The organism is Rhodococcus sp. GQ147 (assembly GCF_059759155.1).
The window spans coordinates 1-57671 of the sequence record NZ_JCAXDU010000014.1; the positions used below are offsets into that span (position 1 = coordinate 1).

51 protein-coding genes and 1 pseudogene (1 of these 52 running past the window's edge) are annotated in these 57671 nt (G+C 69.1%); 25 read left to right on the forward strand and 27 right to left on the reverse strand.

The genetic code is table 11. The features are described from left to right. The first annotated feature begins 168 nt into the window (after positions 1–168). Positions 169–363 (forward strand): DUF7455 domain-containing protein, encoded by a 195-nt coding sequence (locus AC6CID_RS16335; protein ID WP_006551338.1) that lies wholly within the window; start codon positions 169–171, stop codon positions 361–363. A 75-nt stretch (positions 364–438) separates the two neighbouring features. Here the strand turns inward: AC6CID_RS16335 and AC6CID_RS16340 are convergent, their stop codons facing one another. Further along, positions 439–2166, reverse strand: a complete 1728-nt coding sequence (locus AC6CID_RS16340; protein ID WP_024100707.1) for a DEAD/DEAH box helicase — start codon at positions 2164–2166, stop codon at positions 439–441. Positions 2167–2377: 211 nt separating this feature from the next. On the opposite strand from AC6CID_RS16340, the gene AC6CID_RS16345 reads away from it, so the two are divergent. After that, the gene (locus tag AC6CID_RS16345) at positions 2378–3733 is read left to right on the forward strand and encodes a YihY/virulence factor BrkB family protein (protein WP_019289204.1); all 1356 of its coding nucleotides are present in this window, start codon (positions 2378–2380) and stop codon (positions 3731–3733) included. On the opposite strand, the gene AC6CID_RS16350 is transcribed toward AC6CID_RS16345, so the two are convergent. Beyond that, positions 3706–3942 (reverse strand): DUF3039 domain-containing protein, encoded by a 237-nt coding sequence (locus tag AC6CID_RS16350; RefSeq protein WP_006551335.1) that lies wholly within the window; start codon positions 3940–3942, stop codon positions 3706–3708. The two genes, AC6CID_RS16345 and AC6CID_RS16350, sit on opposite strands and share 28 nt — an antisense overlap. A 73-nt stretch (positions 3943–4015) precedes the next feature. Here AC6CID_RS16350 and AC6CID_RS16355 point away from each other — a divergent pair, with 73 nt between their 5' ends. From AC6CID_RS16355 to AC6CID_RS16365, 3 genes are all read left to right on the forward strand, one after another. Then, entirely contained in the window at positions 4016–4375 is a 360-nt protein-coding gene (locus tag AC6CID_RS16355; RefSeq protein ID WP_006551334.1) for a DUF3099 domain-containing protein, read from the forward strand. A gap of 37 nt (positions 4376–4412) precedes the next feature. Next, the gene (locus AC6CID_RS16360) at positions 4413–5891 is read left to right on the forward strand and encodes a DUF7782 domain-containing protein (protein WP_064060801.1); all 1479 of its coding nucleotides are present in this window, start codon (positions 4413–4415) and stop codon (positions 5889–5891) included. A 168-nt stretch (positions 5892–6059) separates the two neighbouring features. After that, entirely contained in the window at positions 6060–7022 is a 963-nt protein-coding gene (locus tag AC6CID_RS16365) for a sigma-70 family RNA polymerase sigma factor (RefSeq protein WP_498354201.1), read from the forward strand. A 105-nt stretch (positions 7023–7127) separates the two neighbouring features. On the opposite strand, the gene AC6CID_RS16370 is transcribed toward AC6CID_RS16365, so the two are convergent. Beyond that, complete coding sequence (locus AC6CID_RS16370) at positions 7128–9782, reverse strand: bifunctional acetate--CoA ligase family protein/GNAT family N-acetyltransferase (protein WP_050993479.1); 2655 nt, start codon at positions 9780–9782, stop codon at positions 7128–7130. A 106-nt stretch (positions 9783–9888) separates the two neighbouring features. Continuing rightward, a complete protein-coding gene (locus AC6CID_RS16375; RefSeq protein WP_039587044.1) occupies positions 9889–11160 on the reverse strand; it encodes an acetoin utilization protein AcuC in 1272 nt (423 codons plus the stop codon). Between the two features lie 104 nt (positions 11161–11264). Here AC6CID_RS16375 and AC6CID_RS16380 point away from each other — a divergent pair, with 104 nt between their 5' ends. Both AC6CID_RS16380 and galE read left to right on the forward strand, forming a co-directional pair. Continuing rightward, the gene (locus AC6CID_RS16380; RefSeq protein WP_006551330.1) at positions 11265–11951 is read left to right on the forward strand and encodes an iron-dependent transcriptional repressor DtxR; all 687 of its coding nucleotides are present in this window, start codon (positions 11265–11267) and stop codon (positions 11949–11951) included. 45 nt (positions 11952–11996) lie between these two features. Continuing rightward, entirely contained in the window at positions 11997–12989 is a 993-nt protein-coding gene (gene galE, locus AC6CID_RS16385) for a UDP-glucose 4-epimerase GalE (RefSeq protein WP_498354202.1), read from the forward strand. A gap of 19 nt (positions 12990–13008) precedes the next feature. Here galE and AC6CID_RS16390 read toward each other — a convergent pair whose 3' ends face one another. Further along, positions 13009–14145, reverse strand: a complete 1137-nt coding sequence (locus AC6CID_RS16390) for a DUF4192 domain-containing protein (RefSeq protein ID WP_498354203.1) — start codon at positions 14143–14145, stop codon at positions 13009–13011. Positions 14146–14314: 169 nt separating this feature from the next. Then, on the reverse strand, positions 14315–14983 hold the full coding sequence (locus AC6CID_RS16395; RefSeq protein ID WP_498354204.1) for a DUF5642 family protein: 669 nt from the start codon (positions 14981–14983) through the stop codon (positions 14315–14317). A 219-nt stretch (positions 14984–15202) separates the two neighbouring features. Here AC6CID_RS16395 and AC6CID_RS16400 point away from each other — a divergent pair, with 219 nt between their 5' ends. The 4 genes from AC6CID_RS16400 (at position 15203) to AC6CID_RS16415 (ending at position 20815) form a co-directional block, all read left to right on the forward strand. Continuing rightward, on the forward strand, positions 15203–16225 hold the full coding sequence (locus tag AC6CID_RS16400; RefSeq protein WP_024100699.1) for a proteasome assembly chaperone family protein: 1023 nt from the start codon (positions 15203–15205) through the stop codon (positions 16223–16225). Between the two features lie 174 nt (positions 16226–16399). Next, entirely contained in the window at positions 16400–17437 is a 1038-nt protein-coding gene (locus AC6CID_RS16405; protein WP_006551325.1) for an alpha/beta fold hydrolase, read from the forward strand. A gap of 67 nt (positions 17438–17504) precedes the next feature. Continuing rightward, the gene (locus AC6CID_RS16410) at positions 17505–20009 is read left to right on the forward strand and encodes a DEAD/DEAH box helicase (RefSeq protein WP_006551324.1); all 2505 of its coding nucleotides are present in this window, start codon (positions 17505–17507) and stop codon (positions 20007–20009) included. 41 nt (positions 20010–20050) lie between these two features. Continuing rightward, positions 20051–20815 (forward strand): LysR family substrate-binding domain-containing protein, encoded by a 765-nt coding sequence (locus AC6CID_RS16415; protein ID WP_220665910.1) that lies wholly within the window; start codon positions 20051–20053, stop codon positions 20813–20815. 87 nt (positions 20816–20902) lie between these two features. Here AC6CID_RS16415 and AC6CID_RS16420 read toward each other — a convergent pair whose 3' ends face one another. After that, positions 20903–21832, reverse strand: coding sequence for a hydrogen peroxide-inducible genes activator (locus AC6CID_RS16420; RefSeq protein WP_220665909.1), 930 nt, complete (start codon positions 21830–21832; stop codon positions 20903–20905). A 101-nt stretch (positions 21833–21933) separates the two neighbouring features. Next, positions 21934–22644, reverse strand: a complete 711-nt coding sequence (locus AC6CID_RS16425) for a hypothetical protein (RefSeq protein ID WP_006551321.1) — start codon at positions 22642–22644, stop codon at positions 21934–21936. 72 nt (positions 22645–22716) lie between these two features. On the opposite strand from AC6CID_RS16425, the gene AC6CID_RS16430 reads away from it, so the two are divergent. Beyond that, positions 22717–22983, forward strand: a complete 267-nt coding sequence (locus AC6CID_RS16430) for a hypothetical protein (protein ID WP_006551320.1) — start codon at positions 22717–22719, stop codon at positions 22981–22983. Here AC6CID_RS16430 and AC6CID_RS16435 read toward each other — a convergent pair. Then, complete coding sequence (locus AC6CID_RS16435) at positions 22943–24136, reverse strand: aminotransferase family protein (RefSeq protein WP_064060813.1); 1194 nt, start codon at positions 24134–24136, stop codon at positions 22943–22945. The genes AC6CID_RS16430 and AC6CID_RS16435 overlap by 41 nt on opposite strands. 124 nt (positions 24137–24260) lie before the next feature. Between AC6CID_RS16435 and AC6CID_RS16440 the strand changes: the two are divergent. After that, a pseudogene (locus AC6CID_RS16440) lies at positions 24261–25062 on the forward strand (TIGR03621 family F420-dependent LLM class oxidoreductase). 67 nt (positions 25063–25129) lie between these two features. Next, the gene (gene hrpA, locus AC6CID_RS16445) at positions 25130–29023 is read left to right on the forward strand and encodes an ATP-dependent RNA helicase HrpA (protein WP_498354205.1); all 3894 of its coding nucleotides are present in this window, start codon (positions 25130–25132) and stop codon (positions 29021–29023) included. A 42-nt stretch (positions 29024–29065) separates the two neighbouring features. On the opposite strand, the gene nrdR is transcribed toward hrpA, so the two are convergent. Both nrdR and AC6CID_RS16455 read right to left on the reverse strand, forming a co-directional pair. Then, complete coding sequence (nrdR, locus tag AC6CID_RS16450; protein WP_006551317.1) at positions 29066–29536, reverse strand: transcriptional regulator NrdR; 471 nt, start codon at positions 29534–29536, stop codon at positions 29066–29068. Between the two features lie 193 nt (positions 29537–29729). Further along, the gene (locus AC6CID_RS16455) at positions 29730–30293 is read right to left on the reverse strand and encodes a LysM peptidoglycan-binding domain-containing protein (RefSeq protein ID WP_498354206.1); all 564 of its coding nucleotides are present in this window, start codon (positions 30291–30293) and stop codon (positions 29730–29732) included. A 253-nt stretch (positions 30294–30546) separates the two neighbouring features. Between AC6CID_RS16455 and lexA the strand changes: the two genes are divergently transcribed. After that, complete coding sequence (gene lexA / locus AC6CID_RS16460) at positions 30547–31257, forward strand: transcriptional repressor LexA (protein WP_064060796.1); 711 nt, start codon at positions 30547–30549, stop codon at positions 31255–31257. Between the two features lie 76 nt (positions 31258–31333). Here the strand turns inward: lexA and AC6CID_RS16465 are convergent, their stop codons facing one another. From AC6CID_RS16465 to ptsP, 3 genes are all read right to left on the reverse strand, one after another. After that, on the reverse strand, positions 31334–32476 hold the full coding sequence (locus tag AC6CID_RS16465) for an acyl-CoA dehydrogenase family protein (protein ID WP_006551314.1): 1143 nt from the start codon (positions 32474–32476) through the stop codon (positions 31334–31336). A gap of 171 nt (positions 32477–32647) precedes the next feature. Then, the gene (locus AC6CID_RS16470; protein ID WP_498354207.1) at positions 32648–33940 is read right to left on the reverse strand and encodes a uracil-xanthine permease family protein; all 1293 of its coding nucleotides are present in this window, start codon (positions 33938–33940) and stop codon (positions 32648–32650) included. A 108-nt stretch (positions 33941–34048) separates the two neighbouring features. After that, the gene (gene ptsP, locus AC6CID_RS16475) at positions 34049–35716 is read right to left on the reverse strand and encodes a phosphoenolpyruvate--protein phosphotransferase (RefSeq protein WP_064060793.1); all 1668 of its coding nucleotides are present in this window, start codon (positions 35714–35716) and stop codon (positions 34049–34051) included. A 133-nt stretch (positions 35717–35849) separates the two neighbouring features. Between ptsP and AC6CID_RS16480 the strand changes: the two genes are divergently transcribed. From AC6CID_RS16480 to AC6CID_RS16495, 4 genes are all read left to right on the forward strand, one after another. Further along, complete coding sequence (locus tag AC6CID_RS16480) at positions 35850–36617, forward strand: DeoR/GlpR family DNA-binding transcription regulator (protein ID WP_064060812.1); 768 nt, start codon at positions 35850–35852, stop codon at positions 36615–36617. Further along, entirely contained in the window at positions 36614–37603 is a 990-nt protein-coding gene (pfkB, locus tag AC6CID_RS16485) for a 1-phosphofructokinase (protein WP_064060792.1), read from the forward strand. The genes AC6CID_RS16480 and pfkB overlap by 4 nt, the downstream gene beginning before the upstream one ends. Positions 37604–37611: 8 nt before the next feature. Next, positions 37612–39702, forward strand: a complete 2091-nt coding sequence (locus AC6CID_RS16490) for a PTS fructose transporter subunit IIABC (RefSeq protein ID WP_498354208.1) — start codon at positions 37612–37614, stop codon at positions 39700–39702. 83 nt (positions 39703–39785) lie between these two features. Beyond that, complete coding sequence (locus AC6CID_RS16495) at positions 39786–40043, forward strand: HPr family phosphocarrier protein (protein WP_006551308.1); 258 nt, start codon at positions 39786–39788, stop codon at positions 40041–40043. 52 nt (positions 40044–40095) lie between these two features. Here the strand turns inward: AC6CID_RS16495 and AC6CID_RS16500 are convergent, their stop codons facing one another. From AC6CID_RS16500 to AC6CID_RS16520, 5 genes are all read right to left on the reverse strand, one after another. Beyond that, a complete protein-coding gene (locus tag AC6CID_RS16500; RefSeq protein WP_064060791.1) occupies positions 40096–41136 on the reverse strand; it encodes a hypothetical protein in 1041 nt (346 codons plus the stop codon). Further along, entirely contained in the window at positions 41136–42602 is a 1467-nt protein-coding gene (hflX, locus tag AC6CID_RS16505; RefSeq protein ID WP_006551306.1) for a GTPase HflX, read from the reverse strand. Before hflX ends, AC6CID_RS16500 begins: the two co-directional genes overlap by 1 nt. A gap of 105 nt (positions 42603–42707) precedes the next feature. Continuing rightward, complete coding sequence (dapF, locus tag AC6CID_RS16510; protein ID WP_006551305.1) at positions 42708–43574, reverse strand: diaminopimelate epimerase; 867 nt, start codon at positions 43572–43574, stop codon at positions 42708–42710. A gap of 10 nt (positions 43575–43584) precedes the next feature. Further along, entirely contained in the window at positions 43585–44547 is a 963-nt protein-coding gene (gene miaA, locus AC6CID_RS16515) for a tRNA (adenosine(37)-N6)-dimethylallyltransferase MiaA (RefSeq protein WP_064060790.1), read from the reverse strand. Then, the gene (locus tag AC6CID_RS16520; protein WP_064060789.1) at positions 44544–45257 is read right to left on the reverse strand and encodes a class III extradiol ring-cleavage dioxygenase family protein; all 714 of its coding nucleotides are present in this window, start codon (positions 45255–45257) and stop codon (positions 44544–44546) included. The genes miaA and AC6CID_RS16520 overlap by 4 nt, the downstream gene beginning before the upstream one ends. A 149-nt stretch (positions 45258–45406) precedes the next feature. Here AC6CID_RS16520 and AC6CID_RS16525 point away from each other — a divergent pair, with 149 nt between their 5' ends. Beyond that, positions 45407–46819 (forward strand): DUF349 domain-containing protein, encoded by a 1413-nt coding sequence (locus tag AC6CID_RS16525; RefSeq protein ID WP_019289176.1) that lies wholly within the window; start codon positions 45407–45409, stop codon positions 46817–46819. A gap of 76 nt (positions 46820–46895) precedes the next feature. On the opposite strand, the gene AC6CID_RS16530 is transcribed toward AC6CID_RS16525, so the two are convergent. Together AC6CID_RS16530 and miaB are read right to left on the reverse strand one after the other, a co-directional pair. Beyond that, positions 46896–47489: an Rv2732c family membrane protein gene (locus AC6CID_RS16530; protein WP_064060787.1), complete on the reverse strand. Its 594-nt coding sequence runs from the start codon at positions 47487–47489 to the stop codon at positions 46896–46898. After that, on the reverse strand, positions 47477–49006 hold the full coding sequence (miaB, locus tag AC6CID_RS16535; protein WP_498354209.1) for a tRNA (N6-isopentenyl adenosine(37)-C2)-methylthiotransferase MiaB: 1530 nt from the start codon (positions 49004–49006) through the stop codon (positions 47477–47479). The genes AC6CID_RS16530 and miaB overlap by 13 nt, the downstream gene beginning before the upstream one ends. A gap of 225 nt (positions 49007–49231) precedes the next feature. Here miaB and AC6CID_RS16540 point away from each other — a divergent pair, with 225 nt between their 5' ends. The 4 genes from AC6CID_RS16540 to AC6CID_RS16555 all read left to right on the forward strand — a co-directional run bounded on the left by AC6CID_RS16540 (position 49232) and on the right by AC6CID_RS16555 (position 52571). Further along, a complete protein-coding gene (locus AC6CID_RS16540; protein ID WP_006551298.1) occupies positions 49232–49960 on the forward strand; it encodes an amino acid ABC transporter ATP-binding protein in 729 nt (242 codons plus the stop codon). A 68-nt stretch (positions 49961–50028) separates the two neighbouring features. Further along, complete coding sequence (locus AC6CID_RS16545) at positions 50029–50862, forward strand: glutamate ABC transporter substrate-binding protein (RefSeq protein WP_064060786.1); 834 nt, start codon at positions 50029–50031, stop codon at positions 50860–50862. Positions 50863–50985: 123 nt separating this feature from the next. Continuing rightward, positions 50986–51666, forward strand: a complete 681-nt coding sequence (locus AC6CID_RS16550; protein WP_006551296.1) for an amino acid ABC transporter permease — start codon at positions 50986–50988, stop codon at positions 51664–51666. Continuing rightward, positions 51663–52571: an amino acid ABC transporter permease gene (locus AC6CID_RS16555; RefSeq protein WP_006551295.1), complete on the forward strand. Its 909-nt coding sequence runs from the start codon at positions 51663–51665 to the stop codon at positions 52569–52571. The genes AC6CID_RS16550 and AC6CID_RS16555 overlap by 4 nt, the downstream gene beginning before the upstream one ends. A gap of 56 nt (positions 52572–52627) precedes the next feature. Here AC6CID_RS16555 and recX read toward each other — a convergent pair whose 3' ends face one another. The 6 genes from recX to AC6CID_RS16585 all read right to left on the reverse strand — a co-directional run bounded on the left by recX (position 52628) and on the right by AC6CID_RS16585 (position 57000). Further along, positions 52628–53245: a recombination regulator RecX gene (gene recX, locus AC6CID_RS16560; RefSeq protein ID WP_033096537.1), complete on the reverse strand. Its 618-nt coding sequence runs from the start codon at positions 53243–53245 to the stop codon at positions 52628–52630. Positions 53246–53349: 104 nt separating this feature from the next. Beyond that, on the reverse strand, positions 53350–54393 hold the full coding sequence (gene recA, locus AC6CID_RS16565) for a recombinase RecA (protein WP_006551292.1): 1044 nt from the start codon (positions 54391–54393) through the stop codon (positions 53350–53352). Positions 54394–54670: 277 nt separating this feature from the next. Continuing rightward, positions 54671–54865 (reverse strand): DUF3046 domain-containing protein, encoded by a 195-nt coding sequence (locus AC6CID_RS16570; protein WP_006551291.1) that lies wholly within the window; start codon positions 54863–54865, stop codon positions 54671–54673. Positions 54866–54902: 37 nt separating this feature from the next. Continuing rightward, a complete protein-coding gene (locus tag AC6CID_RS16575) occupies positions 54903–56048 on the reverse strand; it encodes a glycosyltransferase (RefSeq protein ID WP_211269808.1) in 1146 nt (381 codons plus the stop codon). A 40-nt stretch (positions 56049–56088) separates the two neighbouring features. Further along, entirely contained in the window at positions 56089–56811 is a 723-nt protein-coding gene (locus AC6CID_RS16580) for a PIG-L deacetylase family protein (protein WP_033096535.1), read from the reverse strand. A gap of 15 nt (positions 56812–56826) precedes the next feature. Beyond that, positions 56827–57000, reverse strand: a complete 174-nt coding sequence (locus AC6CID_RS16585; RefSeq protein ID WP_006551287.1) for a hypothetical protein — start codon at positions 56998–57000, stop codon at positions 56827–56829. A gap of 248 nt (positions 57001–57248) precedes the next feature. On the opposite strand from AC6CID_RS16585, the gene AC6CID_RS16590 reads away from it, so the two are divergent. Continuing rightward, positions 57249–57671, forward strand: the 5' portion of a protein-coding gene (locus tag AC6CID_RS16590; protein ID WP_006551286.1) for a biotin transporter BioY. 174 nt of this gene lie beyond the right edge of the window; the window shows 423 of its 597 coding nt (coding positions 1–423); its start codon is at positions 57249–57251; its stop codon lies beyond the right edge, outside the window.

The following is a 57671-nucleotide window of genomic DNA, read 5'->3' on the forward strand; positions in this document are numbered from 1 at the left end:
CATGTCGAAGCATTTTCGCTGTTCGATGCGTGAAACACGCCACCATTGGGCATCCAGGGGAACAACACGTGAATACGAATCGTCTGTCAGAGTAGATCCACCGCGCCGGCCGGTGCGGCGGACCAGACCCCGGCACCCGATATGAGCGGTGGCCAGTTTGGAGGAGTCATGCCCGGTACGTTGACCAGCCCGAAATTGACCGCTGCAGATCGCTGCGATCGGTGCAATGCCGCCGCTCGTGTCCGCGCCGTCCTTCCGACCGGCGGAGAACTGTTGTTCTGCGGGCACCACGCGAACGAGCACACCGACCGCCTCCGTGAACTCGGAGCGACGATCGTGAGCGAGTCCGACGCCACCGTGTGATCCGCCGTCCGGAACCACGGTTCCGAGACCCGACCGAACGGGCGACCACCTCGAGGTGGTCGCCCGTTCTCGTCGTCACCAACTGCGCAGGATCGCGATCCGGTCGCGCAGTTGCTCGGCGGTCGCCATCGCCGTCGGCGGACCACCGCACTGGCGACGCAGTTCGCCGTGGATCACCCCGTGCGGCTTCCTGGTCCGGTGGTGCACGACCGCGACGAGCGAGTTGAGTTCGCGACGGAGCTGGGCGAGGGTGTCGGCGGTCTCGACACGCTCGGTCACCTGGGGCGGCGGCGTGGGTGCCGGTTCGGCCTTCGGCTTGTTCAGCTGCTGTTCCTGACGCTGACGCAGCAGCGCCCGCATCTGTTCCGCGTCGAGCAGACCCGGGAGCCCCAGATAATCGGCCTCCTCGTCGGAACCCGCGAATGTCGCGGTGCCGAACGAGGATCCGTCGTAGATGACCTGATCGAGCTCGGCGTCCGCCCCGAGCGAGTGGTAGGCCTTCTCGTCCTCGCCGGGCTCGTCCTTGCGCCGGTTCGCGTCGGCGAGCAGCTCGTCGTCGAAGCCCTCCTTGACCCGGTGCGGCTTGCCGAGGACGTGGTCGCGCTGGGCCTCGAGCTGGCTGGCGAGCTCGAGCAGCACCGGCACGGACGGCAGGAAGACACTGGCCGTCTCCCCCTTGCGGCGCGACCGCACGAAGCGGCCGATGGCCTGCGCGAAGAACAACGGGGTCGAGGCGCTGGTCGCGTACACACCCACCGCCAGTCGCGGGACGTCGACGCCCTCGGACACCATGCGCACGGCGACCATCCACCTCTGGTTGCCCTCGCTGAACTGCGAGATGCGGTCGGAGGCGGTGGGATCGTCCGAGAGCACGACGGTCGGCATCTCGCCGGTGATCGACTCGAGGATCTTCGCGTACGCACGCGCGGTGGTCTGGTCGGTGGCGATGACGAGCCCACCGGCGTCCGGCATGCCGCCGGCACGCAGCTGCTGCAGACGGGTGTTCGCCGCCCCCAGCACCGCAGGAATCCAGTCGCCTTGGGGGTCGAGGGCCGTCCGCCACGCCCGGGCCGTCTGCTCGGCGCTGAGAGGCTCTCCCAGTCGCGCGGTGAACTCCTCCCCCGCACTCGTGCGCCAGCGCGCCTCGCCCGAGTACGCGAGGAATACGACGGGGCGCACGACGCCGTCGGCGAGTGCGTCGGCGTAGCCGTAGGCGTGGTCGGCCTTGGACTGCAGCAGACCGTCCTCGTTCGGTTCGTAGCTCACGAACGGGATCGCACTGTCGTCGCTGCGGAAGGGCGTACCGGTCAGTGCCAGACGGCGGGTCGCGTCCCCGAACGCCTCGAGAATGCCCTCACCCCAGCTCTTCGCGTCGCCACCGTGGTGGATCTCGTCGAGGATCACCAGGGTGCGACGCGCCTCCGTGCGCACACGGTGCTTGAACGGGTGCGAGGCGATCTGCGCGTAGGTGACCACGACGCCCTGGTAGTCGCTCGATGTCTGCCCGGTGGAATTCGTGAAGTTCGAGTCGAGCGCGATGCCGATGCGGGCCGCGGCACCCGCCCACTGGTGCTTGAGGTGCTCCGTGGGGGCGACCACCGTGATCTGGTCGACCGTCCGGTCGCGCAGCAGCTCCGACGCCACCCGGAGGGCGAAGGTCGTCTTACCGGCGCCCGGGGTCGCGACGGCGAGGAAGTCGCGCGGCTTCGTCGCGAGGTACTTGGTGAGGGCGCGGCGCTGCCAGGCACGTAGCTGGGCCACAGGGGCGGAGGTCGTAGCTTGTCCGACGGTTTCGGTGCTCACCGGTTTCTCGTGCTCCTTGTCCGCTTCGCTCGGGTCGGTGCCACCGCACTCGTCCGGGCGCCGACCGTCATGCAGCCTATCGTCTCGGAGCCCGTGAACCCGCCGAAGCCGCGGCGTCGGCGGGTTCTCCGAGGACTGCGTGGCAGAATTCGAGAGGCCCTCACCTGCCTGTGCGCGCACGCGAGCGTGTCTTCAGGAATTCTGGAAGTAGATGAACGACACACCACGATCCCCCGCACAGGCACCCTCCGGCCGCGTTCGCCGCGCGGTCGGAAAGGGCTGGAAGGTCGTGACGCACACCCTGTCGTCGGCCTGGGACCACTCGATCTTCAGCAAGGCGGCGACCGCGGCCTTCTGGCAGACCCTCTCACTGCCGCCCCTGTTGCTCGGTCTGCTCGGCAGTCTCGGTTACGTCGGTGGCTGGTTCGGTCCCGACACGGTGGAGATCATCACGTCGAAGACCGTCACCTTCCTCCGCTCGGTCTTCAGCGACAGCGTGGTCGACCAGATCATCGAACCCACGGTCGAGGACGTCCTCCGTCGGGGTCGCGCCGACGTGATGTCGTTGGGCTTCGTGTTGTCGCTGTGGGCAGGATCGTCGGCGATCTCGACGTTCGTGGATTCGATCGTCGAAGCGCACCACCAGCAGGACCATCGCCACCCGGTGTGGCAGCGGATCTTCGGGCTGCTCCTCTACGTGATCTTCCTGATCCTGGCGGTGTTCACGATGCCGCTCGTCGCGCTCGGACCCACTCTGATCGGCCGGTTGCTGCCCGACGCCTGGTTCGATGTCGGCTCACGGATCATCGACACCTTCTACTTCCCCGCGGTGGGTCTGCTCCTACTGATCGGTCTGACGACCCTGTACAAGGTGGCGCTGCCGAAGTCACTGCCGTGGCACCGACTGCTCGGTGGCGCGGTGCTGGCCGGGGTGTTCTTCCTCGCGTCGAGCGTGATCCTGCGGTGGTACCTGACGTGGGTCGCGGCCACGGGTTACACCTACGGTGCGCTCGCCGCCCCGATCGCGTTCCTGTTGTTCACGTTCTTCCTGGGGTTCGCCGTGGTCCTCGGAGCGGAGTTCAACGCCACGGTGCAACAGTTCTGGCCGGCGCGCGCCACGCGTCTGGAGCAGTGGCGGATCTGGCTCGCGGAGCAGTCGGCCCGTGATCCGTCGCCCGACAGCGGACCGGTGACGAACCTCACCCGCCGGTTGACGAGCTCCACGACCATCCGGCTGTCGGACCTGATCCGGCCCGGGGATCGCCAACCCGAGTCGTGGCCGATCGACGGGAAACCCGTCGAGTCGGATGCGGCGCCGGACGATCGGCCTGCCCCCCACGACGACACTGCTCCCCACGACGACACTGCCTCGCACGACGACACTGCCTCGCACGACGACAAGGCCGGGGGATCCGAAGTTCCCCCGGCCCAGACCGAACTGTTGACGGTGGAGGCAGTATCACCGTCTTCGCCGGCAGCAAGACCGTCGCCAGAATCACCCGACGCCGCGGCGGACGACGAGGTATTCCACCAGGTGTCTCAGTCGCCCTTGCGCAAACCGTCGTAGACTTTCTTGCATTCGGGGCACACCGGCGAGCCGGGCTTCGGCGACCGGGTCACCGGAAAGACCTCACCGCACAGCGCGACCACATGGGTACCCATGACCGCACTCTCGGCGATCTTGTTCTTCTTCACGTAGTGGAAGAACTTCGGGGTGTCGTCGTCGGTCGTTTCGTCGGTGGTGGTATCCGGCCGTTCCTTGATATCCGTGCTCACGTGTCCATGATGCCGCACGGAAGGGCCGGATGTGTATGTGCGTGCGACGGCCCGGCGTGGGAAGGTGGAAGACATGGCGAGAACTCACGGTTTCGGCGGATCCCCCGAGAACGGATCGCCCGACAACCCGGTTCTGATCACCGCGGCGGAGGCGTCGCTCGAGGATCAGCACCGAGCACGGGTTCGCAAGTACCTCACCATCATGTCGGTCCGCATCCCCGCCCTGCTGCTGGCGGCGATCGCGTACGGCGTATGGGCCAATCCCTGGATCTCGATGGCGATCATCGGGGTGTCGATCCCGCTGCCGTGGATCGCCGTCCTCATCGCCAACGACCGGCCGCCGCGCCGCAAGGACGAACCGAGCCGCTGGGACGGCCGCTTCGACGATGCCCCGGCGATCGAGTCGTCCCGCCACCATGTGATCGACGGCTGACAGGGACCCCGGACGGGACGCTTGCGAGAATGTCGTGGTGGACCGCGACCTTCTCCTGTCTCTCTGCCCGGCTCTGCGCACCGCACTGATCCGGTGCCGCTACGACCTCGACACCGTCCGGGAACTGCTCGGCCCCGAGGCGCACGCCGCCCTCGGGCGTAGCGAACCCGTCCCTGCCCGGCGCATCGCGCGCGGTGCGGGCGATCTCGGCGTGCTCGTGCGGCTGTTCCTCCTCCAGGACACCTGCCCCGAGGACGAGGTCGCGCAGGCTCTCGCCCCGGTGACGACGGAGCAGGCCGTGCAGGCGGGACTCGTCGAACGCGACGGCGACGGCGTGCGGGCCGCTCTCGACCTGCGGCCCCTCGACGCCGGGACCGGCAGCCGCTGGGTGCTGTCCGATCTCGACGGCTCGATCCGGCCCGTCTCGACCCGCCCCGATCACGTCCTCGGCGTCGGTCAGGCCTCCCTGTCGCTGCTGCAGGCCACCCCGACCGATCGGGTCGGTTCGGTGCTCGATCTCGGCACCGGTTGCGGGGTGCAGGCGATCCGCGCCGCGGACCACGCGGACGAGGTCACCGCGACCGACATCAACCCCCGCTGCCTGACCCTGGCCGCCGCGAGCGCCGCGTTGAACGAGATCGACATCGATCTTCTCGAGGGGTCGTGGTTCGAGCCGGTCGCCGGCCGGACCTTCGACCGCATCGTCGCGAATCCACCGTTCGTGGTGAGCGCCGGACGTGTCGAGCACAGCTACCGCGATTCCGGTCTCGACCTCGACGGCGCCAGCCGGCTCATGATCTCGCAGGCCGCCGAACACCTGAATCCCGGCGGCACCGCCGCGATGCTCGCGTCCTGGGTGCACGTCGAGGGCGAGGACTGGCGGACCCGCGTCGCATCGTGGCTGCCGTCACACGGCGTCGACGCCTGGATCGTGCAGCGCGATATCGCCGATCCGGCCCTCTACGTCGGGACGTGGCTGCGAGACGGTGACGCCGATCAACGCGAGCCGGAGGTCGCGGTGCGCGCCGAGCAGTGGCTCGACCACTTCGAGGAGCAGGGCGTCGAGGGCGTCGGGTTCGGGTTCGTCTACCTGCGCCGCACCGACCTGCCGTCCGATGTGATGGCCGAGGACCTGCGGCACGCGTTCACCGACGCGCTGGGTGACGAGGCGGTCGACTACTTCCGGCGCCTCGACTGGCTGCGTACGCACGAGGTGCTCGACGCCCGTTTCGCGGTGCGGCCCGACACGGCCCTCGAGCGGGTGCACCTGCCCGGCGAGGACGGGTGGGACCAGGTGGTCGTGCGGGTGCACCGCAGTGGCGGTCCGGCCTGGCAGCACGAGGTGGACGACCTCGCGGCCGCCCTGCTCGGCGGCATGCGCGCCGACGGTCTTCCGCTCGGGGATCTCGTGTCGCTGCTCGCGGCCGCGCACGGCGAGGACGAGGACGACCTCCTCACGCAATCGGTGGGCCTCGTGCACGGCTTGGTGCGGCACGGGTTGATCGAGCCCGTCTGACCCCCTCCGGCGCGTTCCTGAGGTTCCACGATTCGGTTCTCTCAGCAACTTCTCAGGAGCTCATCGGGTTAGTGCAGGTCAGCGCGGTGGTACTCCGAGACCGACGGGAACTCCACCGCTTCGCCGGTCGTTGAACCCTGTGAGACACCACCGATGAGGAGGCACGTCATGGCACGCCCCGAAACCACCGCTCGCTTCGATTCCGACCTGGACGGTCAGAGCCCCGCAGCCGATCTCGTTCGCGTCTACCTGAACGGCATCGGACGGACCGCTCTGCTCACCGCAGCCGACGAGGTGGAATTGGCCAAGCGGATCGAGGCCGGCCTGTATGCCAAGCACCTGCTCGAGACGAAGAAGCGTCTGTCGGCGACGAAGAAGCGCGACCTCGCGATCATCGTCCGCGAAGGACAGGCCGCTCGTAGCCACCTGCTCGAGGCGAACCTGCGCCTCGTCGTCTCGCTGGCGAAGCGTTACACCGGACGCGGTATGCCCCTGCTGGACCTCATCCAGGAGGGCAACCTCGGCCTGATCCGCGCGATGGAGAAGTTCGACTACGCGAAGGGCTTCAAGTTCTCGACCTACGCGACGTGGTGGATCCGTCAGGCCATCACCCGCGGAATGGCCGACCAGAGCCGCACGATCCGGCTCCCCGTCCACCTCGTCGAACAGGTCAACAAGCTCGCCCGCATCAAGCGTGAGCTGCACCAGCAGCTCGGCCGCGAGGCGACCGACGAGGAACTCGCCAACGAGTCGGGTATCCCCGTCGAGAAGATCGCCGACCTGCTCGACCACAGCCGCGACCCGGTGAGCCTCGACATGCCCGTCGGCAACGACGAGGAGGCCCCGCTGGGCGACTTCATCGAGGACGCCGAGGCGACGTCCGCCGAGACCGCCGTCATCGCCGGACTCCTGCACAGCGACGTCCGCAGCGTCCTCGCGACGCTCGACGAGCGCGAACAGCAGGTCATCCGCCTGCGCTACGGCCTCGACGACGGCCAGCCCCGCACCCTCGATCAGATCGGCAAGCTCTTCGGGCTGTCCCGTGAGCGTGTCCGGCAGATCGAACGCGAAGTGATGGTCAAGCTCCGCGAAGGAGACCGCGCCGAGCGCCTTCGCGCCTACGCCAGCTGACCGGGCGCGTCAGCGGTATCCGATCCCCGAGAACCGGGCTGGGTTCTCGGGGATCGTTGCCGTTCGGGTGCCTTCTCCGGCAGGTGTCCGGCCGCCGGACTGCCGTCAGCGCAGACGGCGCGGTCCGAGGTCGAGCGGGTGCGGTTCGGGCCCGATCCGCACGTGCGCGTCGGTGAGTTCGGCTCCCACCACCGAGGCCAGGACCGGTTCGCACACCAGTTCGCGCACCTCGGGCAGGTCGTCGGCGAGCGCCGAGATCCTCTGGACGAAGTCGACGAGTGCCGGCTTGTTCACCGGTGCGGCATTGCGATAGCCCGAGAGCAACGGCGCCGCCTTCGGCGCGTCGATCAACTCGACCGCCTCGTCCTCCGTGAGCGGAAGAACCCGGTAGGCGCGGTCGCCGAGCAGGTCGGAGATCACACCGGCGAGACCGAACGAGATGAGCGAACCGAACGACGGGTCGTCCTGCACACGGATCGCGCAACCGATGCCCTTGTGGGCCATCCGCTGCACGTGCATCAACGGCTCCCCCGACACCGCGGCCAGGTCGCAATAGGCGATCCGTACCGAATCGGCGTCGACGAGATCGAGCCGGACCCCGGTCAGATCGGGCCGGTGCCGCCACTGCGCACCGGTGGCCTTGACCGCCACGGGGAAGCCGATCTCGTCCGCCGCCGCGACCGCCTCCTCCTCGGTGGTGACGGCGCGGAAGTCCGCGACCTCGACTCCGTAGCAGGACAGCAGCAGGGCCGCCTCGGTATCCGACAGGTAGCGACCCTCGGGAGTCGTCTCGAGCCAGCCGTCCACGAGCGCACGGGCGCGCTCGGGATCGATGCCCGCCGGTCGCACGACCTGCGAGGGCGGACGACTGCGCCATTTCGCGTACCGCCACGCCCGCCCCAGGGCGAGCGCTGCTCGTTCCGGACCGGGATAGGACGGCACGGATCCGCGGGTCGGGTTGCCGTCCGGTCCGCGCACGGCCAGGACGTCGGGGATACCCTCGGTCGCCAGGAAGGTCGTGACCACCGGCTTCTCCGACCCGGCGACGGCGTCGCGCAGGGCCTGCGCGTAGGGCTGGACGTCGACGGCGACCGGCGGGACGAAGACCGCGATCACCGAGTCGACATCGGGTGAGTCGAGCGCCCGGGCGACGGCTTCGGCGAATTCCTCGGGCGACGCCTGCGCGCCGAGATCTACCGCGTCCGGTGCCTGCAGACCCTGGCCGCGGGCGGCGTCGACGGCGAGCAGACCCAGGGCGGTGGAGTTGCCGACCACGGCGACGCGGGGACCCGCGGGCAGCGGCTGGTAACCGAACAGCAGGGCCGAGTCGAAGAGCTGGCCGATGGACTCGACCTGGACGACACCGGCCTGCTCGAACAGGTATCGCACGATGGTGTCGTCCATCTCCCCCGTCCGGGCGGCGAGCGCCGGCGGCACCGCGTGGCGGCCGCTCTTGACGGCGACGATCGGTTTGCTGCGCGCCACCCGCCGCGCGATGCGCGAGAACTTACGCGGGTTGCCGAAACTCTCCAGATACAGCAGCACCACTTCGGTGGCAGGATCGGTGTCCCAGTACTGCAGCAGGTCGTTGCCGGACAGGTCGGCGCGGTTGCCGGCCGAGACGAAAGACGACAGTCCGACACCCGTCTTGGCGGCCTCGTCGAGGATCGCGATGCCGAGGGCGCCGGACTGGCAGAAGAAACCGACGTTGCCGGACGCCGGGAGCACGGGCGCGAGGGTCGCGTTGAGTCGGATGGCGGGATCGTTGTTGGCGACACCGAGAGCATTCGGCCCGATGAGTCGCATACCGTGCGACCGCGCGGCCAGCGCGAGCCGCCGCTCGGCGTCGCGACCCTCCGGTCCGGTCTCGCCGAAACCGGACGAGACGACGAGCAGGGCCTTGACACCCTTCGCGAGACAGTCGTCGAGCACCGAGTCGATCGATTCTGCGGGGACGGCGGCGACCGCGAGATCGATCTCATCGGGGATGTCGCGGACGGTCGGGTAGGCGCGGACACCTCGGACGGACCGGTGTTCGGCGTTGACCGGGTAGACCGGCCCGGTGAACCCGCTGCGCAGCATGTTCACCAGCACGGCGTTGCCCACCTTGCGGCTGTCGGTGGAGGCACCGATGACGGCGACACTGCCGGGACCGAGGATGTTGCGCACGCTGCGCGCCTCGGCGGCGCGTTCGCGGGCGTTGCGGACCGAGACGAGGGCTTCGGTGGGGTCGATCGCGAACTCGAGCCGGACGACTCCCCCTTCGAAGCTGCGGCTGACCTGGTAGCCGGCTTCCCGGAAGACCGTGATCATGTGCCGGTTCTCGGCGAGGACCTCGGCGACGAAGGTGTGCAGTCCGTTCTCGGCGGCCGCGCCGGCGAGATGTTCGAGCAGGATCGGACCGAGACCGCGTCCCTGGTGAGCGTCGGCGACGGTGAAGGCCACCTCGGCGGAGAGACCGTCGCCCTCGTGCGAGAGTCCCTCGTACCGCCCGACGGCGATGATCTCGTCGCCGAGCACCGCGACGAACGCCACCCGGGACTTGTGGTCGACGACCGTGAAGTTGAACAGGTCCTTCTTCGAGATCGTCGGGTACGGACCGAAGTACCGCAGATAGCGGGTGCGTTCGGACAGTTTGCTGTGAAAGGCGACGATCGCGTCAGCGTCCTCGGGGACGATCGGCCGCAGGTGTACGACGCCGCCGTCCGAGGCCAGCACGTCGGCGACCCAGTGCCGCGGATAGTCGCGGGCGCGCGCCAGCGCCGCCTCGCGCGCGGGGTCGGTCTCCCCTGTCGTCCCGGCACCCTGCGCGGGGGCCGCGCCCGTCGCAGACGCGGAGTCCGGTGCCGCCGAGGGATTCTGCCGGTCAGTCACGGGGGTCCTCCGGGTCCAGGCCGAGCAGCGGGAAGGCCGCCCGCCTCGTGGCGATGATCGCCGAATCGATGCGGGTCAGTGCGCGGTCCAGGGACGCGATCCCCGTTTCCGGTGTGCCACCGGGACCGTCCCACGGCAGGTACGAGACGTCGGAGCCCTCCCCCATGACCGTGGGCAGTTCGACGCTCGGGGCGAGAGCGCCGACGCGCTCGCTCCAGTCCGCCGGAACCGGGGTGCTCAGGTCGATCTCGCGGTCCAGCGCCGCGGCGATCAGGTGGGTCCACGCGCGCGGCACCACCCGCACGAGGCCGTAACCGCCGCCGCCCACGGCGAGCCAGCGACCCTCGCAGTAGCGGTCGGCGAGATCGCGCATCGCGAGATACGACGCGCGCTGGCCGTCGACGGTCAGGGAGAGATCGGCCAGAGGGTCCTCGCGGTGGCTGTCGGCACCGCACTGACTGATGAGTATCTGGGGGCGGAACGCCGCGACCGCGCCCGGCACGACGGCATGGAAGGCGCGCAACCACAACGCGTCCACGGTGCCCGGCAGTACCGGCAGATTGATCGCGGTGCCCTCGGCCGGACCCGAACCGACCTCGCTGGACCACCCGGTGTTGGGCCACAGCGTCGCGGGATGCTGGTGCAGGGAGATGGTCAGGACGCGGGGATCGCCGAGGAATGCGTGCTGCACACCGTCGCCGTGGTGGGCGTCGACGTCGATGTAGGCGATGCGGTCGTAGCCGTGGTCGAGCAGCCACGAGATCGCGATGGCGGCGTCGTTGTAGACGCAGAACCCGGCGGCCCAGTCGGCCATCGCGTGGTGCATGCCGCCCCCGATGCTCACCGCACGGCGGGCCCGGCCGCTCGCGATCTCGCGTGCGGCCGCGAGGGTTCCCCCGGCGAGCGTCGCGCTGGCCTCGTGCATACGGGGGAAGATCGGGTTGTCCTCGGTGCCGAGACCGTGGGGTGCGTCGGCCGGGGGTGCCGCTCCCCCCGGAGCGGAGCCCGCACGCTTGACCGCGTCGACGTAGGACGAGGTGTGGATGCGCAGCAGATCGGTGTCGTCCGCAGGGGACGGGCGGACCGTCTCGACGCCTTCGAGGAGACCGAGACTGCGGGACAGCGCCATCGTGAGATCGAGACGCGTGGGGTTCATCGGATGTGTCGGACCCCACCGGTAGTCGAGGTAGTCGGGGCTCCACACCACTATCCGATCGCCGCTCAGCTGTGTCGTACCGCCCGCCGCGGTGGAGCTCGTGGTCATGGACACAGACGCTACTGGTCCACCCACGGACATGCGAGCCTCGGAGGGCGCCCCCACCGTCCTGTTCGCACGGTTAGAATCGGCCCAGACGAAGGGGTGTGAGAGTGAAGGACCTGGTCGATACAACGGAGATGTATCTCCGGACCATCTACGACTTGGAAGAGGAAGGTGTGGTGCCGCTGCGCGCGCGTATCGCCGAGCGCCTCGAACAGAGCGGACCGACGGTCAGCCAGACCGTGGCCCGCATGGAACGCGACGGCCTGCTCCGGGTCGCCGGCGACCGCCACCTGCAGCTCACCGAGAAGGGCCGCGATCTCGCGGTCTCGGTCATGCGCAAGCACCGGCTCGCGGAACGGCTTCTCGTGGACGTGATCGGTCTCGACTGGGAGAACGTGCACGCCGAGGCCTGCCGCTGGGAACACGTGATGAGCGAGGAGGTCGAGCGCCGTCTCGTGGAGGTGCTCAACAACCCGACCACCTCCCCCTACGGCAACCCCATTCCAGGACTGGCCCAGCTCGGCCTCGACCGCACGGCGGTCCTCGACGAGAAGCTGGTGCGGTTGACGGACATCCCGCACGGCAAGCCGACCGCGGTCGTGGTACGCCGGCTCGCGGAGTACGTCCAGTCCGACCCCGAGGTCATCGCGCGACTGCGTGAGGCCGGTGTGGTCCCGGACGCGCGGGTTACAGTCGAGACGCGACCGGGCTCGGTGTCCATCACCGTGGCCGGTCACGACAGCTTCGAGCTTTCCGACGAGATGGCCCACGCCGTGCAGGTGAAGCAGGTCTGACCCAGGCCCCTTTTCGCATGTCCGGTACGGGCGTGCGAAAAGGGGATGTCCAGCGTGAGACTTCTGGTGACCGGCGGCGCCGGCTATGTGGGCAGCGTGTGCACGACCGTGTTGCTCGAGCAGGGCCACGACGTCGTGGTCGTCGACGACCTTTCCACCGGGAACGCCGAAGCGGTGCCCACCGGTGCCGAGTTCGTCGAGGGCGACATCGCGGCCGTCGCCGACGAACTGCTCTCCGGATCCCGTTTCGACGGCGTCCTCCACTTCGGTGCACAGTCCCTCGTCGGCGAGTCGGTGGAGTTCCCCGAGAAGTACTGGCAAGGCAACGTGGTGACCACCCTGGCCCTGCTCGAGGCCGTCCGCCGCTCGGGTACCCCACGGTTGGTGTTCTCCTCCACCGCCGCGACCTACGGCGAACCCGACAGCGTGCCGATCACCGAGGACGCGCCCACCCGGCCAACCAACCCGTACGGTGCGTCGAAGCTCGCCATCGATCATGCGATCTCCTCGTACGCGCACGCTCACGGTCTCGCGGCGACGAGTCTGCGGTACTTCAACGTCGCCGGCGCCTACGGCGGTGCCGGGGAGAACCGGGTCGCCGAGACGCATCTGATCCCACTCGTGCTGCAGGTCGCTCTCGGTGTGCGCGATCACATCTCGGTCTTCGGCACCGACTGGCCGACCAAGGACGGCACCGCGGTGCGCGACTACATCCACGTCAAGGATCTCGCCGACGCCCACGTACTGGCACTGACGAAGTCCGAACCCGGCCGCCACGGCATCTACAACCTCGGCAGCGGAGAGGGCTTCACCGTCCGCGAGGTCATCTCGGCGTGCGAGCGAGTCACGGGCCTGCCGATCGCAGCGGTCGACGCGCCGCGCCGTGCCGGTGATCCGGCCGTGCTCATCGCCTCGAGCAGCCGCGCGATCTCCGAGCTCGGGTGGAACCCCCAGCACACCGATCTCGACGAGATCGTCTCCGATGCGTGGGAGTTCACCCGGTCTCTCGGCGACCGGCTGCACGCTGCTCGACGCTGATCGAGGACACGGCTCCGGTTCAGGACGGTTCGTCGCCGCGCGGCAGTTCGAGTCCCAGCCGCGCCGCGATCTCGTGTCCGGTCTCCGCGAGGCCACGGATCGACTCGGGACGCAGTCCCGCCTGCAGGGCCTGGTCGAGCAGATCCGAAAGCCGGTGGCGGGGATCGGATTCGAGGGCCGCTGCGAGCGCGACCCCGGCGAGCGGACCGTCGCCGCGCACGTAAGCGCCGAAGCCGACAAGCGCGGCGGCATCGGCCCGCTCGGGATCGGGCAGGGCCCGGGCGAGCTCGGTCCACAGACGCTCCGCCGGCCGTGCGAGCGGTCCGGTCGCAAGTCCCATGGCGGCGTCGCGCACCGTGCGGTTGGCGAGCAGGACGGCCAGCTCGGCGATGTCGGACGCGCTGGGATCCGTTCCGCCGGCGTACGTCTCGATGTGTGCGAGCACGGTTTCGAGTTCGAGACGGTCGGCGCGTTCGCCGCCGCCCTCGCGGGCACAGCGTTCGTACTCGCGGTCGCGGGTCTCGACGACCTCGTCGATACACCGCGCGACTTCCTGCCTCACCGCCGGCGGATACGGCGCGAGCAGTGCGGCGAGCTCGGTGCGGGAGCCGCGGATCGGGCTGCCCTCGAACACCCGGGCCACCGCGACCACCGAGGACCCGGGATCGGCCATGCTGCCGGTGATGTTCTGGCCGGGCACGAACCAGGTCGCTCCACCGGTGATCTCCGGTAGCGCGTACACCCCCGCCAGGTCGATGCCGACGGCGTCGAGATGGTCGGCGAAGTCGTCGACGAGCCTGCACACGTCGGCGATCACCGGATCGTGCCGGTCGATGAGGTCGTCGTCCACGAGAACGGCCACCACAGATTCCGCGCCCTCGCGGGCACAGACGGCGCAGAAGCGCCGGAACGCCGCGCGCATGGGTTCCGGGACCGACTCTCCGGGCCGGGGCAGGACGAGGTCGTGTCGCATCACGGCGCCGATACTCGCCACCTTCCCGTTCGGGCGGGTCGGAGCGTCATCCGTCGGGGTCAGGCACATCACGACGATCGAACGCATCGGCGGGAAGCCCATGAGGGCGGGCAGGGCGGCGATCACGTCACCGACATCGGTGAGACGGAGGGGATGCGACGACGAAGGCGTGGAAGTTGTCATGCTCGAACCGTGGCCCATCGGCCCGAGCGGAAAGCGACTCCCGGGGTCGTTCCGCGGCCTTCTGGGGATGAACCGGCCGGCTGTGGACAACTCCGCGACCGGCATCGTCGACCCGTGCCGAACGGACGATCCCGTCGGTGAACGCTGTTAGGGTGCGCGCCCGGCCCCGTCAGGGGCGGGCGGCGAAGTCGACGGCCTCCCGGAACACGAGGTCGAGATTGTCGGCGTCGGGCGGCGCCGCGTCGAAGGACAGGTACGTGACCGTCACACGCACGTCCCCGATCTGCGCGATCCGCGCGGCCATCGACTGCGTCATGCCACCCGATCCACTGCCGGAGTCGACCGTGCGGGTCAGGGCCAGCGTCTCGGCCCCGTCGACGGCTATGGCGGGATCGTCGCCGAGGACGGTCGAGACGGTCGAGGTGATCCCCCGCACGGTGGCGTCCACCTGCGAGCACTCGGTGAGATAGGTGCGGTACTCGCCGACGTCCGGAGCGGAACGGGTGACCTCGACACTGATCGTCGCGCGACTGGCGTTGTCGGTACCGACCACCATGGCGGTGCTCTCGGGGCCGTAATTCTGCGCGGGCGGCAGACATCCGCCCGGATCGACCTTCGAGCCGGGCTGGATCCCGGTCAGGTCGGGCGCTGCCTGCGCCACGGCCTCCGGTGGGAGGACCACCGCGACGTACGGTTCGGGAAAACGTTCGAGAGGAAGCACCAGCTCGCCGGGTGCCCGGACAATCGCGGGTGCAGGTGCAGGCGCGGTTCCCGTCAGGGCTGCCGGTTCGGGCCGGGGGTCGCCGGAGACGGTCTGGGAGCAGGCGGATGCGAGCATCAGGCACGCTGTCGCCACCGCACTTCGGGCGGCCGATGCGCGGCGCCTCGGACGAGTGTCGCGTCGGGTCACCCGAACCTCCCTCGGTCGTCGACGTCGGGCAGGATGTGCGCCCCGGAATCGGTCGTCGTAGCGTCGATTAGACTCGAACACCACCATGCCACGTCGGGTGACCCCGGCGGAGATGCCGAGACGAAGTGTGATCGGAGTGGTTCGCAGATGGACGAACAGTCCCGCATGTACGAGCTGGAATTCCCGGCTCCGCAGCTCACCTCCCCGGAAGGTGAGGGGCCGGTCCTCGTGCACGGTCTCGAAGGTTTCGCCGACGCGGGACACGCGGTGCGCCTGGCGACCACGCACCTGCGCGAGAGTCTGGAGACCGAGCTCGTCGCGTCGTTCGCCGTCGACGAACTGATCGACTACCGGTCGCGTCGGCCGCTCATGACGTTCAAGGCCGACCACTTCTCGGACTACGCCGAGCCCGAACTGAACCTGTACGCGCTCATCGATGAGGCCGGCACCCCGTTCCTGCTGCTCGCGGGTGCCGAGCCGGATCTGAAGTGGGAGCGTTTCATCACCGCGGTGCGGTTGCTCGCCGAGCAGTTCGGGGTGCGGCGGACCATCGGACTCAACGCGATCCCCATGGCGATCCCGCACACCCGGCCGTTGGCGGTCACCGCGCACTCGACGAACAAGGACCTCATCGCGGGGCACCACCGTTGGTCGGGCGAGCTCCAGGTGCCCGCGGGAGTGTCGTCGCTGCTCGAATACCGCATGGGCCAGCACGGGCACGAGTCCGTAGGCTTCTCCGTGCACGTGCCGCACTATCTCGCCCAGACCGACTATCCGGCGGCCGCCGAGACGCTGCTGACGAACGTCGCAGAGGTCGGCGGCCTCGAGCTGTCTCTGCAGGCGCTCGGTGAGGCCGCGGCGCGGGTGCGGGAGCAGATCGACGAGCACATCGAGGACAATGCCGAGGTCCTCGGCGTGGTGCACGCGCTCGAGCGGCAATACGACAGCTACGTCGCCGCCCAGGAACAGCAGACCTCTCCCCTGCCGACCGACGAGAGTCTGCCGACGGGTGAGGAGATCGGGGCGGAGTTCGAGCGGTTCCTCGCCGAATACGACCGGCGCGGCGCCGGTCCCGGCGGCGATCTCCCCGGTCCGGACGACGGAAGAACCGGCGACGGCGGATTCGGCGAGTTCGACCCGGACGACGGGGACGATTCCGCTCCGCGTTGACACCACGGCGGGTTCGCCGGATGTTTCATGATCATCACAATCGTCGTTGTCGACGTCACATACAGACATGTACGCTTCGGCGACATGCCACAGTGGTAGTTGTGTCCGGTTCTCGGCCACGGGTCGGGCAGCCTGACTACCACCACGCGATCACCGACGTCGCAGGAGACGCTCATGGTTCCACCGCGCGCCCGGACGCTCCGCCCGGTTCCGGACAACGAACCCCGCATCGTGTTCCGCACGATCCACGGTTACCGACGCGCGTTCCGCCTGGCCGGAAGCGGTCCCGCACTGCTGCTCGTACACGGAATCGGTGACGACTCGTCGACCTGGCAGGACGTGATCCCGCACCTGGCGGAGAAGTACACCGTGATCGCCCCCGACCTGCTCGGGCACGGTCGATCCGACAAGCCGCGGGCCGACTACTCGGTGGCCGCCTACGCGAACGGTATGCGCGACCTGCTGTCGGTCCTCGGGATCGAATCGGTCACGGTGATCGGCCATTCGCTCGGCGGCGGGGTGGCGATGCAGTTCGCCTACCAGTTCCCGCACATGGTCGAGCGTCTGGTGCTCGTCGCGTCCGGCGGGGTCACCAAGGACGTCCATCTTGCCCTGCGGCTGATCTCGGTGCCGATCGTCAGCGAAGCGCTGCGGGTCCTGCGACTGCCCGGGGCGATGCCCGTCCTGCGCGCTGCCGGCGCGATGCTGAACCGGGTCAACGGATCGCCACTGAGGCCCGGTGCCCTGCTGCACGACACCTCGGATCTGGTGCGCGTACTGGGGAACCTCCCCGACCCCACGGCCTACGAAGCGTATTTGCGCACGCTGCGCGCGGTGGTCGACTGGCGCGGTCAGGTGGTGACCATGCTCGACCGCTGTTATCTGACGGAGAACCTTCCCGTCCAGCTCATCTGGGGCGATCACGACAGCGTCATCCCCATCGCCCACGCCTATCTCGCGCATTCGGCCATGCCCGGTTCACGTCTCGAGATCTTCCGGGGCTCCGGCCACTTCCCGTTCCGCGACGACCCGCTGCGCTTCCTGCGGGTGGTCGAGAACTTCCTGGAGACCACCGCTCCCCTGGAGTTCGACCTCGACCGCTGGCGCCGGCTCCTCGTGTCGGGTGTGAGCGAGTCGCAGATCAGCGGTGGCCCGGAGACCCGCATGGCGGTGCTCGGCGCGATGGGTTCGGACGAGCGCAGCGCCACCTGACCTGCACTACACGCAGGGCCACGCGACCCGCAGCGGTGGGTCGGGTCCTTCCGACTAGCCTGGAGAAGTGCTGCTCCCCGATCTGATACCCGACCCCGTCGACGACGACGCGCTGTTCGACGCGTTCACCACCTGGACGACGGATCGTGGCATCTCGCTGTATCCGGCGCAGGAGGAAGCGCTCATGGAGCTCGTCGCCGGCTCCAACGTCATCCTCGCCACGCCCACCGGCTCGGGAAAGTCGATGGTAGCGCTCGGCGCGCACTTCTTCGCGCTCGCTGCCGGGAAGCGAACCTTCTACACCGCCCCGATCAAGGCGCTCGTGAGCGAGAAGTTCTTCGCCCTGTGTGACGTCTTCGGTGCCGACAAGGTCGGCATGATGACCGGCGACGCATCGGTCAACGCCGGAGCGCCGATCATCTGCGCGACCGCCGAGATCGTCGCGAATCTCGCGTTGCGCGAGGGACCGGACTCCGACATCGGCCAGGTCGTGATGGACGAGTTCCACTTCTACTCCGAACCCGACCGCGGGTGGGCGTGGCAGGTTCCGCTCATCGAGTTGCCGCACGCGCAGTTCCTGCTCATGTCCGCGACGCTCGGCGACGTGACCTTCCTACAGAAGGATCTGACCCGCCGCACCGGACGGCCGACGGTGGAGGTCTCGGGCTCCGAACGACCCGTCCCGTTGACCTTCTCGTACTCGCAGGCACCCATCGGTGAAGCGATCGAAGAACTCGTCACCACCCATCAGGCACCCGTCTACGTCGTGCACTTCACCCAGGCCGCGGCTCTCGAGCGCGCCCAGGCCCTGACCAGCGTGAACATGTGCACGAAGGCCGAGAAGGAGGCGATCGCCACCGCGCTGGGCGACTTCCGGTTCTCCACCGGCTTCGGCAAGACCCTCTCGCGTCTCGTCCGGCACGGTATCGGTGTGCACCATGCGGGCATGCTGCCGAAGTACCGGCGCCTGATCGAGAAGCTCGCGCAGGACGGGCTCCTGAAGGTCATCTGCGGAACCGACACGCTCGGCGTCGGCATCAACGTGCCGATCCGCACCGTGTTGCTCACGGGCCTGACGAAGTTCGACGGCACCCGCACCCGGCAGCTCAAGGCGCGCGAGTTCCACCAGATCGCCGGTCGCGCAGGCCGCGCGGGATACGACACGATGGGCACCGTCGTCGTACAGGCCCCCGAGCACGAGATCGAGAACGTCCGGGCCCTCGCCAAGGCCGGGGACGACCCGAAGAAGCGCCGGAAGGTGCAGCGCAAGAAGGCACCCGAAGGGTTCGTCTCGTGGGGCGAGGGCACCTTCGACAAGCTGATCGCGGCGTCGCCCGAACCGCTGCAGTCACGGTTCTCGGTGAGCAACTCGATGCTGCTCAACGTCATTGCGCGACCGGGCAACTGCTTCGACGCGATGCGGCATCTGCTCGAGGACAACCACGAACCCCGTCCGGCGCAGCGCAAGCACATCCTCAAGGCGATCTCGCTGTACCGGGGCCTGCTCCAAGCGGGTGTGGTGCAGCAACTCGACGAGCCCGACGAGTTCGGGCGCCGGGCCCGCCTCACCGTCGACCTGCAACGCGACTTCGCGCTCAACCAGCCGCTGTCGCCGTTCGCCCTCGCAGCGATCGAACTGCTCGACGTCGACTCCCCCACCTACGCGCTCGATGTGGTGTCGGTCATCGAATCGACCCTCGACGATCCCCGTCAGGTGCTCATGGCGCAGCAGCATGCCGCACGCGGTGAGGCCGTCGCACAGATGAAGGCCGACGGCATCGAGTACGACGAGCGGATGGAACTGCTCGAGGAGATCACCTGGCCCAAGCCGCTCGTGGAGCTACTCGAGCCGGCCTTCGAGACGTACCGGGGTGGGCATCCCTGGGTGTCGGAGTTCCCCCTCTCCCCGAAGTCGGTGGTGCGCGACATGATCGAGCGCAGCATGACCTTCTCCGAGATGGTCTCGCACTACGGCCTGGCCCGCTCCGAGGGGCTGGTCCTGCGCTATCTCGCCGACGCCTACCGCGCGCTGCGGCAGACGGTGCCGGACGCCGCGCGCACGGAGGAACTCGAGGACATCATCGAGTGGCTCGGCGAGCTGATCCGGCAGGTCGACTCATCGTTGCTCGACGAGTGGGAGTCCCTCACCCATCCCGGGGTGGAATCCGACGACCAGCAGATCGCGTTCGGCGTCGACTCCCCTCGCCCGTTGTCCGCGAACGTCCGCGCGTTCAAGGTCATGGTCCGCAACGCGATGTTCAAGCGGGTCGAACTGGCCTCGCGTCGACGCTGGGACGAACTCGCGGCCCTCGGCGACGGTCTCGACGCCGAGGACTGGGAAGACCTGCTCGAGCTGTACTTCGACGAGTACGACGAGATCGGTACCGGCCCCGACGCGCGTGGACCGCTGCTGTTCACCGTCGAGATGGGTCCCGAGTTGTGGCGGGTGCGTCAGACCCTGCACGATCCGCAGGGCGATCACGGCTGGGCGTTGATCGGCGAGGTGAACCTCCGCGAGTCCGATGCGGCCGGTGAAGTGGTGTTCGACGAGTTCGAGATCGTCGAGGGCTGATCGTCGCAGGCGGCGGACCTCGGGAGCGGTAGCCTGACTCGGTGAGCGAACCGACCGTGCAACCCTTCCGCTTGGCCTACGTCCCGGGTGTCACCCCCGCGAAGTGGGTGCGGGTGTGGAACGAGCGGATGCCGGACGTCCCGATCGAACTGGTCCCCGTCGAACCCACGGCCGGTGCGGATCCGCTACGCGAGGACGTCGCCGACATCGCGCTGCTGCGCCTGCCGCTGCAGCGGGACGGCCTGTCGGTCATCCCGCTCTACACCGAGGTCTCCGTCGTAGTGGTGCCCAAGGAGCACGTGTTCGCGGCGGTCGACGAGGTGTCGGTGTCCGACCTCGCCGACGAGACGGTGCTGCATCCGCTCGACGACGTGCTCGACTGGGTCGCCCTACCCGGTGAGGAGGCGTTCGAGCGGCCCGCGACCACCGAGGACGCGATCTCGCACGTCGCCTCGGAGGTGGGTGTGCTCGTCACGCCGCAGTCGCTCGCCCGCCTGTACCACCGCCGCGACCTGACCTACCGTCCCGTCGTCGACGCGCCCGCGTCCCAGGTGGGTCTCGTGTGGGTCACCGACCGGACGACCGATCACGTCGACGAGTTCGTGGGCATCGTCCGGGGACGGACGGCCAACAGTTCCCGTGGCCGCAGCGATTCCGAGCCGGACGCCGAGTCGGGCGGCACCTCGCGTCGTGGCGAACGCAAGGGCTCGACCCCGAAGCGCCGCGCGCCCGAGCCCAAGACGTCCCGCCGGGCGGGGACGTCCGCGCGGAAGCGCCCCGGGAAGCCTCGGCGCGGTAAGCGCTGATCGATACCGCCGCGGTAAGCATTGATCGACACTGCCGCGGTCGGTGCTGATCGACACTGCCGCGGTCGGCGCTGATCGGGGTCTTCGTCAGGAAACGGGGCGGCAGGTCGGCGGGACGCAGCCACGGATGGTGTCGGCGAGGATGCGGTAGTCGACTCCGCGTGGGGACGACGAGCGGAACACCAGCCCGATCCGGCGGCCGGGTGCCGGGTCCGCGAAGTGCGCGACCTCGAGGTCTCCCCGGGCAGTTTCGACGGCGACCGCGGAGGCCGGGACGAGGGTGACGCCCAATCGTCCTGCGACGCAGCGCACCACGGTGGACAGGGAGGTCGCGCGGGTGTCGCCGAGTGCCGGTCGCGCGTCGATGGACCGGCACAGGTCGAGTGTCTGGTCGCGCAGGCAGTGGCCTTCGTCGAGCAGCAGCAGTTGTGCGTCGTCGAGCGCGGAGACCGAGAGGTCGGTGCGCCCGGCGAGTTCGTGTCCGGTCGGCAGGACGAGGACGAAATCCTCGTCGTACAGCGGCACTTCGATGACACCCGAGACGTCTGCGGGCAGGGCGAGGACGGCGACGTCGAGGGTTCCGGCGCGCAGGGCGTCGAGGAGACGCGCGGTCTGGTCCTCGACGACCTGCAGCGACAGCGCCGGCATCGCCCGGTCGAGTGCGGGCAGGATCTCGGGCAGGACGTAGGGCGCGACGGTGGGGATCAGGCCCACCCGCAGCGGGCCCGAGAGTCCGTCGGACACTCCTGCAGCCGCGTCGACGAAGCCGTCGGCGGCGTCGAGTACCACCTCCGCGTAGGGAAGCAGGCGCGCTCCCACCGGTGTCACGAGCACGCGGCGGGTGCTCCGCTCGATGAGCTGGACGCCGAGGCCGTTCTCGAGAGCCGCCAGCCCCTGGGACAGGGTGGGCTGGCTGACCTCGAGTCGCGCTGCTGCCGTGCCGAAGTGGCGGTAGGTGGCCACCGCGACGAAGGCACGCAGCTGCGAGAGGGTGGGCTGGTAGCTCTGATCGGTCACGCCTATCAGTGTAGTGCGACCTATCGTCTCTACCTTTCGCAGCTATCGGACGGTCGTGCGTCGACCACGAGACGGGCGCTCGCTGCGCCGACTGCCAGGTCCTACGACGCCGAGCCCGCCGCTCTTCCGGCAGCGAGGTCGTCCTCGTCCAGCACGACCTCGATCTCGCCACCGAACTCCACACCGGGAGCGAGCGGCAGCCGATCGCCGCTCCAGAACCGGCCGGGGTCGTACCAGTTGCTCCCCCGGTGCCGTTGCCGCAGCAGCCCCATCTCCTCCAGCGTCAGCCCCACCACTTCGGCGCAGTACGCGCTCTCGAGCCCACCGGACGGTACGGCCGCCCGGCGACGGCGCGGGAGCCGGCCCGCGAACCATCGCCCCGTGAGTTTCGTCGTCGACGGGAACGGTGTGCCGTCGAGCCGCGCGATCGTGCGCAGCAGCTGGTCCTCCTGGTCCGGGGTGACCGCCACCGAGACCTGCCGCAGCCAGCCGCGCTGGCCGTAACGCGCGGCCCACACCTGCACCGCACTGCGCAGGTCGTGCAACTGCACGCCGCGCTGGTGCCGCCCGGTCCACATGTCCGGGAGACTGCGTCCGAGCTCGGCGTGCCACATCAGCGGCGGCAGGTCCTCGAGCGCGACCGTCATCCCCACGTGGTTCACCGGTGCGTTGGTCAGCGTCTGGATTGCTCGGTCGGCCGGGGTGGCGCCGCGGAAGATCCACAGGTCCCCCGTGCGGGTCGTCGCCACGGCCTCGTCGAGGGTGAGACGCGAACGCGCACCGGCGGACCGATCTGCCGACGAAGTGTCCATGCCGTCAGCCTGCCATGCCCGACGGCCGCTGGGGTCGTCCCCATGACCCCGACGGACCGCTAGGGTCGCCCCATGGCACTGCGCGGTGGCAAGTGGTGGAAGCTCGTCGGACTCGCTGGGATCGTGGGAGTCGCGGCGACCGGTGCTGTCGCCGCCCGCAACGAGCGACAGCGACGGAACTACAGCCCCGACGAGGTGCGTTCGGTGTTGCACGAGCGCTATGCCCGTTCACTCGCCGCACGCGACGGCAGCGCCGAACTCCCCCTCGCCGAGGTACCGATCGGGCCGAAGGAACGGATCAGCCGAGTGCTGCGGCGATTCCGTCGGCGAGATCGGTGATCTGCTCGTCGGTCATCACGAACGACGGGGAGATCTGCATCGCGCCCTGACCGGCCGCGCGTCCCGAGATCCCATGCTGCCGCAGGGTTTTGACGAAACCGAGAGCTTCGGACGGATCGGCGAGCTGCACGGCCGCCACCGCACCGAGGCCGCTGCGCACCTCGGCCACCCGCGGGTGGTCCGCCAGCGGAGCGAGCTTCTCGTGCAGAGTCCGCTCGATCCGCGCCGCCTCGGCGAGCAGATTCTCACGCTCGATGATGTCGAGGTTGGCGAGCGCGGCCGCCGCAGCAGCGGCGTGCCCACCGTAGGTGTAGCCGTGGCGCCACCACACGTCTCCGGCGAAGAACGGTTCGGCGACGCGCGGAGCGACGAACAGGGCGCCCATCGGCAGGTAACCGGAGGTGAGTCCCTTGGCGGTGGTGACCATGTCGGGCTCCAGGTCGAATCGCGACGACGCGAACCACGAACCACCGATACGACCGAAGCCGGTGACCACCTCGTCGACGACGAACAGGATGTCGTGGTCGCGGCAGATGTCGCGGATCTCGGCGAGATAGCCGTCCGGCGGCAGGTACACCCCGCCCGCACCGATGACGGGTTCGCAGAAGAAGGCCGCGATGGAGTCGGCACCGACCGAATCGATGAGTTCGAGCAGCGCCTTGGCGTCGTCCCACGCAACCCGCGCGGTGTCCTCCCACAGGCGGCCGTAGCCCTCACCGTTGACGGGGATACCGGCGAGCGAGGTGCCGCCGACGTGCATGCCGTGGTACGCCTTCTCGCGCGAGACCAGCAGCCGCTTGCCGGGCTTCCCGACCTCCTGCCAGTACCGCCGCGCGAGCTTGGCCGCCGAGTCGACGGAGTCGGATCCACCGGAGGTGAAGAAGATCTTGCTGCCCGGAACCGGGGCGATCCCCGCGAGACGCTCGGCGAGTTCGACGGCGGGTTCGGAGGTCAGATCGCCGAAGTTCGAGTAGTGGGCGAGCTTGGCGACCTGCGCTGCGATCGCGTCGCCGATCTCGGTGCGGCCGTGACCGACATTGGTGAACCACAGTCCGGCGGTGGCATCGAGGTAACGGTTGCCGGCGTCGTCCCAGATGTACGCGCCTTCCCCGCGCGACACGACGAATGCGCCGTCCCGTTCGATCGCGCCCATATCGGCGAATCCGTGCCACAACGCACCCACGACCAACTCCCGTCCACGACGATCACGACACCCGCCATCGTATGCGGAGGAAACGACTCTGGCGCCGGAGGCCCGTACCCGCCACCCTGGTGCCATGACCGAGTTCCGCTTCTCCGTCAACATCTTCGAGGTCGGGTCTCCCGATGTGTTCGTTCGCTGGTGCCGCGCCGTCGAGGACGCGGGTTTCGACGCGGTGTACGCGGCCGACCATCTCGGTGTCCCCGCGCCGTTCCCCGTCCTGGTCGCCGCCGCCGGTGCCACCGAGCGTCTGCGGGTCGGCACGATGGTGCTCAATGCCGGTTTCTGGAATCCGGCACTGCTCGCCCGCGAGATCGCGACCACCGATGTGCTCACCGGCGGCCGGCTCGAGATCGGCCTCGGAGCAGGGGCCACATGAGATGGGAGTTCGAGGCGGCCGGGATCGAGTGGGAACGCTTCGACGAGCGCGCCGAGCGTCTCGAATCCACCGTGCAGGAACTGCAGCGATCGTTCACCGCGCCCGGTTTCGACGAGCAGGCGGCGTTGCGCGAAGCATTAGACCTGCCCGTGCTCCGTCCGGTGCAGCGGCGCGGATTCGGCGGCTACGGCCCGCCCCTGATCGTCGGAGGCACCGCGACCGGATCTTTTCCGTCGTCGCCGCCCACGCCGACATCGTGAGTGTCGCGGGTGCCGTCCTGCTGCCCGGGAGGCCACCGGGGACGTTCCGCATCGCCACCCCGGCCGAGGCCGACGACCTGCTCGACTCGCCGTTCGTGCTGATCGGCACGGTCGACGAGATGGCCGGGCAGATCCTGCACAGCCGGGAGCGCTACGGGTTCACCCACTTCACGGTCCACGCCCCGTACCGGGAGACCTTCGGTGAAGTGATCGGCCGGGTGCGTGCTCTGGCGGGCTGACCACCTGGCCTGCCTGCCCTCCCCGACCGGCCCCGACCGGGTCGTTTCGCTAGGCTGTGTGATCAGCATGTCCATCTCCCCCGCCCCGAATCGTCGCGAACTGCGCGCTGCCCTGTCCGAGGTCTCCCTCCGCGACGAGAACCGCCTCCGTCGCAGGCTCGACCGGGCGCGGGGCGGCGAGGCGCTGACCGAGGTCGCCGCCGAGATCGAGACCGCCCGCGCCCGGCTCACGTCCCGTGCGTCGTCGGTCCCGGAGATCCGTTATCCCGAGGACCTACCGGTCTCGCAGCGCAAGGACGACATCGCCGCCGCGATCCGCGACCACCAGGTCGTAGTGGTCGCCGGTGAGACCGGTTCGGGCAAGACGACGCAGATCCCGAAGATCTGCCTCGAACTCGGGCGCGGGGTTCGCGGCCTGATCGGCCACACCCAGCCGCGCCGTATCGCCGCGCGCGCCGTCGCCGAGCGACTCGCGGAGGAACTGGACACCGAGCTCGGCGACGCCGTCGGATACACGGTGCGCTTCAACGATCAGGTCACCGAGTCGACACTCGTCAAGCTGATGACCGACGGCATCCTCCTCGCCGAGATCCAGCGCGACCGCCTGCTGCGCCAGTACGACACGCTCATCATCGACGAGGCGCACGAGCGCAGCCTCAACATCGACTTCCTGCTCGGCTACCTCGCGCAGCTGCTTCCGCGTCGCCCCGACCTGAAGGTGATCATCACCTCGGCGACGATCGACCCCGAACGTTTCGCGCGCCACTTCGCCGACGCGAACGGCACGCCTGCCCCCATCGTGGAGGTCTCCGGCCGCACCTATCCCGTCGAGGTGCGTTACCGGCCGCTGACCGTCGAGGTGGGCGACACGCTGGTCGACCGCGACCCCGTCGACGCGGTGTGCGAGGCCGTCGAGGAACTCCAGCGTGAGGGCGACGGCGACATCCTGGTCTTCCTCTCCGGCGAGCGCGAGATCCGCGACACCGCCGACGCACTGCGCGACCGCAAGCTCCGCAACACCGAGATCCTCCCGCTCTACGGACGCCTGTCGGCGGCCGAACAGCACCGGGTCTTCGCACCGCACACGGGCCGGCGGGTCGTGTTGTCCACCAACGTCGCCGAGACGTCCCTGACGGTTCCCGGCATCCGCTACGTCGTCGACCCCGGCACCGCACGTATCTCGCGGTACTCGGTGCGGACGAAGGTGCAGCGACTGCCGATCGAGCCGATCTCGCAGGCCTCGGCGCGGCAGCGCGCCGGACGGTGCGGTCGTGTCGCCGACGGCATCTGCATCCGTCTGTACTCGGAGGACGACTTCGACGGCCGGCCGGAGTTCACCGAGCCCGAGATCCTGCGCACCAACCTCGCGTCGGTAGTGTTGCAGATGACGGCGCTCGGTCTCGGCGACATCGAGGCGTTCCCGTTCGTGGAGGCCCCGGATCCCCGCGCGATCCGCGACGGCATCGCTCTGCTCGAGGAGCTCGGCGCGCTCGAACCCGCCAAGAAGGGCGAGACGCCGCGCCTGACCGCGACGGGCCGCGAGATCGCCCGCCTGCCCGTCGATCCGCGCATGGCCCGCATGATCGTCGAGGGCCACCGGAACGGATGTCTGCGCGAGGTGCTCATCATCGTCGCGGCCCTGTCGATCCAGGACGTGCGCGAACGCCCGACCGAGTTCCAGCAGGCCGCCGACGAGAAGCACGCCCGGTTCGCGGTCGAGGGCTCGGACTTCCTGGCCTTCCTGCGATTGTGGGACTACCTGAAGGAGCAACGGCGGGAACTGTCGTCGAGCAGGTTCCGCAGGTTGTGCCGCGACGAGTTCCTGCACTGGTTGCGGATCCGTGAGTGGCAGGACCTGCAGGGGCAGCTCCGTCAGATCACTGTCGACATGGGCTGGCAGACGCACCACCGCGACGTGAATCCCGACGACGTCCACAAGTCCCTGCTTGCAGGTCTGCTGTCGCACATCGGTCTTCGCGAGGGCGACAAGCGCGACTTCCTCGGTGCCCGCGGCGCACGGTTCGCCGTCTTCCCGGGATCGTCGTTGTTCAAGAAGCCTCCGCGCTGGGTCATGGCCGCCGAACTCGTGGAGACCTCACGGCTGTGGGCGCGGACGGCCGCGCGCATCGAACCCGAATGGGTCGAGAAGCTCGCTCCGCACCTGGTCAAGCGCACCTACTCGGAGCCGCACTGGTCGACGCGCCGCGAGTCGGCGATGGCCTACGAACGCGTCACGCTCTACGGCATCCCCCTGGTCGCCCAGCGTCCCGTGCCGTACGGACGGATCGATCCGGAGGTCTCGCGCGAACTGTTCATCCGCCACGCCCTCGTGCAAGGCGAATGGCGCACGCAGCACAAGTTCTTCCACGACAACCGGGCGCTGCTCGAGGACGTCGAGGAACTCGAACACCGTGCGCGCCGGCGCGACATCGTCGTCGACGACGAGACCCTGTTCGACTTCTACGACCAGCGGGTAGGCCCGGAGGCGATCTCGGCCCGGCACTTCGACACGTGGTGGAAGAAGACCCGCAGGCAGCAACCCGACCTGCTGACGTTCACGCCGGACACCGTGGTGAACCAGGACGCCGCCTCGGTGCTCGAGGGCGACTATCCGGACGCGTGGCGCCAGGGCGAGATCCAGTTCCCCCTCACCTACCAGTTCGAGCCGGGCACGGAGGAGGACGGTGTCACCGCCCGCGTCCCCGTCGCGCTGCTCGCGAACCTCAAGTCCGTCGGTTTCGACTGGCTGGTACCCGGGATGCGGACCGAGCTGGTCACGGCCCTCATCAAGACCCTGCCGAAACACCTTCGGAGGCAGGTCGTACCGGCTCCCGATTTCGCAGCGGCCGCCCTCGCCTCGGTGACGCCGCGCTCCGAACCGCTCGTCAATGCGATGGCCCGCGAGCTGTCCCGGCTCGGCCGGTGCACGATCGAGTCCTCGGACTTCGATACCGGTGCGTTGCCCGACCATCTGCGGATGACCTTCGCCGCGGTCGACGAGCGCGGCACCGTGCTCGGCCGCAGCAAGAGCCTGGCGGCCCTGCGGAAGAAGTTGGCTCCGCGGGTCGAAGCGGAGGTCTCGCGCGCCGCTGCGGGCACCGAACGTCCCGCGGCGGTGGTGTGGACGGCCGAGACCCTCGGGAACCTGCCGGAGACCGTCATCCGCGAGGTCGGTGGCCGGAAGGTCACCGGTTACCCTGCCCTGGTCGCGGAGAAGGACGGCGTCGCGGTGCGCGTGCTCAGCACACCGCAGGCCCAGCAGAACGCGACGCGTCAGGGGTTGCGTGCCCTGCTTCTGTCGTCGGCACCGACGAAGGCGAAGGCCGTGACCTCGGGGCTGACCAACATGGAGCGGCTCGCGCTCGGGCGGAACCCCGACGGATCGTTCGAAGCGCTGATCGAGGACTGCCGTGCCTGCGCGGTGGACGAACTTATCGCCGCACACGGCGCACCCGTGCGCACGCCCGACGAGTTCGAGGCGCTCGCGGCCACGGTGCGGTCACACCTGCCGGGGCGCGTGGCCCGTCTGTTGAAAGCGGTTGTGCCCGTGCTGTCCCGCGCCCACGAGGTGGGTGTGCTCCTCGATCGGTCGGACGGCGAGGCTGCCGACGACGTACGCGAACAGCTGCAGTCGTTGCTGTTCCCCGGCTTCGTCACCGATCTGGGGTCGCGGCGGATCGCCGACCTGCCGCGCTATCTCACCGCGGCCGCGCAACGCCTGGAGGCGTTGCCGGCGAGTGCGCATCGCGATGCCGCGGGAATGGATGTGCTCGATCGCGTCTACGGCGCCTACGACAAGCTACTCGCACGACTGCCGGAGGAACGGCGCGCCGCGCCCGAGGTGGTCGAGATCTACTGGATGATCGAGGAACTGCGCGTGAGCCTGTTCGCGCAGGGTCTCGGAACGCGGATCCCAGTGTCGGAGAAGCGCGTCCTGAAGGCGATCGACGGGATCCGGTAGCGACCGGACCGGCCGGCGTGCGGTCGGCTTCGACCGGGTCGCTCAGTCGGTCTCGACCGAGCAGGACTTCTTGTGCTCGCGCAGTTCCTGGATCTCGCGTTCGAAATCCTCTGCAGAACTGAAGGAACGGTAGACCGAGGCGAATCGAAGATAGGCAACCTCGTCGAGATCGCGTAGGGGTCCGAGGATCGCCAGTCCGACCTCGTGGCTCGGGACCTCGGGTGAGCCCTTCGCCCGCACCGCGTCCTCGACCTGCTGCGCGAGCTTGTTGAGTGCGTCGTTGTCGACATCGCGTCCCTGGCAGGCGCGGGCCACGCCGCGCACGACCTTCTCGCGGCTGAACGGCTCGGTCACGCCGCTGCGCTTGACGACGGACAGCACGGCCGTCTCGACTGTGGTGAAGCGGCGCCCGCATTCGGGACACGCCCGCCGACGACGGATCGCGGCACCCTCGTCTGCCTCGCGCGAATCGACCACCCGGGAATCGGGATGGCGGCAATACGGGCAGTACATGTCGGTTCCTTCGTCGTGCCCGTGCGGGTCGCGACGTCGGCGCCGAAGCGATGTCTCCCGACCGGAACCGTCTCCACCCGCGAGTGGGCCGACACCGCCGCAACCACACGGAGTGGTGTGACTGACAGTGTTAGACAATACCCGCCTGTCCGGCTCGGGAGCGGATCGCGGGTCCGGCGGGGCCACGACGCCCTCATTCCCGGCTGGAATCCGGCAAGAGGAGGCGGCTTCCGGCCTGCACGGCCGTACCGTCGAGCGAGTTGAGGTCGGCGATCCTCGCGACCGTGACGTCGGGCCACACGCGAGCGGCCAAGGCCTCCAAACTCTCCCCCTCTCGCACGACCGTGGTGCCGGCGCTCTGCGAGATCACCTCATCGGTGCGCACGTGGGCGAGCACGAGGAGCATCGTGGTCGCGAGCGCGGTGAGGAGCACCGTCGTGGCCATCTGCCGCCAACTCGTCCCCTCCGCAGGCCGGCGACTGCGCGGTGCGATCTCCGAACGGCGGTGCAGGGGTTCCCGCGAGGGCGCGGCGACGCGCGGTCTCGTCCGCGCCGGGACACGGGTGCGATGGTGCAGCGTCGACGTCGCGATCGGCCGGATGCGATATGCCGCCGCCCCGGGCGCACCTGCTCCCAGCGGGCCCACGACGGTCCGCCCTGCCGTGCTCGTCCGGACTGAGGCACCGGTTCGGACCACCGCGCCCTGTCGCGCCGTACCCACCGGAACCGCCGTGTCGATCCGAACCGCTCTGCTCATCGGAAATCCTCCGTGTCGCTGTGCGTGGTCTTCCGACCCCGTCCGTGTCGCTGTGCGTGGTCTTCCGACCCCGTCCGACCACTCGATCATGTGTTCGAACGAAAGTCTGTTCGAATGTTCTATCACGAGTCACAGCCTGACGGCAGCTCCTCGGAGGGTGAATCTCGAACATCTGTTTGATATACGCGCGGGATCTCGATAGATTCGAAAGGCAACTTGCAACCCATCCGACACTCGCCGCACGGAGGTCACGATGAAGGCGGACGGAACATCCACAGCCCGCCGGGGCGGACCCGCGACCGACGATCCCACCGCGAGCCTCACCGAGCGTCAGCGTCGTGTGCTCGAGGTCATCCGCGATTCCGTCAGCGAACGGGGGTACCCGCCGAGCATCCGTGAGATCGGCGACGCCGTCGGCCTCAACTCCACATCCTCCGTCGCACACCAGCTGCGCACGCTCGAACGGAAGGGCTTCCTGCGCCGGGATCCGAACCGTCCGCGTGCCGTGGACGTCCGCGGTCTCGAGCCCACCCCCGCACCCGAGTCCTCGCCCGAGGTGGTCGCCGGCTCGTCGACCGACGACATCCCTTCGGCGGCAATGGTTCCCGTCGTCGGCCGGATCGCTGCCGGTGGTCCGATCCTGGCCGAGGAATCGGTCGAGGATATCTTCCCGCTGCCGCGCGAACTCGTCGGTCAGGGCTCGCTGTTCCTGCTCAAGGTCGTCGGCCAGTCGATGATCGACGCAGCCATCTGCGACGGCGACTGGGTGGTCGTCCGGCAGCAGAACGTCGCCGACAACGGCGATATCGTCGCCGCGATGCTCGACGGCGAGGCCACCGTCAAGACGTTCAAGCGGGTCGACGGCGACGTCTGGCTCATGCCGCACAACCCGATGTTCGAACCCATCCCGGGCAACGACGCAGTCGTCCTCGGCAAGGTCGTCACGGTCGTCCGCAAGATCTGATCCCCGGGCCACCGGCGACGAACGAGACCGGGGTGGCTCCGCACAGCGGAGCCACCCCGACCTTCTCGTACGTGCCTCAGACGTTGAGGCCGCGCCCGATGACTTCCTTCATGATCTCGTTCGTGCCGCCGTAGATCTTCTGCACGCGGGCATCGAGGTACGCCTTGGCGACCGGGTACTCGCGCATGTAGCCGTAGCCACCGTGCAGCTGCAGGCAGCGGTCGATCAGCTCGACCTGCTTGTCGGTGGTCCAGTACTTGGCCATCGCGGCCTCCTGGACGGTGAGCTTCTTCTCGTTGAGCAGCTCGATGCACCGGTCCACGAACACCCGGGCCAGCTGGGTCTCGGTGGCGAGCTCGGCGAGCTCGAAGCGGGTGTTCTGGAACTTGCCGATCGGCTTGCCGAACGCCTTGCGGTCGCGGCAGTACTGGATCGTGTCGTCGAGCACGCGCTCCATCGCAGCAGCGGCGACGACGGCGATCGCGAGACGTTCCTGCGGCAGGTTCTGCATCAGGTAGATGAAGCCCATGCCCTCCTGGCCGAGGAGGTTGGCCGCCGGGACGCGAACGTCGTTGAAGCTGAGCTCCGCCGTGTCCTGAGCGTCGAGGCCGATCTTGTCGAGGTTGCGTCCCCGCTCGAAGCCCGGCATGCCGCGCTCGACGACGAGCAGCGAGAAGCCCTGGGCGCCCTTCTCCGGGTCGGTGCATGCGACGACGATCACCAGATCGGAGTGGATGCCGTTGGTGATGAACGTCTTGGCGCCGTTGAGGACCCAGTCGTCACCGTCGCGCACCGCGCGGGTCTTGATGCCCTGCAGGTCGCTGCCGGTGCCCGGCTCTGTCATCGCGATGGCCGTGATCAGCTCACCCGAACAGAAGCCCGGGAGCCAACGCTTCTTCTGCTCCTCGTTGGCGAGCTCGAGCAGGTAGGGAGCGACGACATCGTTGTGCAGCATGAAGCCCAGACCGCTGAAGCCCAGCTTGGTGGTCTCCTCGGCCATGATGGCGTTGTAGCGGAAGTCGTCCATGCCACCGCCGCCGTACTCCTCCGGCACCGCCATGCCGAGGAAGCCCTGCGCGCCGGCCTTCTTCCACACCTCACGGTCGACGATCTTGTCCTTCTCCCACTGCTCGTGGAAGGGGGCCACCTCCTGTTCGAGGAACTTCCGGTACGACTCCCGGAAGAGGTCGTGCTCGGGCTCGAATAGGGTGCGTTGCATCTGCGCTCCTGTGTGAGACGTCGTTCGACATACTCACGGTATGCAGACGAGGGCGCGGTGACGCTGACACAACCGAGCGCATTTTGTGACCCGGACGACCCCGGCGGGTACGCGTCGGTATCGAACGACCCGCGGGCACGGGTCGGTGTCGGCTGATGCGCCGGGTTCCGGTCAGCGGCGCAGATCCTCGAGTCTGCGCAGCAGCGGGTACGCGACGAGGATGCCGATCGAACCCCAGGCGATACCGCCGAGTTCGACCGAGCCGATCGACAAGGTCAGGTCGCCGATGCCGGCGACGAGCGCCGCGGCCGCGACCGTGAGGTTGACCGGATCCGTGAAGTCGACCTTCGCCTCCGTCCAGATGCGGACACCGAGGATGCCGATCAGGCCGTAGAGCACGAGGGTCGCGCCGCCGAGGACGCCCTCGGGCACGGTGAACACCAGCGCACCGAACTTCGGCGAGAAGGCCAGCACGACGGCGGTGACCGCCGCAACGGCGTATGCAGCGGTCGAGTACACGCGTGTGGCCGCCATGACGCCGATGTTCTCGGCATAGGTGGTCGTGCCCGAGCCGCCGCCCGCACCCGCGAGGGTGGTCGCAAGGCCGTCGGCGATGAGCGCATTGCCGGCCATGTCGTCGAGGTTTCGACCGGTCATCGCGGCGACCGCCTTGACGTGGCCTACGTTCTCCGCGACCAGCACGACGACGACGGGCAGCGCCAACAGCACGACCGACGGTTCGAAGGTGGGGCCGTGCAGATCGGGCAGGCCGAACCACGCCGCGTCGCGCATGGCGTCGATGCGCTCGGACGCGATCGCCCCGGTGAACGCCGCGAAGATCCATCCGACGATCACACCGACGAGGATGCCGAGGCGGCCGAGCATGCCCGGGCCGACCACCGTCACGAGCAGTGTGACCACGAGCGTGATCGTGGCGACGAGCGGTTGGGCTTCGAACGATCCGGTGGCCGTCGGCGCGAGGTTGAGGCCGATGAGGGCGACGATCGCCCCGGTGACCACCGGCGGCATGACCGCGTCGATGATGCGCGAACCCGCCGCCTTGACCACGAGGCCGACAAGCACCAGCACGATACCGACGGCGACGATCCCGCCGAGCTGCGCTGCCGGACCGGAACCGGCCGAGGCGCTGAGCGGCGCGATGAACGCGAAAGACGAACCGAGATAGCTGGGCACCCGGCCGCGCGTGATGATCAGGAACAGCGCGGTGCCGATACCGGAGAACAGCAGCGTGGTCGTGACGGGGAAGCCCGTGATAGTCGGCACGAGCAGGGTGGCGCCGAACATCGCGATGACGTGCTGCATCCCGATGCCGATGGTGCGCGGCCACGACAGTCGCTCGTGCGGTGCGACCACCGCACCGGGGTTGATGCGACGTCCGTCGCCGTGCAGGGTCCAGCCGCGGCGTGTGGTCGTGCGTCCGGTCGTGTTCGCTCGTTCGGTCACGACAGGTCATCGTAGAACCGGCAGCCTCATCGGCGTAGAACAGACCGCCCCGGCCGCGTAGAACAGGCCGTCCCGGCCGCGTAGAACAGGCCGTCCCGGCCGCGCCGCTCAGTCCAGCAGTTTCGCTGCCACGGCACGTGCCGCGACGGGGTCGTCGCTCGCGAGGACCGCCTCGGCCGCCTCACGGCAACGGTCCATCGGGACCGAGGAGAGCCGGGCGCCGACACCCGTCACCGCCGACGCGGCGCACGACAGGGACGTCACGCCCATTCCGGTCAGGACGCAGGCGAGGAGCGGGTCGGCCGCCGCCTCGCCGCACACCCCCACCGGCTTGCTCGCGGCCGCCCCGGCCTGCGCTGCGCGGGCCACGAGTGCGAGCACCGCGGGCTGCCACGGGTCGGTGAGTGCGGCCAGCTGCGGCGACATCCGATCGGCCGCCATCGTGTACTGGGCGAGGTCGTTGGTGCCGATCGACAGGAAGTCCAGGTGTTCGAGCAACCGATCGGCGAGCAGCGCCGCGGACGGAACCTCGATCATGACGCCGGAAGACAGCCCGCGCTCGCGCACCCGCGCGGCGAAATCGGCCGCCTCCGAGACGGTCGCCACCATCGGTGCCATGACCCACGGCATGGCGCCGGTGCGCGAGGCCGCGGCGGCCACCGCGTCGAGCTGACGATCGAGGACTCCCGGCGCCGTGGTCGTGATGCGGATACCGCGGACGCCGAGGGCGGGATTGTGTTCGTCGGGGTGGTTGGCGAACCGGAGGGGCTTGTCGGAGCCGGCGTCGAGGGTCCGCAGGACGACCTTCCGTCCCTCGAACGCCTCGAAGACCTCTGCATAGATGTCGGCCTGCTCGTCCACCGTCGGTTCGGTGTCGCGGTCGAGGAAACACAACTCGGTGCGGAACAGTCCGACGCCCTGCGCCGGCGTCCGGCGCGCCGCACGGGCACCCGATCCGTCCTGCACGTTGGCGAGGATCTCGACCGGGTGACCGTCGGCGGTGGCGCCGGGACCGGACCAGCCCGCCACCCGCTCGCGCTCGACGCGGTCGCGTTCGACCTCGGCTGCGGCCTCGGCGCTGTCCGGGGAGATCACGATCCGGCCCGTCGCGCCGTCGACCAGCACCTCGGTGCCGGCAGGGACGTCGTCGAGACCTGCCACCGCGACGACACACGGGATGCCGAGCTGGCGCGCGATGATCGCGGTGTGGCTCGTGGGTCCTCCGAGGGAGGTGGCCAGCGCGACGACGACGGACGGGTCGAGTCCGGCGGTGTCGGCGGGTGCGAGATCGGCCGCGAGGAGCACGGACGGCGAATCGGGCATCTCGAGACCGGGTTCGGGGGCGCCCTGCAGTTCGGCGATCACGCGGTCGCGGATGTCGAGCAGGTCGGTGACCCGCTCGGACTGCAGCCCGCCCATCTTCTCGAACAGGGCCGCGAACTGGTCGGTGGCGGCGACGGTGGCACCGACCGCGTCGGACCCGGACCGGATCTTCGTCGCGGTCGCCCCGCGCCAGGCGCGGTCCTCGACCAGCACAGCGGTGGCTTGGAGCACTTCTGCCGCGGCACCCGATGCACGCGAGGCGCGGGCGCGCAGCCGCTCGGCCACGACCTTCGCGGCGTCCTCGAACCGGCCCACCTCGGCCTCGCGCGCCGTGTCGGGGATCGAGGCGCCCTGCGCCGGGACCACAGGACGCGCGACGGGACGGATGACCGGCCCGTATCCGATACCGGGGACGACGGGGGTGCCGTGCAGGACGGACGCCGACTGCTCCATGGAGATCTCCTCACCGCAGTAGTTCGTTGTGACTCAGATTACTCGGAAGCCTTGACATGTCAACACGGACGGGCGTAAAACAACATAAACCAACATTGTTTTCCCCACAGATCGGGTACCCCCAGGAGTGTCGGTGTACGCAGAGGAACGGCAGCAGGCGATCGCAGCACTGGTGGCGGCACGTGGCCGCGTGTCGGTCGCAGTGCTCGCCGACCGGTACGGCGTCACCACCGAGACCGTGCGCCGCGACCTCGCACACCTCGAACGCCTGGGGCTCGTGCGGCGGGTTCACGGCGGCGCGATCCCGGCCGCCTCGCTCTCGGTGGCCGAGCCTGCCCTCTCCGAGCGCGAACACACCCGCGCCGAACACAAGGACCGCATCGCCGCCGCCGCGACGTCCTTCCTCCCGCCGTCCGGCGGAAGCGTGCTCTTCGACGCCGGCACCACGACCGGCAGGATCGTCGGAGCGCTGCCGCCCGAGCTCGACCTCACCGTCGTCACCAACTCGGTGCCGATCGCCGCGCGCCTCGCCGCAATGAGCACCGTGCAGCTGCACCTGCTCGGCGGTCGCGTCCGCGGTGTCACGCAGGCCGCGGTGGGTGCCGAGGCCCTCGCCACCTTGTCGACGGTGCACGTCGACGTGGCCTTCATCGGCACCAACGCGCTGAGCATCGACCACGGCCTGTCCACCCCCGACGCCGACGAGGCCGCGGTCAAGCGCGCGATGGTGCGCACCGCCGACCGGGTCGTCGTGGTCGCCGATTCGTCGAAGGTCGGTCGGCGCAATCTGCTGAGCTTCGCGTCGCTCGAACCGATCGACGTTCTGGTCACCGACACCGATCTCGACGACACCGACCGTCGGCAACTCATCGAACACGGAATCGAGGTGGTGACGACATGATCGTCACGCTCACGGCCAACCCCAGTCTCGATCGCACGGTCGGGCTGACGGGCCCGCTCGAGCGCGGGAAGGTGCATCGCACCGAGCGATCCACCGTCGATCCGGGCGGCAAGGGGATCAACGTCGCGCGTGTGCTGCACGCCGCGACGACCGAGGTCGTCGCCGTTCTCCCGGCCAACGCCGGCGATCCTCTGCTCGCCGCGCTGGACGAGCAGGGCATCGCCCATCGGGCCGTGCCCACCTCCGGGCCGACGCGCAACAACATCACCGTCGCCGAACCCGACGGCACCACGACCAAACTCAACGAACCCGGAACCCCCTGCACCGGAAGCACACTCGGCGAGTTGCACGCAGTCCTGCTGGAATGCGCGCAGGGAGCCGCGTGGACCGTCCTGTCCGGTTCTCTTCCTCCCGGTGTGCCCGAGTCGTGGTACGCCGATCTCGTGGGTGCCCTGCGCGGTCTCGGATGCCGCATCGCGGTCGACACCTCCGAGCGGCCACTGCTCGCCCTCGCCGAGCGGTTCCCCGCGGCGGCCCCGGACGTGATCAAGCCGAACGCCGACGAACTGGCCCAGCTCACCGGCGCGGACGCCCACGAACTCGAATCCGGCGCCGCCGCAGGAGACGTCGGCGCCGTGGTCGACGCGGGACGGGTGCTGGTGGAACGCGGGGTCGGCGCGGTACTCGCGACCCTCGGCGGTGCGGGCGCGGTGCTGGTCACCGCCACCGGCGCGTGGCGGGCCACCGCCGACGACGTCACGGTCCGCAGCACGGTCGGCGCGGGCGACTCGTCGCTCGCCGGATATCTGCTCGCCGAGCAGGCCGGTCACACCCCCGACGAGTGCCTGCGCCTCGCCGTGGCGTACGGAACTGCAGCCGTCATGCTCCCCGGAACAGCCCTGCCCACACCCGATTCCGTCGATCCATCCCGAGTGCACGTCACCGACGTCCACCGCCGACCCCGACCGCTCCCCTCCCACTCCTAAGGAACGTCATGTCCGACACCACCTCCGACTCCGCAGGCGGTTCCTCGATCATCGGCACGGAACTCGTCTCGCTCGATGTAGACCTGGGATCCGACAAGAACTCCGTCATCGCCGCGCTCGCCGAGCGTCTCGCAGCGAACGGTCGCGCATCCGACGCCGACGCACTCACCGCGGCCGTTCTCGAACGGGAGGCCAAGTCCGCCACCGGCCTTCCCGGCGGGATCGCGATCCCGCACGCACGCAGCGAAGCGGTGACCACGCCGTCGCTCGGTTTCGCCCGGCTGTCCCCGAAGGCCGACTTCGGTGCGCCCGACGGACCCGCCGACCTCGTCTTCCTCATTGCCGCGCCCGAAGGTGCGGGCGGCGACCACATGAAGCTGCTCACCGCTCTCGCTCGTGCACTCGTGCGCCCGGACTTCGTCGCGTCGCTGCGCGCGGCCGCGTCCGCGGACGAGGTCATCGCGCTGGTCGAGGACGTCCTCCCGCCCCGACCGGAGTCGTCGGGCAGCGCTCCTGCCGGCTCGACCGCAGCGCCGGAACAGCCGTCACCGACAGCCGCTGCGAAGCCGGCGGTCGCGCCTCCGCAGAGCGCGGAACAGCCCGGAGGCCGCACGATCGTCGCGGTCACCGCGTGCCCGACCGGTATCGCGCACACCTACATGGCCGCCGATGCGCTGGCCGCCGCCGGTGAACGCGCGGGCGTGACGGTCCGGGTGGAGACGCAGGGATCGAGCGGCAGCACTCCCCTGCCCCCCGACGTGATCGCCGGCGCCGACGCCGTCATCTTCGCCACCGACGTGGGGGTCAAGGGCCGCGAACGGTTCGCCGGGAAGCCCGTGATCGCATCGGGCGTGAAGCGCGCGATCAACGAACCGGACACCATGGTCGACGAGGCCCTGCGGGCCGCCACCGATCCGTCCGCACGCACCGTCGAGGGCACCGCGGGCGCCCCGGCGGGTGAGTCGGAGAGCGGCAGCGACCTCGGTTGGGGTACCCGGCTGCGGCAGATCCTGCTCACCGGTGTGAGTTACATGATCCCGTTCGTCGCGGCCGGTGGTCTGCTCATCGCTCTGGGCTTCCTGCTCGCCGGTCCCGACATCACCGACTCGGCCGCCGACATCGTCCTCGACAACACGCTCACCAACCTTCCCGAGGGTGGGCTCGGCACTTATCTCGGTGCGGTGCTGTACCAGATCGGCTCGTTGGCGTTCTCGTTCCTCGTCCCGGCACTGGCCGGGTACATCGCCTTCGCGATCGCGGACCGTCCGGGTCTGGCTCCGGGCTTCACCGCCGGTGCGGTGGCCGTCTTCGTCGGCGCCGGTTTCATCGGCGGTCTGGTCGGCGGCATCATCGCCGGCTTCGCGGCCCTGTGGGTCGGCCGTATCCCGCTGCCCATTTGGGCTCGTGGCCTGATGCCTGTGGTGATCATCCCGCTGCTCGCGAGCCTGATCGTCGGTGGGCTCATGTTCCTGCTGCTCGGTCGCCCGCTTGCCGCGATCACGACCGGTCTCACCGACTGGCTCAACGGTCTGTCCGGTGGTTCCGCGGTGCTGCTCGGTGCGATCCTCGGCCTGATGATGTGCTTCGACCTCGGCGGACCGGTCAACAAGGCCGCCTACGCCTTCGCGGTCGCGGGTCTCGACGTCGCCAACACCGGTTCGCTCGAGATCATGGCGGCGGTCATGGCCGCCGGTATGGTTCCGCCGCTCGCCATGGCACTGTCGTCGCTGGTGCGTCCGCGTCTCTACAGCATGGCCGAACGCGAGAACGGCAAGGCCGCCTGGCTGCTCGGTGCATCGTTCATCTCGGAGGGCGCCATCCCGTTCGCGGCGGCCGACCCGTTCCGGGTCATCCCGTCGATGATGCTCGGCGGCGCCGTGACCGGCGGCATCGTCATGGCGACGGGTGTCACGCTCACCGCTCCCCACGGCGGATTGTTCGTGCTGTTCGCGATGGACCGCGTCGTGTGGTTCCTGATCGCACTGGCAGCCGGTACGGTGGTCGCCGCACTCGCGGTCAGTATCGCCAAGTCGATCACGCGTCCCGCCCGGGTTGCCGCCGACGAGGCGAACCCCCAGCCCGTAGCGGCACGCTCCTGATCACAGCGGCACGCTCCTGATCACAGCGGCACGCGCCTGATCTACCCGACTTCCTGCACTTCCCCACCACGAAGGAGATTCCCATGCCCAGCACCACCGTTGCCGTCGGTTCGTCCATCGGCCTGCACGCCCGTCCTGCAGGGATCATCGCCGAGGCCGTGGTCGCGGCCGGTGTCCCCGTGACCCTCGCGGTCGACGGCGGCGAGCCCGTCGACGCCGGTTCGGCCCTGATGATCATGACGCTCGGCGCAGAAAAGGGCACGCAGGTCACGATCTCGTGCGATGACGACGCGGTCCTCGCGCAGGTCGCGGAGCTGGTCGCCGCGGACCTCGACGCCTGATCTCAGCCGCGGTCGCGGCGTCTGATCTCGGCCGCGGTCGCGGCGTCTGATCTCAGCGGCGGGCGCGGCGCCGGACGACGAGTCCGAGCACCCCGAGGGCGATGACTCCGGCGGCCACGCCCGCACCGACGACCGGCAGTGCCGCGGGCGACATCTCGTCCGCGGCATCGTCGTCCGCGGGTGCGAAGAGATCGGTCGCACCGCGACGGATACGGATCGGTGGATTCTCCGTGCCTGCCGCGCCGCGCTCGGACGCGGTGACCAGGTCACCGTCGGCGGTGAATGCGACGGCTTCGCCCTGCGGTTCGTCCGGGACCGGGACGCGGAAGCGCGGACCGGCGACCAGAGCGGACGCGAGATCGCCGTCGGGGACGTGGAACAGGTAGACGTCGGTGTAGGTGCGGACCGCCGCGACCGTCCCGTCGGCGTTGACCGCACCGCCGGTGATCATCGAGGAGGACGCACCGGGAATGGGACCGCCGGGGGTGTCCGACGGTCCGAGTGCCAGCGACCCGACCCTCTCGAGGGGGGCAGGTCCCGGCACGGGGAGGCCGTCGATCGTGAGTCCGCGTGCGGGCCGGTAGACATTGCTCGAGCCGAACAGCGCCTTCGTCACGATCACAGGTTCGCCTGTCGCGGAGACGAGCACGGTCTCGGCGTCGCGGGGACCGTCGGGATAGGTCAGCCGGTGCAGATCTCCCTGCCCGGTGTCGGGGTCGAGGGAGATGAGCGCGATCGTCTCGCGGACGCGGGTGTTGTCGCCGAGATCCCCGAGCCACAACCGGCCGTCGGGCCCCGCGGCGAGATCCTCGACGTCGTAGGGATCGACGGGCGACGGAACGCGTTGCAGCACCGAGCAATCGTCGTCGAGTTCGACGATGCGTTCGTCCTCCCCGGCATCGGGCGTCGCGAACAGCCGGTCGCCGATCGTCGCGAGGCCGGACAGTTCGGTGAGCACGGGATCGTCGGGGGTACACAGCATCTCGGTCGGCAGATCCGCGACCGGAATCCCGGTGTCCTGCGCGCCTGCGTGCGAGACCGGCACGAACGCCGCGACGGCAGCGAGCAGCGCCGCCCGGCGTACGACCCGCATCAGGCCGCGAAGTCGACCAATGCCGACGCCAGCGCTGCCGGCACCTTCGCGTGCACCCGCGTGCCGTCCACCTCGTGCTCGGACGACAGGATCTGACCGTCCGAATGGATGCGCGCGAGCAGATCACCGCGGGTGTACGGCAGGAGCAGCTTCACCTCGACGTCGGGATCCTCGAGCAGACCCGCGAGCTGGGTCTGCAACTCCTCGACGCCCACGCCGGTGTGCGCGGAGACGAACACCGCGCCGGGGATCGCGCTGCGCAACTGCGTCAGGGTGACCGGGTCGGCGGCATCGATCTTGTTGACGACGATCAGTTCCGGCGGCGGCGGTGCGTCCGATTCGCGGAGTACCTCGGTGACGACTTCGCGCACCGCCTTGATCTGCTCGGTGGGCATGGGGTCGGAGCCGTCGACGACGTGGAGCAGCACATCGGCGTCGGCGACCTCCTCGAGAGTCGACCGGAACGCCTCGACCAGCTGGGTCGGGAGGTGCCGGACGAAACCGACGGTGTCGGTGAGCACGTACTCGCGGCCGTCGGGCAGCGCCGACCGGCGGGTCGTCGGGTCGAGGGTCGCGAACAGTGCGTTCTGCACCAGGACACCGGAGCCGGTGAGCTTGTTGAGCAGGCTCGACTTACCGGCGTTGGTGTATCCCACGATCGCGACGGACGGGATCTTGTTGCGCAGACGCCGGGTGCGCTTGGTGTCGCGCGCGGCCTTCATCGCCTTGATCTCGCGACGGAGCTTGGCCATCCGCTCACGGATCCGGCGACGGTCGGTCTCGATCTTCGTCTCACCGGGACCGCGCAGGCCCACACCGCCGTTGCTGCCGGCACGTCCACCGGCCTGCCGCGACATCGATTCGCCCCAGCCACGCAGACGCGGGAGCATGTACTCCATCTGTGCGAGGGAGACCTGTGCCTTGCCCTCTCGCGAGGTGGCGTGCTGGGCGAAGATGTCGAGGATCAGCGCGGTCCGGTCGATGACCTTGACCTTGACGACCTTCTCCAGCGCGGTGAGCTGGGCGGGGGTGAGTTCGCCGTCGCAGATCACGGTGTCTGCGCCGGTGGACAGGACGATCTCCCGGAGTTCGTCGGCTTTGCCGGAGCCGATGTAGGTGGAGGCATCGGGCCGGTCACGACGTTGGACCAGGCCTTCGAGGACCTCGGAGCCCGCAGTCTCGGCGAGCGCGGCCAGCTCGGCCAGGCTCGCTTCCGCCTGGGCGGCCGTTCCGCCCGTCCAGACACCGACGAGCACGACACGCTCGAGTCGGAGCTGGCGGTATTCGACCTCGGTGATGTCCTCGAGTTCGGTGGACAGACCGGCCACACGCCGCAACGCGCTACGGTCTTCGAGTTGCATCTCGCCGACGGACGGATCCTCGGCGGTCCAGCCTCCGGATGCGTCGTACGCGGTCGGAGTGCTGTCATCTGTGGTTGCGCGATGCATGCGCTGTGTGTTCGTCATACACCTCCATGGTGTCACGAAGCCCGAATCGGTGCATTCGAGTTTTTCTGCCGCATCCGCGCGGGGGGTACCCAAGTGCGCGCCGGCCGGGCCGAGCGGCGCCGATCAGATCGGCGCCGACCACCAGGTGTCGTCGAGTTCTCCCGTCGCGACCAGCACAGACGGCCCGCGCAACCAGGCGCGACCGTTCTCTATGCGCACCTCGACCGAGCCACCGGGGATCCGCACCTGCACCGCGCCGTCGGATGCGCCGTCGAAGCGCAGGGCCGCAGCAGCCGCGGCCACCGTGCCGGTTCCGCACGAGCGGGTCTCCCCCACGCCGCGTTCGTGGACGCGCATGTGGACCGTCCCGGCCGCGATCGGGGTCAGGAACTCGATGTTGACCCCGTGCGGGAAGAAGCCCGGGTCGAAGCCGGGCGAGGTGAGGTCGAGACCGGCAAGGCTCGTGTCGTTCAGGTGCGGGTCCACGCACGCGAGGTGCGGGTTGCCGACGTCGATGCCGATGCCCGGATAGACCCGCCCGTCGATGGTCGCCGCCGACTCGCCGAGGGTGCGCACCGTCCCCATGTCCACGGTCACCTCGCCGAGGACCGGTCCTGTCTCGTGCACGGTGACGGGCTTGCCTCCCGCCCGGCTGCCGACGACGAACTCGCGGCGGTCCTCGAACCCGTGCGCGGTCAGATAGTGCGCGAACACCCGCACACCGTTGCCGCACATCTCGGCGATGGATCCGTCGCCGTTGCGGTAGTCCATGAACCAGTCGTCGGCGTCGGTGCCCTCGGGCAGTTCTCCGAGCGCGCCGGCCGACACCAGTGCCCCGGCCCGGGCCACGCGGAGCACACCGTCGGCGCCGAGCCCGCGACGCCGGTCGCACAGGGCCGCGATCCGGCCTGCGTCGAGGTCCAGGCGGGCGTCGGGATCCGGAAGGATCACGAAGTCGTTCTCGGTTCCGTGCCCTTTGCTGAACTCCATGCGCGCTACCTTATCGGGCTGGTGAGGCCGGTGATGTGCGTGCGTCCCGGACGGCCCGCAACGCGACGTCGAGCAGGTGGGGGTCGGCGCCGTCGAGCCAGTGGATGCGCGGGTCGCGGCGGAACCACGAGCGTTGCCGTCGCACGTAGCGCCGGGTCCCGATGAACGTCCGCTCGCGTGCGTGGTCGAGGTCGTACTCCCCGTCGATGTACGCGAGCACCTGTGCGTAGCCGATCGCGCGACGTGCGGTGACGCCCTCGTGCAGCCCGACTTCGAGGAGTCCGTGCACCTCGTCGACGAGGCCGCGTTCGAACATCAGGTCGGTGCGCCGCGCGATGCGGTCGTCGAGTTCGGCGGTGTCGCGGTCGACGCCCAGGATCACGGTGCCCCAGCGGGGCTCACCGATCGTCGGCTGCGACGCCGTGAACGGTTGCCCGGTCAGCTCGACGACCTCGAGCGCGCGGACCATGCGGCGGCCGTCGGTGGGCAGGATCGTCGCCGCGGCGGCGGGATCGGCGCTCTGCAGCGCCCGGTGGACCGCGGCGGGCCCCTCGGTCTCGAGCACCGCCTCCCACTTGGCACGGACCTGCGGATCCGTCGCCGGGAACTGCCATTCGTCGAGCAGTGCCTGCACGTACATCATCGATCCGCCGACGACGATCGGGAGGCGGCCGCGGCCGAGGATCGCCTCGACGTCGGCGATCGCGGCCTGCTGGTAGCGGGCGACCGTCGCGGTCTCGGTGACGTCGAGGACGTCGAGTTGATGGTGCGGGATCCCGCGACGCTCGTCCGGTGCCAGCTTGGCCGTCCCGATGTCCATCCCGCGGTACTGCTGCATCGCGTCGATGTTGACGATCTCGCCGCCGAGCGCTTCGGCGAGGTCCAGTCCGAGATCGGACTTGCCCGTGGCGGTGGGGCCCACCACCGCGATCGGTACGAGCGTGTCGGCGGGACCGGTGCTTTCTGCGCTCACGGTGTCCAGATCCCCACGTGGTAGCCCACGCCGTAGGGCGCGGCGGAGTAGGTGACGGACGCCGAGCGCGGGCGCGCTCCGAGGGTGGCCGCCAGGACGTGCCAGGCAGCGCGGCCGGTCAGCTTGATGTCCGAACACAGGTCGGGGTCGAGCGCCGCGAGCACCTCCGTGTCGCCGGCGCCGAGCGCTGAGGCCAGGGCCGCCTCGACCTCCTCCGAGCGCGGATCGTAGGCGCCGGGCGCCTTGGCGGTGAGGGTCGTCGCTCCGTCCGCGACGACGAGCAGTGCTCGCGGCAGATCGTCGCGGTCGAGCTGCGCACGCAGGTCGCGGCCGAGATCGGCGCAGTGGGCGGCGTCGGCGTCGGCGGCCACCACGTGGGTCGTCACGTGGGTGCCGGGTGCCGTGCGGTCGCGGATCCAGCCGGCCACCAGCGCGGTCAACGCGAGCGCGGGATCGGGTTCACCGGCGGCCTCAGGACCGAGCTGCACCGTGACGTCGACACCGAACCCGAGGAAGGTTCCGCGCGCGGTGGAAGGAACGGTCTGTTCGGCCGTCTCGGCTCCCACGACCACCCATTCCGCGGCACCGGACAGGCTGCGACCGACCTCGAGAACCGCCTCGCGCAGATCGTCGGTCTCGGAGACGGCGAGACCGGTGAGCTCGGGGACGAGCAGCGGTGGGGACGGCACGAACGCCGCGGCGGTCAACACATCGGCAACCGTAGTCCACCGGACCCGGCGCCCTGCATGGACACGACCTGTTTCAATAGTGAGCGGACACGATCGCGGAGCCCCGGGATCGACCGGCGGTAGACCCATGCGACCAGGCAGCCGTGCCGCGCGGCAGAGATGAGGTATCGATGAGCGACCCGAACGCACAGGACCGAACCGGCGAGTCGACGCAGGAGCGGACCCCGCGTCCCGGTCCCGCCACACCCCGAGCCCATGCTGCGACGCCCGGCCCCGCGGGCCGAGAGAACGGCAGTTCCACCGCAGCACCCCCGAAGCCGCATCCCGTCGCGGCCCAGACGCACCCCCACGTCCCGGCGGTGCCCGCGAGCGATCCGAGTCGGTTCGGACGCGTCGACGAGGACGGCACCGCATGGGTCCGCACGAGCGAGGGCGAGCGGTGCATCGGATCGTGGCAGGCAGGCGACGCCGCCGAGGGCCTCGCGCACTTCGGACGCCGTTACGACGATCTCGTCACCGAGGTGGCGATCCTCGAGACCCGGTTGACCTCCGGCACCGCCGACGTGAAGAAGACCCGCGCGGCCGCCGAGGCACTGGCCGAGTCGCTGCCGACCGCCGCCGTCATCGGTGATCTCGATGCGCTCGCCGCCCGGCTCACCGCGATCATCGAGCACTCCGAGGAGGCTGCGGCTCTCGCCAAGCAGGAAAAGGAGCGTCGGCGCGCCGAGAGCACGGCCCGCAAGGAGGCCCTCGCGGCCGAGTCCGAGACGATCGCCGCCGAATCCACCCAATGGAAGGCCGCGGGCGACCGGCTGCGCGAGATCCTCGAGGAGTGGAAGACCATCCGCGGGGTCGACCGGAAGGTCGACGACGTGTTGTGGCGTCGCTATTCGAAGGCACGCGAGGCGTTCAACCGGCGTCGAGGAGCCCACTTCGCCGAACTCGACCGCGAGCGCGCCGCGGCGAAGAGCCGCAAGGAAGAACTCGTCGCCCGGGCGGAGGAGCTGCAGAACTCCACCGACTGGGGTGCCACCGCCGCGGCCTTCCGCGACCTGCTCGCCGAGTGGAAGGCGGCCGGACGGGCACCGAAGGACGCCGACGACCAGCTGTGGAAGCGGTTCAAGGGCGCCCAGGACGTCTTCTTCGCCGCACGCAACGCCGCGAACGCCGAGCGCGACGCCGAGTTCGAGGAGAATGCCCGCGCGAAGGAGGCCCTGCTCGAGGTGGCCTCCTCGATCGACCCGTCGGCCGATCTCGAAGGTGCCCGGGCGCGCCTGCGCGAGCTGCAGGACCAGTGGGAGGCGATCGGCAAGGTGCCGCGCGAGCGCATGCACGATCTCGAAGGCCGTCTGCGGGCCATCGAGAAGAAGGTGCGCGAGGCCGCGGATTCCGAGTGGCGCCGCACCGATCCCGAGGCCCTCGCGCGTGCGGCCCAGTTCCGTGAGCGGGTGCGTCAGTTCGAGGAGCAGGCCGCCAAGGCGACCGCCGCCGGCCGGGCGAAGGAGGCCGAGAAGGCTCTCGCCCAGGCCGCGCAGTGGCGCGAGTGGGCCGACGCGGCCGAAGGTGCCGTCGGCGAGCGCTGACCCCGCGACATCCGAGACGGACGATCCCCCTCTCCCGGTCCGGGAGAGGGGGATCGTCGTGTTCGTGCCGGAGGCGTCAGGCCTCGGGGTCGTCGCGCATCAGGCGGGGCCGCTCGTGCTGTGCTGCGACCTTCCGCAACTCGGCCTCGGCCTCGAGCTGGGCCGAGGTCCGCGCCCACACCACGCGGGCCCAGTGGAAGACGATCACCATGACGGCGAACCAGCCGATCACGAGACCGAATCCCGGTCCCGCGGCGGACGACTCGACGGGCAGGGTCTGGCGCGACCAGATCGCGAGCATGCCGAAGACGATGGTCACCGCCGAGCCGGCCAGGGACACCCACGCCAACGCCCACTTGCGGGTGACGAGCGCGAGAATCGAGCCCAGCCCGGCGAAGACCACTGCGAAGCCGACGAACAGCCGCGACGGCAGACCGATCTCCTCGGTGGTCGCGTCCGGGGCGAAGGACAGCACCTCCCACCCGTTGGCGGATCCGGCGTGGGGCAGGCTGAAGGTCGCCAGCAGGATCAGGACGGCGATCGCGACGAACATCGCCCGGGCGCCCGGGTCGATGTCGGTCGCCACCTTCCGTTCGGCGGCTTCGAGTTCGGCGCGTACGTCACCCGTCGCGTGGTGATCGTGCGGCTTGTCGGTGGTCATGCGTTGCATCCCATCTGAGGCGGCAGCGGGTCGGGGACGCCGATGCTCGGCAGTCCGAGTCCGACACCGATCGGCGGTGTCTTGGGCAACCGGCCCTGTTCGAAGTGGTCGCCCGCACGTGTACGGCGGTGCGTGAGGATCGGGGTGTCCGCGACGAGGTGGTGCGGCGCGGCGTCGCTGACGACGATCGTGATGACGTCGCCGGGACGCACCGCGGTGTCGATCGCGCCCTCGGGACGGAAGTGGACGAGGCGGCCGTCGCGGGCACGCCCGCTCATCCGGGCGGTCTCGGCGTTCTTGCGACCCTCCCCCGCCGCGACGAGCAGTTCGACCTCCGTGCCGACGAGCTTGCGGTTCTCCTCGAGGGTGATGCGTTCCTGCAGCGCGATCAGACGGTTGTAGCGCTCCTGCACTACGGCCTTGGGGACCTGACCCTCCATGTCTGCTGCGGGCGTGCCGGGACGCTTCGAGTACTGGAAGGTGAACGCGCTGGTGAAACGCGCCTTCTCGACGACCTCGAGGGTCTGCTGGAAGTCCTCCTCGGTCTCACCGGGGAAACCGACGATGATGTCGGTGGTGATCGCGGCTTGCGGCATCGCGGCCCGAACCCGCTCGATGATGCCAAGGAAGCGTTCCTTGCGGTACGAGCGGCGCATGGCGCGCAGGATCCGGTCGCTGCCGGACTGCAGCGGCATGTGCAGTTGCGGGCACACGTTGGGGGTCTGCGCCATCGCGTCGATGACGTCGTCGGTGAATTCCGCCGGATGCGGGGACGTGAAGCGCACCCGCTCGAGGCCCTCGATGTCGCCGCACGCGCGCAGCAGCGACGCGAAGGCGCCCCGGTCGCGGGGCTGCTCCGGATCGGCGAAGGACCGGCCGTAGGAGTTGACGTTCTGGCCGAGCAGTGTCACCTCGAGCACGCCCTCGTCGACGAGCGCCTGCACCTCGGCGAGGATGTCACCCGGGCGCCGGTCGACCTCCTTGCCGCGCAGCGACGGCACGATGCAGAAGGTGCACGTGTTGTTGCAGCCGACGGAGATCGACACCCATCCGGCGTACGACGACTCGCGCTTGGCGGGCAGCGTCGAGGGGAACGCCTCGAGGGCGTCGAGGATCTCGACCTCGGCACGGCGATTGTGCCGCGCGCGTTCGAGCAGTGCGGGGAGATTGCCGATGTTGTGCGTGCCGAAGACCACGTCGACCCAGGGCGCCTTCTTCACGACCGTGTCGCGGTCCTTCTGGGCGAGGCAGCCTCCGACGGCGATCTGCATGTCGGGGTTGTCGTCCTTGACCGGACGCAGATGACTCAGATTGCCGTACAGCTTGTTGTCGGCGTTCTCCCGCACCGCGCAGGTGTTGAAGACCACCAGATCCGGTGACGCGCCGGGCGCGGCCTTGGTGAAGCCGGCGTCCTCCAACAACCCCGACAGACGCTCGGAGTCGTGTACGTTCATCTGACAGCCGTAGGTGCGGACCTCGTAGGTCCGGGCACCGGTACGGGGGGCTTCTTCGTCGATCAGTGACACGTCTCAGGGTATCTCACCTCGGCGGGTCCCCTTTCCTCGCGCCGACCGCGCGTGCCCCGTCGAGGTATCCGATACTGCTCGTGCAGTAAAAATCCCGTGACGCGTGCACCGAAGGTGTCCCGAAATGCGAAGTCTCGGGCGTCGGACGGCATAGGGTCTGCAGATATGACATCAGCGGCCGCCGGAACGGATCGTCCGTCCGAGAAGTCGGACACCAGCTCGTCCATGATCTCCATGAACGGGGTGAACAAGCATTTCGGATCCCTGCACGTACTGCAGGACATCAACCTCGAGATTCCGCGAGGACAGGTCGTCATCGTCGTCGGCCCATCGGGTTCGGGCAAATCGACCCTCTGCCGCACCATCAACCGGCTCGAACCGATCGATTCGGGAGAGATCCACGTCGACGGCACCCTGCTGCCGGAGGAGGGCAAGGCACTCGCCCGCCTTCGTTCGGACGTCGGCATGGTGTTCCAATCGTTCAACCTCTTCGCCCACAAGACGATCCTCGAGAACGTCATGCTCGGCCCCCTCAAGGTGCGCAGGATCAAGAAGGACAAGGTCCGCGAGTCGGCGATGCAGCTGCTCGACCGGGTCGGGATCGCCAATCAGGCCGACAAGTACCCGGCGCAGCTGTCGGGCGGCCAGCAGCAGCGCGTGGCGATCGCACGCGCGCTCGCGATGAATCCCAAGGTCATGCTGTTCGACGAGCCCACCTCCGCCCTCGACCCCGAGATGGTCCAGGAGGTCCTCGACGTGATGACCTCCCTCGCGAAAGAGGGCATGACGATGGTCGTGGTCACCCACGAGATGGGATTCGCCCGCAAGGCCGGCGACCGCGTTCTGTTCATGGCCGACGGTCGCATCGTCGAGGACACCGATCCCGAGACCTTCTTCACCGCACCGAAATCCGATCGCGCCAAGGACTTCCTCGGCAAGATCCTCAGTCACTGACCTGATTCCCGCACCGACGGGCCACCCGGTCCGTCGGACGTAGTTCCGAACCGCACCGGAGGTATTCGATGAAATTGTCCCGCTCCATCCGCCTGGGCATCGGCGCCGTCGCCGTGGCAGTGGTCGCCACGGCGTGCGGTGGCGACGAGACGCGCAGTGTCTCGCAGTCCGCGGACAACGGCACCCTGACGGTCGGTATCAAGTTCGACCAGCCGGGCCTGGGCCTGCGCAACCCGGACGGTTCGTTCAGCGGGTTCGACGTCGAGGTCGCCAAGTATGTCGCCGGTCAGCTCGGTGTGTCCGAGGAGAACATCGAATTCAAGGAAGCTCCGTCCGCCCAGCGCGAGACCCTCATCCAGAACGGTGAGGTCGACTACATCGTCGCGACCTACTCGATCACCGATTCCCGCAAGGAGAAGGTGGACTTCGCCGGCCCGTACTTCATTGCGGGCCAGTCGCTCCTCGTGCGCGCGGACGACACCGAGATCACCGGACCCGACTCGCTCAACGGCGGCAAGCGCCTGTGCTCGGTGGCGGGTTCGACCCCGGCCCAGAACGTGAAGGACAACTACGCGCAGGACGTCCAGCTCCAGGAGTTCGACACCTACTCGCTGTGTGTCGAGGCGCTGCGCAACGGCGCGGTCGACGCGGTGACCACCGACGACATCATCCTCGCCGGCTACGCCGCGCAGAGCCCGGGCGACTTCAAGGTCGTCGGTGAGCCGTTCACCACCGAGCGCTACGGCATCGGTCTCGCCAAGGGCGACGACGAGTCGCGCAATGCGATCAACGACGCGATCGAGGAGATGATCGCCAGCGGTGCGTGGGAGGCCGCATTCCAGGAGACGGTCGGCGCCTCGGGCTACGAGCTCCCGGAGCAGCCGAGCGTCGATCGCTACTGAGTGTCGATCGTCACCGAGTACGGGTACCACCCGTCACGTCCGGCGGTGCGGCCGGTCCGTAATCCCACGGACCGGCCGGACCGTTCCGGACTCCCACCCGTCCCCTCGATCCCGGAGTGACCTGTGGATCTGTTGAGCAAGTACAGCAGCCAGCTACTCGACGCGTTCTGGACCACGATCCAGTTGACCGTCATCTCGGCGATCGGTGCACTGATCCTCGGAACGATCCTCGCCGCGATGCGCGTGTCCCCCATCCCGGTGGCGCGTGCCGTCGGCGCCGCCTACGTGACGATCTTCCGGAACACCCCGCTGACCCTCATCATCATCTTTTGCCTGTTCGGTCTGTCCCAGACGCTCGGCATCAAGCTGGCCTCCGAGTCGTCGCCGACCTTCCTGGTGGACAACAACTTCCGGCTCGCTGTGCTCGGCCTGAGCGTCTACACGGCGGCCTTCGTGTGCGAGTCGCTCCGCTCGGGCATCAACACGGTCTCGCTCGGACAGTCGGAGGCCGGCCGCTCGCTGGGTCTGACCTTCAGCCAGAATCTGCGCCTGATCGTCCTCCCCCAGGCTTTCCGCGCGGTCATCGCCCCGCTCGGTTCGGTGCTCATCGCGTTGACCAAGAACTCGACGATCGCCTCCGTCATCGGCGTGTCCGAGGCCTCGCTGCTGATGAAGACGATGATCGAGAACGAAGCGGCCATCTTCGTCGTCGGTGGCATCTTCGCGCTCGGATTCGTCATCCTCACCCTTCCCACCGGCCTGCTCTTCGGCCGGCTCAGCAAGCGATACGAGGTCGCCCGATGAGTGCACACGGAACCGTTCTCTACGACGCACCCGGGCCCCGCGCCAAGGCGCTCTACCGGATCCTGTCGGTGGTCGTGGTCGCGCTCCTCGTCCTGGTCGGCTGGATCGTCTACCGCGCGCTCGACGCCAACGGACAGCTGACGGCCGCCAAGTGGGAGCCGTTCGTCGAATCGTCCAGCTGGACCACCTATCTGCTGCCCGGCATCCGCGGCACGATCATCGCGGCCGTCGCGTCGATCGTGCTGGCACTCGTGCTCGGCACGGTCCTGGGTATCGCGCGTCTGTCCGACCACCGGTGGGTCCGCTGGATCGCCGGCACGATCGTCGAGTTGTTCCGCGCCGTCCCGGTGCTGATCCTGATGATCTTCGCCTACCAGGTGTTCGCCGAGTACCGCGTCTTCAAGTCCGGATATCTCGCGCTCGCGGCGGTCATCACCGGCCTGACCCTGTACAACGGCTCGGTCATCGCCGAGATCGTGCGCGCGGGCATCCGATCGCTTCCGCGTGGTCAGAGCGAGGCCGCCTACGCGATCGGCATGCGGAAGAACCAGCTCATGCGACTGATCCTGCTGCCGCAGGCCGTGACGGTCATGCTCCCGGCGATCGTGTCGCAGATGGTGATCGCGCTCAAGGACTCCGCGCTCGGCTACCTCATCGGCTATGTCGAAGTGGTGCGTTCCGGCCAGCAGCTCGGCGCGTTCTTCCAGAACTACCTGCCGTCGCTGCTGGTGGTCGCGGCGATCATGATCATCCTCAACAGTGCGCTGACACAGTTCGCGATCTGGCTCGAGAAGCGTCTGCGATCCGGGAAGCGGAAGAAGGGTGCCGTGGCGGCCGAAGAGCCGCAGACGATGCCCACGATGTCGGTGCCGGGCCTGGACCTGAGCGGCGAGGGCCGCAAGTAACAGCAGCACTGCGGTTGCGAAGTTCGCAGTCGAGCCCAGGCGTTTCGCAGTCGGGCTCAGTCGTGCGGGAGGTCGCTCGCGTCGGCACCGAACGTCGCGAGTTCTTCCCGCACGACATCGAACGCCATCCCCTGCGCGTAGCCGCGCCGGGCCAGCATCCCGACCAGCCGCCGCACCAACTTGTCGCGTTCGGCCGCGATCTCGCGCCGATCCCCTTCGGTGGGCAGCGGCGGCTGGGTGCGGAGCTTCTTGCGGACCAGTTCGACCGCCCGTTCCCGTTCGTCGGCGGTGTCGATCTGCTCGAGGGCAGCCGCCGCGTCGTCGGCGTCGATTCCCTTGCGGCGCAGTTCGAGTGCGATCGCGCGCTTACCCTTCCCCGCGTGCAGATGCCGTGAACGTGCCCACTGGTTGGCGAAATCCGCGTCGTCGATCAACCCGACCTCGGTGAGACGGTCGAGGGCACGTTCGGCGACGTCGGACGCGAACCCCTTCTGCTCGAGCTTCGTCGCGAGCTCGGATCGGCTGCGTGCCCGATCGGTCAGCAGACGGAGACAGACGTCCTTGGCCTGCGCTTCGGTGCCGCCGCCGGGCAGTTCCTGCTCGGTGCGAGCCGAGCGCCGCCGTCCGCGTCGTTCGCGCCGGGCGTCGGGGCGTCGTTCCTCGGAGTCGTCCATGACGCGCACAGTAGCCGGACGCACCGACAGCGCGGCCGCGTGCGGATACGCCACGGGGGCACGGACGACGTGCGTCCGTGCCCCCGTGGGGCCGTGGGCGGTGACTAGAAGTCGACCGGCTCCTCGACATCACTCGGATCGGTGAGAACGGCACCGATGCCGAGCTTCTCCTTGATCTTCTTCTCGATCTCGTCGCGCACATCGGTGTTCTCGAGCAGGAACTTGCGGGCGTTCTCCTTGCCCTGCCCCAGCTGGTCGCCCTCGTAGGTGTACCAGGAGCCGGACTTGCGGATGAAGCCCTGCTCGACACCCATGTCGATGAGCGAGCCCTCCTTCGAGATGCCCTGGCCGTACAGGATGTCGAACTCGGCCTGCTTGAACGGAGGCGAGACCTTGTTCTTGACGACCTTCACGCGGGTGCGGTTGCCCACCGCGTCGCCCCCGTCCTTGAGCGTCTCGATCCGGCGCACGTCCAGACGCACGGAGGCGTAGAACTTCAGCGCCTTACCGCCCGTGGTGGTCTCGGGCGAGCCGAACATCACGCCGATCTTCTCGCGCAGCTGGTTGATGAAGATCGCGGTGGTGCCGGAGTTGTTGAGCGCACCGGTCATCTTGCGCAGTGCCTGGCTCATCAGGCGGGCCTGGAGACCGACGTGACTGTCGCCCATCTCGCCCTCGATCTCGGCGCGGGGCACGAGCGCCGCGACCGAGTCGATGACGATGATGTCGAGCGCACCCGAGCGGATGAGCATGTCGGCGATCTCGAGGGCCTGCTCACCGGTGTCGGGTTGGGACACGAGCAGGGCGTCGGTGTCGACACCGAGCTTGCGCGCGTAGTCCGGATCGAGGGCGTGCTCGGCGTCGATGAACGCCGCGATGCCGCCGGCGGCCTGCGCGTTGGCGACCGCGTGGAGGGCCACCGTCGTCTTACCCGAGGATTCCGGGCCGTAGATCTCGATGACGCGCCCGCGCGGCAGGCCGCCGATACCGAGAGCCACGTCGAGTGCGATCGACCCGGTGGGAATGACTGCGATGGGCGGACGGACGTCCTCGCCCAGGCGCATCACCGAGCCCTTACCGAAGCTCTTGTCGATCTGCGCGAGGGCGAGCTCGAGCGCCTTCTCGCGGTCGTGAGCCTGTGCTGCCATCTTGGTCCCCTTAATAGAATCTCGTCCTTGTTGTCGACGACGTTAGAACCCGGCACCGACAAGTTCGCTGTCGCGACCGCGGAAACGCCGTATCTGTGGATGGAATCACCACCTGTGGACAACCCACCCGGCGTTCCCAGCATAGCCGAACACGTGTTCGAAATCCGGTCGCTTCGTGTACGCCAGGAATGGTCTCATCCCGGTCGGACAGAGAATCGATTCCGGCATCTACTCCTGCACCGATTCCGGTCGGGAACAGCCCCGACCGGCTCCGCGGCTACCGCCGCACGGGTGGGACGTCGAACTCGTCGCAGAGAGCGCGCCATACCTCCCGGGGCTCCTGTCCCGCCTCGATCGCCTCGGCCGCCGTCCGTCCACCGAGCGAAAGCAGCACGTGATCGCGCAGCAGGGCATCGCCGTGCATCTGTCCGAACTCGTCCCGGACCACCTCGTAGAACTCCGTCAACCGCACCCCGACCACGGTAGTCGCGCGCGGTGTGGCGCGACAGTCAGTCCGCTGCGGCCTCGCACACCGCGACCGGATCCTCCACGTCGCCGGCACCGTCCGCGGCCGCACGAGCCGCGGCGGCGAAGTCCGGCGACGACAGCACGGTGTCGATCGCGGAGCGGACCGCATCCGCGTCGAGCGGACGCACCACCACCGCACTCCCCTGCCGTGCGGCGCGGTTCGCCAGCTCCCACTGGTCGCCGCCCCCGGGAACGATCACCGCCGGAACCCCCGCACTCAGCGTCTTGGCGAGCATCCCGTGCCCACCCCCGCACACGACGACATCGGCCTGCCGGAGCAGGACGTCCTGCCTGCCGCGACCCGAGACGGCCCAGCTGGGGAGCGACTGCGGCGGAGGGTCGAGCATCGTCGCGGCGACCCGCATCCCGGCCCCGTCGAGTGCGTCGCAGACCGTCTCGACCATCCCGGTCACGCCGGTGACCGCGGTCGACGGCGCGACCATCACGAGAGGTCCGTCCCCTGGCGGCGGATCGAGGATCTCCACGGTGGGTTCCCACAGCAGCGGACCGACGACGTGCGCGTGCCCGGGCCAGTCGGGACGTGGCACCTCGAGTGCCGGCAGGGTGGCGATCAGCCGGGGCCGGGGCCCGGGATCGCGCGCCGGCAGACCGATCCCGACGCGTGCGGCAGAACGCTCGCGCTCCCCCTGCCGCAGCGATCTCGCGGTCATCGCTCGCAACGCGGCATCCCTCAACCGGCCCCGCACGCCCCTGCCCACATCGAGACCGCTGCCGATCGGCGGGAGCCCGCGCGACGGCAGGTACAACGGGTGCGGCGAGAGCTCGACCCACGGGATCCCCAGGCGCTCGGCGGCCATCCCTCCGCCGGCGGTGAGCACGTCCGCCACGACGAGGTCGGGTAGCAGGGCCCCGAGATCCGGGAGCATCTCGCTCGCGATATGGGCGGCGCGGGCGTGGATCTTCGCCCCCGCGTCGCCGTCGTCGTCCCCGAGCCGGGGCGCCAGCCCCTTCAACTCAGCGAACGTCACACCGGGCAGCTCGAGGCCGAGCCATCGTTCGCCCGTGAGGACGACCGCGTCGTGCCCGGCATCCGCGAGCCGCAGCGACAACGCGATCGCCGGAATCGCATGACCCGCATCGGGCCCGGCCACCACCGCCACTCGCACGCGCACAGCCTGCCACAGGCCACCGACGGCGGGACGCTTCCTATCCCGCGAAGGTGTACAACTCGAACCCGGAGGCGCGCTCGGCAGCGAATCCCGGCAGCGGCGCCGATGCGCGCTCCACCTGTTCGCGCGCTTGTGCCTCCACCGGCCTGTCGTCGAGAGCCTGCAGGTACAGACGGTGCGCCGCGAGGGACTCGACTGCCAGTTCGACCGTATCGGTCACGTCCACCGCGTGGGTCGGAGGCGAACCCGGACACACGGCAGCCCATCGCACGCCGTGCCACGGTTCCAGACCGCGTTCGGTGAGTTCCGGGAAGATCCATTCGTTCGCGGCATCGGAGACGGCGTCGAGGACGCTGATCCCGAGCGCCCGATGGTCGGCACTGTTGACCCAGCCCGGCCGGGGCGACAGCCCGAACGCGAGCGTGACCACCATCTCAGGACGATGACGTCGGATGGCGGAAGCGATGTCGCGACGGAGATCGAGACTCGGGACGAGTCGACCATCCGGGTGCCCGAGGAACTCGACGGTATCCACTCCGACGATCCGCGCGGACTCGCGCTGCTCCGATTCCCGCACCGGCCCGCTCTTCTCGGGCGACAGACCGGCGATGCCCGCCTCGCCACTGGTGGCCAGAACGTAGGAAATCTCCTTGCCCTGTCGGGTCCACCGCGCGATCGCCGCCGCCGCGCCGTATTCGATGTCGTCCGGGTGGGCGACGACGACGAGTCCGCGTTGCCAGTTCTCCGGTACCGCCTCCACAGCTGCCCCCTTCGTCTACAGACGTGTCAGGTCGTGCTTGTCACCTCCCGATACTGCCTTGTACAGCAGGTATCCGCCGAAGATCACGGCGCCGAGTACGAGAAAGCCGAACAGGTTGTCGAGCAGGGCGCCGAGGACGGCGAGACCGACCCACACCACCGCGACGATTCCTACGATCTTCCAGAACATTGGGTACTCCCACCCTCGATGCCGACCTCTTCCGAGTCGGACTCCGTTTGCTCGGTACGCCTCGATCCTGACAGCTCGAGCAATGAAAAACAGCAGGTCAGCGCAGATATCAGGGAAAGATCAGGGGACACCCGGAGGCGCACCCCGGTGTGGCCCACGGGCACCCGGAGACGGGTCGGTGACCCGCGGCACGCCGGTACGGCTTAGGCTCTACGGGTTCGCCGTCCATACCAGAAGGCTGAGTAACCGTGTCCTCGTCCCCCCGTATCCCCGCGCGCGACCTCGCGCAGATCGCCGTCTTCGCCGCCCTGATCATCGCCCTGGGACTGCCCGGTCAGATCAGTATCGGATCGTCCGGCGTGCCCATCACGCTGCAGACCTTGGGCGTGATGCTCGCGGGTGCACTGCTCGGCGCACGCAAAGGTGTCCTGTCGGTGCTCACCGTGATCGTGCTGGGGCTGGCGCTGCCCGTACTCGCCGGCGGGCGCACGACCCTCACCTCGCTGGCAGGTCCCACGGTGGGCTTCCTCATCGGCTGGATCCCTGCCGTCGCCGTGATCGGCTGGCTGAGCATGAAGATGCTGCCGCGATACCGCACGTTGCCCGGTGTGGCCGTCAACGTCCTCGGTGGCATCGTCGTCCTCTACGCCTTCGGTATCGCAGGCATGGTC

Bases quoted from the DNA above. Each gene is read 5' to 3' on its own strand.
- AC6CID_RS16525 (WP_019289176.1), top strand. From the start codon at position 45,407: ATGAGCGACCCGAACGCACAGGACCGAACCGGCGAGTCGACGCAGGAG.
- AC6CID_RS16425 (WP_006551321.1), bottom strand. From the start codon at position 22,644: ATGGACACTTCGTCGGCAGATCGGTCCGCCGGTGCGCGTTCGCGTCTC.
- hflX (WP_006551306.1), bottom strand. From the start codon at position 42,602: ATGACGAACACACAGCGCATGCATCGCGCAACCACAGATGACAGCACT.
- AC6CID_RS16400 (WP_024100699.1), top strand. From the start codon at position 15,203: ATGGACGAACAGTCCCGCATGTACGAGCTGGAATTCCCGGCTCCGCAG.
- AC6CID_RS16390 (WP_498354203.1), bottom strand. From the start codon at position 14,145: ATGACAACTTCCACGCCTTCGTCGTCGCATCCCCTCCGTCTCACCGAT.
- AC6CID_RS16545 (WP_064060786.1), top strand. From the start codon at position 50,029: ATGAAATTGTCCCGCTCCATCCGCCTGGGCATCGGCGCCGTCGCCGTG.
- nrdR (WP_006551317.1), bottom strand. From the start codon at position 29,536: ATGTACTGCCCGTATTGCCGCCATCCCGATTCCCGGGTGGTCGATTCG.
- dapF (WP_006551305.1), bottom strand. From the start codon at position 43,574: ATGGAGTTCAGCAAAGGGCACGGAACCGAGAACGACTTCGTGATCCTT.
- AC6CID_RS16435 (WP_064060813.1), bottom strand. From the start codon at position 24,136: ATGGGCGCGATCGAACGGGACGGCGCATTCGTCGTGTCGCGCGGGGAA.
- AC6CID_RS16530 (WP_064060787.1), bottom strand. From the start codon at position 47,489: ATGCAACGCATGACCACCGACAAGCCGCACGATCACCACGCGACGGGT.
- hrpA (WP_498354205.1), top strand. From the start codon at position 25,130: ATGTCCATCTCCCCCGCCCCGAATCGTCGCGAACTGCGCGCTGCCCTG.
- pfkB (WP_064060792.1), top strand. From the start codon at position 36,614: ATGATCGTCACGCTCACGGCCAACCCCAGTCTCGATCGCACGGTCGGG.
- AC6CID_RS16430 (WP_006551320.1), top strand. From the start codon at position 22,717: ATGGCACTGCGCGGTGGCAAGTGGTGGAAGCTCGTCGGACTCGCTGGG.
- recA (WP_006551292.1), bottom strand. From the start codon at position 54,393: ATGGCAGCACAGGCTCACGACCGCGAGAAGGCGCTCGAGCTCGCCCTC.
- AC6CID_RS16465 (WP_006551314.1), bottom strand. From the start codon at position 32,476: ATGCAACGCACCCTATTCGAGCCCGAGCACGACCTCTTCCGGGAGTCG.
- galE (WP_498354202.1), top strand. From the start codon at position 11,997: ATGTCCAGCGTGAGACTTCTGGTGACCGGCGGCGCCGGCTATGTGGGC.
- AC6CID_RS16500 (WP_064060791.1), bottom strand. From the start codon at position 41,136: ATGCGGGTCGTACGCCGGGCGGCGCTGCTCGCTGCCGTCGCGGCGTTC.
- AC6CID_RS16375 (WP_039587044.1), bottom strand. From the start codon at position 11,160: ATGACCACGAGCTCCACCGCGGCGGGCGGTACGACACAGCTGAGCGGC.
- AC6CID_RS16365 (WP_498354201.1), top strand. From the start codon at position 6,060: ATGGCACGCCCCGAAACCACCGCTCGCTTCGATTCCGACCTGGACGGT.
- AC6CID_RS16335 (WP_006551338.1), top strand. From the start codon at position 169: ATGCCCGGTACGTTGACCAGCCCGAAATTGACCGCTGCAGATCGCTGC.
- AC6CID_RS16555 (WP_006551295.1), top strand. From the start codon at position 51,663: ATGAGTGCACACGGAACCGTTCTCTACGACGCACCCGGGCCCCGCGCC.
- AC6CID_RS16355 (WP_006551334.1), top strand. From the start codon at position 4,016: ATGGCGAGAACTCACGGTTTCGGCGGATCCCCCGAGAACGGATCGCCC.
- AC6CID_RS16395 (WP_498354204.1), bottom strand. From the start codon at position 14,983: ATGCTCGCATCCGCCTGCTCCCAGACCGTCTCCGGCGACCCCCGGCCC.
- AC6CID_RS16540 (WP_006551298.1), top strand. From the start codon at position 49,232: ATGATCTCCATGAACGGGGTGAACAAGCATTTCGGATCCCTGCACGTA.
- AC6CID_RS16405 (WP_006551325.1), top strand. From the start codon at position 16,400: ATGGTTCCACCGCGCGCCCGGACGCTCCGCCCGGTTCCGGACAACGAA.
- AC6CID_RS16495 (WP_006551308.1), top strand. From the start codon at position 39,786: ATGCCCAGCACCACCGTTGCCGTCGGTTCGTCCATCGGCCTGCACGCC.
- lexA (WP_064060796.1), top strand. From the start codon at position 30,547: ATGAAGGCGGACGGAACATCCACAGCCCGCCGGGGCGGACCCGCGACC.
- AC6CID_RS16490 (WP_498354208.1), top strand. From the start codon at position 37,612: ATGTCCGACACCACCTCCGACTCCGCAGGCGGTTCCTCGATCATCGGC.
- AC6CID_RS16345 (WP_019289204.1), top strand. From the start codon at position 2,378: ATGAACGACACACCACGATCCCCCGCACAGGCACCCTCCGGCCGCGTT.
- AC6CID_RS16455 (WP_498354206.1), bottom strand. From the start codon at position 30,293: ATGAGCAGAGCGGTTCGGATCGACACGGCGGTTCCGGTGGGTACGGCG.
- AC6CID_RS16585 (WP_006551287.1), bottom strand. From the start codon at position 57,000: ATGTTCTGGAAGATCGTAGGAATCGTCGCGGTGGTGTGGGTCGGTCTC.
- ptsP (WP_064060793.1), bottom strand. From the start codon at position 35,716: ATGGAGCAGTCGGCGTCCGTCCTGCACGGCACCCCCGTCGTCCCCGGT.
- recX (WP_033096537.1), bottom strand. From the start codon at position 53,245: ATGGACGACTCCGAGGAACGACGCCCCGACGCCCGGCGCGAACGACGC.